General features: G+C 34.0%; 48 protein-coding genes and 9 tRNA genes (1 of these 57 running past the window's edge). 37 read left to right on the top strand and 20 right to left on the bottom strand.

Annotated features, from left to right (window positions below; all coding sequences use genetic code 11):
* Both alaS and GBO31_RS07615 read left to right on the top strand, forming a co-directional pair.
* Window positions 1-1,953: the 3' portion of an alanine--tRNA ligase gene (gene alaS, locus GBO31_RS07620; protein WP_219007736.1), read on the top strand. The gene continues 678 nt to the left of window position 1, outside the view; only the last 1,953 of its 2,631 coding nucleotides appear in the window; the start codon falls outside the window, past its left edge; the stop codon is at window positions 1,951-1,953.
* A 46-nt stretch (window positions 1,954-1,999) separates the two neighbouring features.
* A complete protein-coding gene (locus GBO31_RS07615; RefSeq protein WP_219007735.1) occupies window positions 2,000-2,947 on the top strand; it encodes a GSCFA domain-containing protein in 948 nt (315 codons plus the stop codon).
* Window positions 2,948-2,953: 6 nt separating this feature from the next.
* Here the strand turns inward: GBO31_RS07615 and GBO31_RS07610 are convergent, their stop codons facing one another.
* On the bottom strand, window positions 2,954-3,376 hold the full coding sequence (locus GBO31_RS07610) for a hypothetical protein (RefSeq protein ID WP_219007734.1): 423 nt from the start codon (window positions 3,374-3,376) through the stop codon (window positions 2,954-2,956).
* 192 nt (window positions 3,377-3,568) lie between these two features.
* A complete protein-coding gene (locus GBO31_RS07605) occupies window positions 3,569-4,372 on the bottom strand; it encodes a S24 family peptidase (protein WP_219007733.1) in 804 nt (267 codons plus the stop codon).
* A 289-nt stretch (window positions 4,373-4,661) separates the two neighbouring features.
* Between GBO31_RS07605 and GBO31_RS07600 the strand changes: the two genes are divergently transcribed.
* From GBO31_RS07600 to GBO31_RS07560, 9 genes are all read left to right on the top strand, one after another.
* Window positions 4,662-4,817 (top strand): hypothetical protein, encoded by a 156-nt coding sequence (locus tag GBO31_RS07600; protein ID WP_219007732.1) that lies wholly within the window; start codon window positions 4,662-4,664, stop codon window positions 4,815-4,817.
* Between the two features lie 2 nt (window positions 4,818-4,819).
* Window positions 4,820-8,254 carry a hypothetical protein gene (locus GBO31_RS07595; RefSeq protein WP_219007731.1) on the top strand — a complete coding sequence of 1,145 codons (3,435 nt, stop codon included), beginning with the start codon at window positions 4,820-4,822 and terminating at the stop codon, window positions 8,252-8,254.
* Window positions 8,255-8,391: 137 nt separating this feature from the next.
* A complete protein-coding gene (locus tag GBO31_RS07590) occupies window positions 8,392-10,974 on the top strand; it encodes an HNH endonuclease (RefSeq protein WP_219007730.1) in 2,583 nt (860 codons plus the stop codon).
* 2 nt (window positions 10,975-10,976) lie between these two features.
* Window positions 10,977-11,381, top strand: coding sequence for an SMI1/KNR4 family protein (locus GBO31_RS07585; RefSeq protein ID WP_219007729.1), 405 nt, complete (start codon window positions 10,977-10,979; stop codon window positions 11,379-11,381).
* Window positions 11,382-11,648: 267 nt separating this feature from the next.
* Window positions 11,649-14,885, top strand: coding sequence for a M14 family zinc carboxypeptidase (locus tag GBO31_RS07580; protein WP_219007728.1), 3,237 nt, complete (start codon window positions 11,649-11,651; stop codon window positions 14,883-14,885).
* Window positions 14,886-15,580: 695 nt separating this feature from the next.
* On the top strand, window positions 15,581-16,009 hold the full coding sequence (locus tag GBO31_RS07575) for a TIGR02594 family protein (RefSeq protein ID WP_219007727.1): 429 nt from the start codon (window positions 15,581-15,583) through the stop codon (window positions 16,007-16,009).
* Complete coding sequence (locus GBO31_RS07570) at window positions 16,002-16,412, top strand: phage holin family protein (RefSeq protein WP_219007726.1); 411 nt, start codon at window positions 16,002-16,004, stop codon at window positions 16,410-16,412. The genes GBO31_RS07575 and GBO31_RS07570 overlap by 8 nt, the downstream gene beginning before the upstream one ends.
* 189 nt (window positions 16,413-16,601) lie before the next feature.
* Window positions 16,602-17,576, top strand: coding sequence for a hypothetical protein (locus GBO31_RS07565; protein WP_219007725.1), 975 nt, complete (start codon window positions 16,602-16,604; stop codon window positions 17,574-17,576).
* Between the two features lie 90 nt (window positions 17,577-17,666).
* A complete protein-coding gene (locus GBO31_RS07560; protein WP_219007724.1) occupies window positions 17,667-18,287 on the top strand; it encodes a hypothetical protein in 621 nt (206 codons plus the stop codon).
* 57 nt (window positions 18,288-18,344) lie between these two features.
* On the opposite strand, the gene GBO31_RS07555 is transcribed toward GBO31_RS07560, so the two are convergent.
* Window positions 18,345-20,105, bottom strand: coding sequence for an aromatic amino acid hydroxylase (locus GBO31_RS07555; protein ID WP_219007723.1), 1,761 nt, complete (start codon window positions 20,103-20,105; stop codon window positions 18,345-18,347).
* Window positions 20,106-20,296: 191 nt separating this feature from the next.
* On the opposite strand from GBO31_RS07555, the gene GBO31_RS07550 reads away from it, so the two are divergent.
* Window positions 20,297-21,943: a T9SS type A sorting domain-containing protein gene (locus GBO31_RS07550; protein ID WP_219007722.1), complete on the top strand. Its 1,647-nt coding sequence runs from the start codon at window positions 20,297-20,299 to the stop codon at window positions 21,941-21,943.
* A gap of 80 nt (window positions 21,944-22,023) precedes the next feature.
* Here GBO31_RS07550 and GBO31_RS07545 read toward each other — a convergent pair whose 3' ends face one another.
* Entirely contained in the window at window positions 22,024-22,449 is a 426-nt protein-coding gene (locus GBO31_RS07545; RefSeq protein ID WP_219007721.1) for an META domain-containing protein, read from the bottom strand.
* Between the two features lie 151 nt (window positions 22,450-22,600).
* Between GBO31_RS07545 and GBO31_RS07540 the strand changes: the two genes are divergently transcribed.
* From GBO31_RS07540 to GBO31_RS07435, 22 genes are all read left to right on the top strand, one after another.
* Complete coding sequence (locus tag GBO31_RS07540; RefSeq protein ID WP_219007720.1) at window positions 22,601-23,170, top strand: TetR/AcrR family transcriptional regulator; 570 nt, start codon at window positions 22,601-22,603, stop codon at window positions 23,168-23,170.
* Window positions 23,171-23,272: 102 nt separating this feature from the next.
* Window positions 23,273-24,346, top strand: coding sequence for a 1,2-phenylacetyl-CoA epoxidase subunit PaaE (paaE, locus tag GBO31_RS07535; RefSeq protein WP_219007719.1), 1,074 nt, complete (start codon window positions 23,273-23,275; stop codon window positions 24,344-24,346).
* Window positions 24,347-24,403: 57 nt separating this feature from the next.
* On the top strand, window positions 24,404-25,360 hold the full coding sequence (gene paaA / locus GBO31_RS07530; RefSeq protein WP_219007718.1) for a 1,2-phenylacetyl-CoA epoxidase subunit PaaA: 957 nt from the start codon (window positions 24,404-24,406) through the stop codon (window positions 25,358-25,360).
* 10 nt (window positions 25,361-25,370) lie between these two features.
* The gene (gene paaB / locus GBO31_RS07525) at window positions 25,371-25,655 is read left to right on the top strand and encodes a 1,2-phenylacetyl-CoA epoxidase subunit PaaB (RefSeq protein ID WP_219007717.1); all 285 of its coding nucleotides are present in this window, start codon (window positions 25,371-25,373) and stop codon (window positions 25,653-25,655) included.
* Between the two features lie 99 nt (window positions 25,656-25,754).
* The gene (gene paaC, locus GBO31_RS07520) at window positions 25,755-26,510 is read left to right on the top strand and encodes a 1,2-phenylacetyl-CoA epoxidase subunit PaaC (RefSeq protein WP_219007716.1); all 756 of its coding nucleotides are present in this window, start codon (window positions 25,755-25,757) and stop codon (window positions 26,508-26,510) included.
* Complete coding sequence (paaD, locus tag GBO31_RS07515) at window positions 26,507-27,010, top strand: 1,2-phenylacetyl-CoA epoxidase subunit PaaD (protein ID WP_219007715.1); 504 nt, start codon at window positions 26,507-26,509, stop codon at window positions 27,008-27,010. The genes paaC and paaD overlap by 4 nt, the downstream gene beginning before the upstream one ends.
* A gap of 53 nt (window positions 27,011-27,063) precedes the next feature.
* On the top strand, window positions 27,064-27,435 hold the full coding sequence (locus tag GBO31_RS07510) for a VOC family protein (RefSeq protein ID WP_219007714.1): 372 nt from the start codon (window positions 27,064-27,066) through the stop codon (window positions 27,433-27,435).
* A 56-nt stretch (window positions 27,436-27,491) separates the two neighbouring features.
* Complete coding sequence (locus tag GBO31_RS07505; RefSeq protein ID WP_219007713.1) at window positions 27,492-28,271, top strand: enoyl-CoA hydratase-related protein; 780 nt, start codon at window positions 27,492-27,494, stop codon at window positions 28,269-28,271.
* On the top strand, window positions 28,272-29,471 hold the full coding sequence (locus GBO31_RS07500) for a 3-hydroxyacyl-CoA dehydrogenase NAD-binding domain-containing protein (protein WP_219007712.1): 1,200 nt from the start codon (window positions 28,272-28,274) through the stop codon (window positions 29,469-29,471). It begins immediately after the preceding gene.
* Window positions 29,464-29,871: a PaaI family thioesterase gene (locus GBO31_RS07495; RefSeq protein ID WP_219007711.1), complete on the top strand. Its 408-nt coding sequence runs from the start codon at window positions 29,464-29,466 to the stop codon at window positions 29,869-29,871. The genes GBO31_RS07500 and GBO31_RS07495 overlap by 8 nt, the downstream gene beginning before the upstream one ends.
* A gap of 30 nt (window positions 29,872-29,901) precedes the next feature.
* Window positions 29,902-30,453, top strand: coding sequence for a hypothetical protein (locus GBO31_RS07490; protein ID WP_219007710.1), 552 nt, complete (start codon window positions 29,902-29,904; stop codon window positions 30,451-30,453).
* 6 nt (window positions 30,454-30,459) lie between these two features.
* The gene (gene pcaF, locus GBO31_RS07485; protein WP_219007709.1) at window positions 30,460-31,665 is read left to right on the top strand and encodes a 3-oxoadipyl-CoA thiolase; all 1,206 of its coding nucleotides are present in this window, start codon (window positions 30,460-30,462) and stop codon (window positions 31,663-31,665) included.
* A gap of 52 nt (window positions 31,666-31,717) precedes the next feature.
* Window positions 31,718-34,216, top strand: a complete 2,499-nt coding sequence (paaZ, locus tag GBO31_RS07480) for a phenylacetic acid degradation bifunctional protein PaaZ (RefSeq protein ID WP_219007708.1) — start codon at window positions 31,718-31,720, stop codon at window positions 34,214-34,216.
* Between the two features lie 52 nt (window positions 34,217-34,268).
* The gene (locus GBO31_RS07475; RefSeq protein ID WP_219007707.1) at window positions 34,269-34,559 is read left to right on the top strand and encodes a GIY-YIG nuclease family protein; all 291 of its coding nucleotides are present in this window, start codon (window positions 34,269-34,271) and stop codon (window positions 34,557-34,559) included.
* Between the two features lie 46 nt (window positions 34,560-34,605).
* Window positions 34,606-35,358, top strand: a complete 753-nt coding sequence (locus GBO31_RS07470; protein ID WP_219007706.1) for an enoyl-CoA hydratase/isomerase family protein — start codon at window positions 34,606-34,608, stop codon at window positions 35,356-35,358.
* A 3-nt stretch (window positions 35,359-35,361) separates the two neighbouring features.
* Complete coding sequence (locus GBO31_RS07465) at window positions 35,362-35,961, top strand: transferase hexapeptide repeat family protein (RefSeq protein WP_219007705.1); 600 nt, start codon at window positions 35,362-35,364, stop codon at window positions 35,959-35,961.
* The gene (locus GBO31_RS07460; RefSeq protein ID WP_219007704.1) at window positions 35,958-36,725 is read left to right on the top strand and encodes a DUF3050 domain-containing protein; all 768 of its coding nucleotides are present in this window, start codon (window positions 35,958-35,960) and stop codon (window positions 36,723-36,725) included. Before GBO31_RS07465 ends, GBO31_RS07460 begins: the two co-directional genes overlap by 4 nt.
* 91 nt (window positions 36,726-36,816) lie before the next feature.
* A complete protein-coding gene (locus GBO31_RS07455) occupies window positions 36,817-38,139 on the top strand; it encodes a dihydrolipoamide acetyltransferase family protein (protein WP_219007703.1) in 1,323 nt (440 codons plus the stop codon).
* Window positions 38,140-38,292: 153 nt separating this feature from the next.
* Window positions 38,293-39,366 (top strand): branched-chain amino acid aminotransferase, encoded by a 1,074-nt coding sequence (locus GBO31_RS07450; RefSeq protein WP_219007702.1) that lies wholly within the window; start codon window positions 38,293-38,295, stop codon window positions 39,364-39,366.
* 85 nt (window positions 39,367-39,451) lie between these two features.
* Window positions 39,452-41,560, top strand: a complete 2,109-nt coding sequence (locus GBO31_RS07445; RefSeq protein WP_219007701.1) for an alpha-ketoacid dehydrogenase subunit alpha/beta — start codon at window positions 39,452-39,454, stop codon at window positions 41,558-41,560.
* A 328-nt stretch (window positions 41,561-41,888) separates the two neighbouring features.
* Window positions 41,889-42,818 (top strand): SMP-30/gluconolactonase/LRE family protein, encoded by a 930-nt coding sequence (locus GBO31_RS07440; RefSeq protein WP_219007700.1) that lies wholly within the window; start codon window positions 41,889-41,891, stop codon window positions 42,816-42,818.
* 1,057 nt (window positions 42,819-43,875) lie between these two features.
* Window positions 43,876-44,304 carry a lipocalin family protein gene (locus GBO31_RS07435; RefSeq protein WP_219007699.1) on the top strand — a complete coding sequence of 143 codons (429 nt, stop codon included), beginning with the start codon at window positions 43,876-43,878 and terminating at the stop codon, window positions 44,302-44,304.
* Window positions 44,305-44,357: 53 nt separating this feature from the next.
* Here the strand turns inward: GBO31_RS07435 and GBO31_RS07430 are convergent, their stop codons facing one another.
* Window positions 44,358-47,000, bottom strand: coding sequence for a TonB-dependent receptor plug domain-containing protein (locus GBO31_RS07430; RefSeq protein ID WP_219007698.1), 2,643 nt, complete (start codon window positions 46,998-47,000; stop codon window positions 44,358-44,360).
* Window positions 47,001-47,190: 190 nt separating this feature from the next.
* Here GBO31_RS07430 and GBO31_RS07425 point away from each other — a divergent pair, with 190 nt between their 5' ends.
* Window positions 47,191-47,613 (top strand): lipocalin family protein, encoded by a 423-nt coding sequence (locus GBO31_RS07425; RefSeq protein WP_219007697.1) that lies wholly within the window; start codon window positions 47,191-47,193, stop codon window positions 47,611-47,613.
* Window positions 47,598-47,654, top strand: a complete 57-nt coding sequence (locus tag GBO31_RS27385; RefSeq protein ID WP_429725715.1) for a hypothetical protein — start codon at window positions 47,598-47,600, stop codon at window positions 47,652-47,654. Before GBO31_RS07425 ends, GBO31_RS27385 begins: the two co-directional genes overlap by 16 nt.
* A gap of 12 nt (window positions 47,655-47,666) precedes the next feature.
* Here GBO31_RS27385 and GBO31_RS07420 read toward each other — a convergent pair whose 3' ends face one another.
* The 9 genes from GBO31_RS07420 to GBO31_RS07380 form a co-directional block, all read right to left on the bottom strand.
* Window positions 47,667-50,333 carry a TonB-dependent receptor gene (locus GBO31_RS07420; protein WP_219007696.1) on the bottom strand — a complete coding sequence of 889 codons (2,667 nt, stop codon included), beginning with the start codon at window positions 50,331-50,333 and terminating at the stop codon, window positions 47,667-47,669.
* On the bottom strand, window positions 50,330-51,250 hold the full coding sequence (locus GBO31_RS07415; RefSeq protein WP_219007695.1) for a FecR family protein: 921 nt from the start codon (window positions 51,248-51,250) through the stop codon (window positions 50,330-50,332). The genes GBO31_RS07420 and GBO31_RS07415 overlap by 4 nt, the downstream gene beginning before the upstream one ends.
* Before the next feature lie 83 nt (window positions 51,251-51,333).
* Window positions 51,334-51,843 (bottom strand): RNA polymerase sigma factor, encoded by a 510-nt coding sequence (locus GBO31_RS07410; RefSeq protein ID WP_219007694.1) that lies wholly within the window; start codon window positions 51,841-51,843, stop codon window positions 51,334-51,336.
* A 640-nt stretch (window positions 51,844-52,483) separates the two neighbouring features.
* A complete protein-coding gene (locus tag GBO31_RS07405) occupies window positions 52,484-53,584 on the bottom strand; it encodes a slipin family protein (protein WP_219007693.1) in 1,101 nt (366 codons plus the stop codon).
* A 409-nt stretch (window positions 53,585-53,993) separates the two neighbouring features.
* Window positions 53,994-54,090 (bottom strand) — tRNA-Pro (locus GBO31_RS07400).
* A 456-nt stretch (window positions 54,091-54,546) separates the two neighbouring features.
* Window positions 54,547-54,711 (bottom strand): hypothetical protein, encoded by a 165-nt coding sequence (locus GBO31_RS07395; RefSeq protein WP_219007692.1) that lies wholly within the window; start codon window positions 54,709-54,711, stop codon window positions 54,547-54,549.
* 23 nt (window positions 54,712-54,734) lie between these two features.
* Window positions 54,735-55,055: a hypothetical protein gene (locus GBO31_RS07390; protein WP_219007691.1), complete on the bottom strand. Its 321-nt coding sequence runs from the start codon at window positions 55,053-55,055 to the stop codon at window positions 54,735-54,737.
* 22 nt (window positions 55,056-55,077) lie between these two features.
* Window positions 55,078-55,150: transfer RNA gene (locus GBO31_RS07385), tRNA-Phe, on the bottom strand.
* Between the two features lie 5 nt (window positions 55,151-55,155).
* Window positions 55,156-55,229: transfer RNA gene (locus tag GBO31_RS07380), tRNA-His, on the bottom strand.
* A 90-nt stretch (window positions 55,230-55,319) separates the two neighbouring features.
* On the opposite strand from GBO31_RS07380, the gene GBO31_RS07375 reads away from it, so the two are divergent.
* On the top strand, window positions 55,320-56,174 hold the full coding sequence (locus tag GBO31_RS07375) for a bile acid:sodium symporter family protein (RefSeq protein ID WP_219007690.1): 855 nt from the start codon (window positions 55,320-55,322) through the stop codon (window positions 56,172-56,174).
* Between the two features lie 181 nt (window positions 56,175-56,355).
* On the opposite strand, the gene GBO31_RS07370 is transcribed toward GBO31_RS07375, so the two are convergent.
* From GBO31_RS07370 to GBO31_RS07345, 6 genes are all read right to left on the bottom strand, one after another.
* Window positions 56,356-56,427, bottom strand: a tRNA-Met gene (locus GBO31_RS07370).
* 6 nt (window positions 56,428-56,433) lie between these two features.
* Window positions 56,434-56,504 (bottom strand) — tRNA-Gln (locus tag GBO31_RS07365).
* A gap of 220 nt (window positions 56,505-56,724) precedes the next feature.
* Window positions 56,725-56,798, bottom strand: a tRNA-Leu gene (locus tag GBO31_RS07360).
* An 89-nt stretch (window positions 56,799-56,887) separates the two neighbouring features.
* A tRNA-Pro gene (locus GBO31_RS07355) sits at window positions 56,888-56,959 on the bottom strand.
* A 472-nt stretch (window positions 56,960-57,431) separates the two neighbouring features.
* A tRNA-Asp gene (locus GBO31_RS07350) sits at window positions 57,432-57,504 on the bottom strand.
* Between the two features lie 50 nt (window positions 57,505-57,554).
* Window positions 57,555-57,625, bottom strand: a tRNA-Trp gene (locus GBO31_RS07345).
* Window positions 57,626-57,671 lie beyond the last annotated feature (46 nt).

Here is a 57,671-nt window from a genome sequence, read left to right as displayed (position 1 = left end):
AAGTTGCCTGCGCAACATGTGGATACTGGAATGGGATTTGAGCGTTTGTGTATGGCATTACAAGACGTTAAATCCAATTATGATACGGACGTTTTTACTCCGTTGATACGAGAAATTGAAACGATTACGAATAGCACTTACGATAAAGATAGTATCCCAACTGAAGAGAGTGGTAAGGTGAGTGTTGCTATACGGGTAATTGCAGATCATCTAAGAGCAGTATCTTTTTCGATTGCAGATGGGCAGTTGCCTAGTAATACAGGAGCTGGATATGTAATTCGAAGAATCTTAAGAAGAGCTATTAGATATGGTTTTACGTTTTTAAATACTAAAGAACCTTTTATCTATAAATTGGTGGATACACTGAGTAATCAGATGAGCGATGCTTTTCCAGAGTTGAAGTCTCAAAAAAACTTAATTGTAAATGTAATTAAGGAAGAAGAAAACTCTTTCCTTAGAACATTAGATCAAGGATTGGTATTGTTAGATAATGTTATTAAAAACACCAAAGGTGAAGTAGTTTCGGGAGAAAAAGTATTTGAATTATATGATACATATGGTTTTCCTGAAGATCTTACAGCTTTGATTTTATCAGAGCAAGGATATGAGTATGAAAAGGATGTTTTTAAAGCAGAACTGCAAAAACAAAAAGATCGTTCTAGAGCAGCTTCTGAAGTAAAAGCAGGAGACTGGGAAATTTTATTGCCAGACGCTGAAGAAGCATTTATCGGATATGACCATACCATCGGAGATGCTAAAATCTCTCGTTACCGAAAAGTAAATAGTAAGAAAGATGGAGAATTATATCAATTAGTATTAGATCAAACTCCATTTTACCCTGAAGGCGGTGGCCAAGTGGGTGATAAAGGATATTTAGAAGTTGCCAATGGAGATGTGGTGTATATCATAGATACTAAAAAAGAGAATAACCTGATTATCCATTTCGCTAAAAGTTTACCTAAACATTTAGGAGAAACCTATAAGGCTGTTGTAGATACAAAACAACGTACAAGAACCGCTTCTAATCATACTGCTACGCATTTATTGCATCAGGCATTGCGTACAGTTTTAGGAACGCATGTGGCTCAAAAAGGATCAATGGTACATAGTGGAAATTTGAGATTTGATTTTTCTCATTTTTCTAAAGTGTCCGCAGATGAATTACAACAAGTAGAAGACTTTGTAAATGCACGAATAAGAGAAGGTTTACCGTTAGAAGAAAAGCGAAATATATCCTATGATCAAGCAATTGCAGAAGGAGCAATAGCACTGTTTGGAGAGAAATATGGAGATTCGGTAAGAGCGATTCGTTTTGGAGAATCAATGGAATTATGTGGAGGAATCCATGTGCAAAACACAAGTGATATTTGGCATTTTAAAATAACTTCTGAAAGTGCTGTTGCTGCAGGAATACGAAGAATTGAGGCGATTACAAGTGATGCTGCTAAGGATTATTTTACCAATCAATCAGAAGCATTTTCTGAGGTAAAAGCTGTATTGAAAAATGCAAAAGATCCCGTAAAAGCAATTACCAGTTTGCAAGAAGAAAATGCTAGCCTTAAAAAACAAATAGAAGCACTTCTTAAAGACAAAGCTAAAAATCTAAAAGGAGATCTTAAAGCTGAGTTTGAAGAGGTAAACGGAATCCAGTTTTTAAGTAAAAAAGTAGATCTAGATCCTGCAGGAATCAAAGATCTTTCCTTTGAATTAGGAGGCGAAGTCGCTAATGCTTTTATGCTTTTTGGAGCAAATAATAATGGTAAAGCATTATTGTCTTGTTATATTTCTAAAAATCTTGTTGAAGAGAAAGGCTTGAATGCAGGTCAAGTGGTTCGCGAACTTGGAAAATATATTCAAGGAGGTGGAGGCGGTCAGCCGTTTTTTGCAACTGCAGGAGGTAAAAATCCAGCAGGGATCGATGAGGCCTTAGAAAAAGTAAAAGAATATTTGTAACCAAATACAATACCAGTACTCTTTTTGTAGTTGTACTGGATAGCCTATGAACTTACAAACCAAAATACCCTTAAAACCTCAGCAACCTAAAATAGACTATGATGCAAATCTAGTGTTATTAGGGTCATGTTTTGCTGAAAACATTGGAGAGAAGTTCTCATACTTTAAATATAAATCATTAATAAATCCTTTCGGTATACTTTTTCATCCCAAAGCAATAGAAACTTTTTTATGGATGGCTACTCAGCAGGAAAAGTATACCGAAACGGATTTGTTTTTTCATAATGAGCAATGGCATTGTTTTGATGCGCATTCTAGGTTAAGTAATTCAGATCAGAAAATAGTTTTAAATGCCTTAAACGAAGGGTTAGAAAAGACTTATAAGAATATTCAATCAGCAACTCATATAAGTATTACCTTAGGAACAGCTTGGGTATACCGTTTACAGGCTCTGGATATGATTGTGGCCAATTGCCATAAAGTTTCACAAAAGGAATTTTCTAAAGAAATATTATCTGTTGATGAAATCAGTCAATGTTTGCATAATTGTATTGGTTTAATTAGGAGTTTGAATCCCGATGTTCAAATTCTATTTACAGTGTCTCCTGTTAGGCATCATAAAGACGGTTTTATAGAAAATAATCAGAGCAAATCACATCTTATCACAGCAATACATGAAGTTATTGGTGTTGATCAAAATAGTACTTACTTTCCTTCTTACGAGATTATGATGGATGAGCTTAGGGATTATAGATTCTATAAAGAAGATATGATTCATCCTAGTTCACTAGCTATTGATTATATATGGGAACGTTTCAAACAAACTTGGATTTCTGAAAATGCTTTAACAATAATGGATCAGGTGAATGATATTCAGAATGGGATGGCACATAGACCTTTTAATCCTAATAGTGAGCAGCATAATGCATTTCTTCAAAAACTAGAACAGAAAAAGCAACAAATCCAGCAGCAATATTCTTTTATTAAGTTTTAAACTGGGTTAGTTAAAAAAACTAGATAATAATTGTAAACTGCCTGCTAATATCCCAGCACCAAGAGAAGAAGTGTTGTATGGATTATCCCAATTTCTTCGATCTACAGAATAAGATGTGAATGGATCAAATAGGAATTCGTGTGTAAATGCATTTCTAGTTACAGCTACAAAAGGACGAGATCTTGAGATTCCAAAAACTGGGTAGTCAGAAATTCTTGAGGCACCAAAAAACAATCGGTAGTCTACATTATCATTGCTGATTCCCGTTAATTGATAGTTCTTGGCTACAGAAACCGGTATGGAATCTATAATTAACGTTTTTTGAATGGCTTTTTTCTTAGTTAAAGAAGGATGTTGTATAGATTGAGCATGTAACATTTGAATACAAATAAGGCATATTACACAGAATAAAAATTTAGAATTTTTCATACTTCAAAGATTAGCAGATTTTGTAGAAAAAAGATGCATCAAAAAATATTCCATAAATATACAGTATAAATGTTAACCTTTTGATTTTAAGAAAGACAAAAGAGTGGATAGATATAAGTATAAAAGTCTTTATTGTGAGGTTTTTTTACGTGAGATCGGGTTATAGCTACGGTGGTTGTGCCCGATCTTTATCTAATGAGTCCTGCGTAATTCTTCTTCTAATAAGACAATTTTAGTCTCTAAATCATGTAATCGGTCATAAACATCAACAGGCTCTGGCATTTGTTTGGAAGCAAACATAGTTACATACCAGGCTTCCATGATTTCTTCAGAATTAATAGTATAGGTAGGGTAGTTACCATCCTTATTGTCAGATTTTAGAATAAGCTTACCACGTTCTTCAATTCGGTTAATCACACGCTTCAATACAATACCGTCATTTTTGCTTACAATTACATATACTCTGCCGTCTTTTATGTCTTGTAAATCTTCGACATATTTACCAAAAACCAAATCTCCATCAAAAAAAGTACGAACCATAGAATTCCCTTGTACTTCAAAACATCTAAAAGTTCCATTTGTAAGATGCGGCATATTAAAGGAAGGGAGCGTTTCTATGAATTCAGTATCTCCATATCCATCTAAGTAACCAGCTCGAGCTTTGATAGGTACATACACCACATTTTCATCTCCTTCTTGATTTACAGCAACAACTTGAGGAATTCCACCATATGTTGTAATTTCTTGTTGTTTTTGTTTTAAAATTTGGTTGCTCTTACCAAAAAGGTATTCTGGATCTATAGAAAATTCATCGATCATACGTTCTAATAAATCGTAACCAGGTTTAGTTCTTTTTCTAGACCCGTCTGACTGTAGTCTTCCTGTGGTAATGCTGTCTATAGTTGTGCTGGTGACTCCTATGCGTTTGGCAAAAGAATGATTGTTTAATCCGAAAAAATCTATTATTTCCCTTATTTTTGTGTCGATTTCTACCATTTTCCCACTCTTTTTGTTAAAAACATATGATGAAAACAAAATTAAACATTTTACGGAATATTTCTGTATTTTGTTGTGTTTTTCTGTAAAATGTTGTATATTTGTACTGTAATTAGCTGCTAAAGTACGAAAAAGAATTCATAATCAAACATTTGTATTAATCTTATTGCAACATTTTCAGGTGAAATAGTATAAGACGTCGTGCTAAAGTCACTTTAGACGGGTAACTATTCAAACTTTTGTTTGAATAGGGGGGTGTTTTTGTGTCTAATTTTAAAATAAAAGACCTATGCAAAGAAGTAAACTGTTATTAGAAAAGCGTAAACAGTTTGTTCAGAATTATGTTCAAAACAATTCAGAAAAACAAATGAAAGTCATCGTTGAAGAGCTGATTGAACAGCTTTTCATTTCCGAAAAAACAATTTATAATATTTTAAAAGACTAAACATGAGTCAAAACATTAAGAATACACTGTATCGATTTGTTACTATGCGCTCTGCTGAGCTAATTGGAGATGAGGAAAAAAGAGTTGGATTTATTAGTTATCCAGATTCCCAAACCGATACTGCAATAGAAGCGGTTGTGAGAGCTCAAGATAGCGCAGATATTGCTCCAGAAGTGGCAAATCCCACTTCAGTATATATTCCGAAGTTTCGAACTATTGAAGACGTTAAAAAAGCATTCCCGGATTTAGCGGAGTTTGCAAAATGGTTAATTACAAATCGAACCAAATTAACAGTTGAAGAAACTGATGCCAAAGTTATTGATGTAGCAGGTGAAACCTTATCAAACTCAGCTTTAAAATCAGTTTGGGATGATTTACATAATAGTATCCTTACAGGCGGTTCACCGTATCTAAGAGATTTATTACTTTCAATTATCGTAGCAGATTATTTCATTAAACGTTCCGTACGATTGGAAAAAACAGATGAAGCTTATCGAAAAATAGCAAAATCACGGGTGATTATTGATAAATCTTTGTTTGAGCAGAATGATGATGATGGAGATGGATCTGGCCCTCTTCCCACTACAGTAGTGATGGAAAAAGATTTTCAGAAAGAAATGGATATAGCCGTGGCTATAGAGAAAAACGAAGAGCTTCACTTAATTTTGAAAGAGGTAGAACGCGCAGAAATAGTATATGCCAAAGAGAGTCAGAAAGCCAGAGAACTTTATCAGAAAGATTATGATGGATTGATTTCTAAAGCGTATAAAGATGCTACGATTATTGATAAAATAATTGAAGATCCAGAATCTGGAAATAACATTGTGGTTAAGGAATATGACAACCTGATCATTCCAGAATATGATTTTACAACATCTAATGAGTTGGAAGATCCAAAGGTGTTGGCTTTATTAGGAGATAAAAGTAAAAGCTATATTGATTCGTTAGTAACAGATTTTGCAGTTGATTCATTAGAAGAAGTAAAGGAAGTAATAAATAATGAAATCATGGAAAATGATACGATTATTTCCGAAAATACTTCATCGGGAACCAAGCAAGTAAGTGTGTTGGGAGCTACTTTACCGGTATCTGAAATCAATCCTGGACAAGCATTTACCTTTAGTTGTTGTTCTTTGGGAGAAGTTGGAAGCAACAGATACTCTGTAATCATGACGATCAAAGTTCCAGATACATCATTAGATGTAACTAGTACTCTATATCATATGAATTTTGCTGATGGGACCTCTAATACCAATGGATTTTTTAGACAACGAAAGTTGAATAACAGTATCTCATTGAGTCTGTACTCCGGTATTGTAATAGATAAACCTGTGAGCAATTTTAAAGGGAATATAACATTCTCAAATGGTGCGAAATATAAATTCAATATCCAGAACTTTACACCAACACAGTGTGCTATAGGTTCTTTAAGCCTTGTTTCAGGAGGAGATGATTCTGGTAATCCTGTAGATGAAGCGCCGAATGGTTTTGGAATTCAACGATTAGGAATTGCTGACTATCGTAAAGTAGAACAAGAGGTTTGCTGTTATGTGCCTGGGGAAGTTTCTCATATCGAGAATATTATGGCACGCGAGTACAAGGAGAAATCTACCCGAAGATTACGAAGACAAGAAGATACTGTTACAGTTGCTACAGAGCAGGAATTAGAAACGTTAACAGAAACTACTTCTACCAGTCGTTTTGAGATGAATCAAGAAGTTGCTTCCGTTCTTGCTGAAGATAGATCATTTTCTGCTGCCGCTGGAGTATCCTATTCAAATGCTGGTTTTAGTGCTAGTGCTAACGCAAGTTTTGCAAGTAATACAAGCAAAGAAGAATCTGATATCCAAGCTGTGAGTCAGGCAAGAGAAATTACTGAACGAGCTTTAGATCGTGTGGTTCAAAAAGTAAGAGAAGAACGAGTTACTAAGGTAATTGAAGAATACGAAGAAAATAGTTCACATGGCTTCGATAACAGAAAAGGAGACAAACACATTTCTGGGGTATACAGATGGGTTGATAAAATCTACAATAATAGAATCCTAAATTATGGGAAGCGATTAATGTATGAGTTTATGGTTCCTGAGCCAGCTGCTTTTCACGATTTAGCGGTGAAACTAAAAGGGGATAGCGATTCAGAAGTATTGGTAAAACCTTTAGATCCAAGAACAGCATCAGGATCAATGAATCTAAAAGATTTTCGAAAAATCACTAATAATACACTAGCACATTGGGCTGGAATCTACAATGTAGAAGTTGATAGTATTTCGGATGAAATAAATGTTTCTGATTCATTCAGTGTGACTGGAACCAGTTATTTAAGCGCTCATAACTATCCTGGAGCAAGTGATTTTAGTCTCAGAATTCCAGAAGGTTATAAGGCTACAAGAGCTAATGTGAATGGTGGTTATGTTTTTGTCCCGAACAGAATTGAGCTAAGTTATGCAACAATTTCTGTAGGAGATCAGAATTTCGGAGTTACGGGTAGAGCAAATTGGGATCAGCGAAGAACATTTTATTTTACTGGAATAGAAAATGAACTAGGAGTTTCTGTAATAGGCTCAGATGTTGGAGGGATTCGTGTAAACGTTGTTGCTAGATGTGTTTTAACTGAAAAAGCTAAACAGCAATGGCAAATGGATTCTTTTGCTAAAATTATCGAAGCATATGAAGCAAAGTTAGCAGAATATGAAGAAAAATTAGCAGAACAGAAACAATTACAAGAAGATACTTTTAAAACCAATCCAGGATTTTATCGTCAAATTGAGAAGACTGTTTTACGTAAAAATTGCGTCACATATTTATTAGGTCATGAGAATATGGGACTCAATATGTTTACCGGTAACCAGAATAAGCTAGATGAATATCGTCCAGATCATACCAACGATCGATTAGATGCTTATGCTGCTAAAGTAAAATTCTTCGAACAAGCTTTCGAATGGGATATTATGAGCTATCAATTTTATCCGTTCTATTGGGCAAGTAAGAATAATTGGTCAAAGCGATACATTATTGAAAATAATGATCCATTATTTAAAGCTTTCTTACAAAGTGGTATGGCGAGAGTTATTGTAACAGTGAGACCAGGATTCGAAGAAATGGTCAACTGGTATCTCGCTACAGGACAAATCTGGAATGGTGGTCAAGTACCAACAATTGATGATCCAGAGTTTGTATCTATCGTGGAGGAATTACGTAATCCTGAAAGCGTGGTAGAAGAAACCTGGGAAACTAGAGTGCCAACTTCACTTACAGTAATTCAAGCTGGGTCTATAGGATTAAATGTTGAAGGATTACCATGTGATGATGAGTGTGCAGATTGGACTCAGTTTGACTCTGATCGTAATCCTATCCAGCAAACAGATGATCTTATTGGTGGAAACGAGACTTCACAAGGAGTGGGTGCTGATATTATTGGAGAAACGGCAGTTTCATAATCTCAACAATTATAAAGGAATGATGAATTATAAAACCTGAAAAATGGTTTGCTATTCATCGCATACAAGTGTCCCTATTCTTGGGGATAGGGATGCTGTATGCCTTAAAATAAGTGTTAATACAAAAGAAAATAAGTATGTATGCATATGATTATGGGGTTAGGAATTTTGATAAAAAATATCAACCCTTTCCCAATATAACTGTTTTCAACGATCAAATTGAAGTATTAGATCAATCGAATTCATTATTTTCAGAAGTCCTTATTTACAAACAAGTTACATTAGATGAGAATAATGATTCCTACGCAAGAATTACGACTTCTGGAATTGAATATTCTGATCTTTTTGTAAAAGAATATTTGCAGAAATTCGGTCAATTTTCTTCTACGGGAGAAATAAGAAATATTGTTGGGTTTTCATCGCAAAGAGAAGTGTTTGAGTTTAAAGGAAACTATTTCGTTTTCAATCCTGAAATTGTGATTTTAGATGAGGTAGTAGTCACTGCTAAAGGAACGGGGAATAAGAAAAAGTTTCCACCAGATCTAACCTTGTTAAACGAACAATTACAGGGTTCAGAATTGTCCGTTATTTTATTTGTTACCAAAGATGGAGCAAAATTAGAACGTGCTTATCAGAAAATTGATCAGTTTGGTGCAAATGAGATTGTCATGTTTGTAGAAAAAGATGATGCTTACAACACCTTTGGTTCTGTAATTCGTGTAAATTCAGGTGAAGCTATTACTGAAAGTACCGATATTCCATACAATGACATTGCGAAATTGACCAAAACCTTTGAAATCGGTGTTAATTCTTCAGCAGTTAAAGAAGTATTAGAAGATCATGTAAAAGATAAAGACAGTATTTTTTACCTAATTCGAAATGTATTTCAAAAAGGGATTGAAGTAGTAAATATTCCTGCCAATTTTGCCTTAGAAAAAGTAGCAGATGCGATGGATGCAGTTGCTAAAGGAATTGAAGATAATCTAAAAATTGGAAATAAATATTGGAAGGCTTACGATCAAGATGGGAATCCAGAAAAAACCTATAGTCCAATACTTCCAGGTTTTGAATTGATAGAAAAATTAGAAATAGTAAATGAAAAGACCGATTATGATCAATTATTAAGTGGATTTACCCAAAAGTTAGATGCTTTAGAAAGTCAGTTACAAACAGGAATTGATGAAATACCATTTCAGCTAATTCGTGATTTTGTAAAAGAAAAAGTAAGTGTTCTTTTTGATTTTATCGATGAAGGGAAATCCTTTTTAAAAGAAGTAGCGTCACAGATATTGTCTTTTACGAAAAGCTATTTCATTTTTCTAAATTCTTTTTTAGTAGGATTGATCAATAGTCTAGTTGATGTAATCAAAGGAATTTTTGATCTAATTGGTTTGATCTGCAAGATTGTCATTGGGATCAATAAAGCACAAGAGCAAACAGCCAAAACTCCGGCATCCATGTTTAGCCTATTTGTAGAGCTTTTCGAAAATACCATGGAAACGACTGCGAAGTTATTTACGCTAAAAAATATCAAAGCGTTCTTTAAGTTTATGATTGGGCTTTTTGTGAAATTCCTGACGTCTCCACCATCTATTTCTTCTGATAAATTAGGGTATGGAATAGGATATTTAATTGGATTTATTATCGAAGAAGTAGTTTTTGCAATACTTACAGGAGGTGCAAAAACAGTAGGAACTGCCTTAAAACTGGCTGCAGATTCGTATAAAAGTTTAGTTAGGGGCGTATATCGCGCAACCAAAAGGACTATCAAATTTACTATTGATGGCATTTTAACCATTATCAAAGAAATACAAAAACAGCTGAACAACTTTCCAAAGCTTTTAGATGATTTAGGAAAATGGTTGGATGAGGTTTTGCAAGTGGGGAAGAAAATAGATGCTTATGCCCAATTTGCTAAAGGTTTGGTAAGAGCACTAAAGGATTTAGGAGTAGATATTGCTAGAACCCTACTCAATGGAACGGAAAGAGCGGTTGTAACCCAATATGGAGATGTTATTTACGAAGGACCATTTCAGAATTTCTTTGATGCTTTAACGGATTTTAATAAAAAAGCAGGAGTTAATCGAAACCAACTGAAACAGCGTTTGGATGAAATTGCTTCTGGATTAAATGAAGAAATGCTTTCAATTCTTAAAAAGAAAAAACTAAAAGTAGAAAGAAAACCAAGAGCAACAAAAACCTTAGATGTAGTGGATCGTAATGGTAAGATTGTATTTAGAGGTTTGCCGGATGATGTGCCGAAATTTTTGGAGTTTATTAATAAATCATTGGAAGAAAGAAGGAGGTTGATATCCTTGATGAAAAAAAATCTTAAATCTAATCCAAGAAAATACAATCGTCAAAGTGCTATTGATAAAGGATACGATATACCAATTAGCAAGAGTGGAACTTCTCCAGATTTTGATGGGCTGATTGAGTATTTGTATAAAGGAAATGATAAATTTGGAAAAGTAAAAATAAAAGTTACAGGTTCAAGAGATGCAGATTTTGCGTTAGCCTTTGAAAAAATGGGGATCACAGATCGTAAATTAATTAAAAGAATAAATGAAGAGTTTACCTGGCATCATTTAGATGATCTAGATGAAAACCTAGAGTGCACTATGCAACTTGTTTTAAGTACTGCTCATCGAGATACCTTAACGCATTTAGGATCTGCAAAACAATTTACAGAATTATTAAACATTGAAAATTATTTGTAAGAATGATAGGATTTGAAAATATAAAACAAAAGTTATTTCCAGAAGATATTTTAGTTTTTGAGAAAAAATATAATGTTAAACTACCGCAAGAGTACATTAATCATATGTTAGTGTTTAATGGAGGTTATCCAGAAAATGATGTTTATTTTGATAGATATCCAATTGATGGCTTTAGATCTATTAAATACGGGAATCATAAAGTGGAAGATGATATAGATTCATTATCGGAATTTTTACCAGATCAATCCATTCCTTTTGCTTACAGTACAGGAGGGTTTATTTATATGGCTTTGAACAAAAAGGATAACGGTAAAATATATATAACCTATTCCGATGGTCAAACTAATTTTCTAGCTAACTCTTTTAAAGAGTTTATCAAAGGTTTAAGTGAAGAACAAGAGCTGTAATAAAACAAAATTATAGTCTCAAAAACCGCTCTAATAGAGCGGTTTTTTTATGATATTTCCCTTTGATTGATGGCTGTTTTTATAGCTGTTAATGAATGGTTTTAATAGTTAATCTATTGATTTAGTGGGGTGTGTGTAGTTGAAAAGATTGAATTTTGTTGAGCGATTTTTGACTTTTTTTATCCTATCTTTAGGATGATTAAACCAATTTAAAATTAAACACTGCTTCTTAACCAAAGCAGAACTTACACAAATTCTCTTAAAACCATGAAGAAAACACTACCGTTTATCTTATGGGTCTGTATGATCCTAAGTTATCCAGCATTTGCACAGCAAACTCCAAAAGAACAGGCTATTGAGTATTTAAATCTAAAAGGAGAGGTAATATTTGATATAGTCGTAAAAAACCCGCTACAGATCCAGTCCATTACTCCAGGTGTTTCCATGATTCATTATGATGAAATAACCGGAGTTTTGAAACTCATGGCAGATCGATCACAATTTGAGCAATTTTTGCAAAGAAATATTCCGTTTACGGTCAATAAAGAAGAAAATATCATAGGATATCGAACCATGACATCCGACCTTTCGGTAAAAGCAGCTACGTATCCCTTAACAGCTTATCCAACCTACGCGGATTATGTGAGTATGATGAATGAGTTTGCAAGTAATAATCCTACTATTTGCCAGGTAGAAAATATTGGAACCACCACAGAAGGTGATAAATCAATACTTTTTGTGAAACTTTCGGATAATGTTGCTGCCAATGAGCAAGAACCGCGAGTGATGTATACTTCTTCTATGCATGGAGATGAAATCGCAGGATACCCAATGATGCTTAATTTAATTGACTTTTTATTGAACACCTATAACGATACTTCGCACCCAAGACATCTGGAAATAAAAGAATTATTAGATAATAACGAAGTATGGATAAATCCATTGGCTAATCCAGATGGAACCTATCGAAATAGCGCTAGTAATACCTCAGTAGCTAATGCTACAAGAGGAAATGCAAATAATGTAGATCTGAATAGAAATTATCCAGATCCAGACGATGGACCTAATCCAGATGGAAATAGTTATCAAGTAGAAACGCAGCGTTTTATGGACTTTGCCGATTCCAAACATTTTGTGTTATCTGCAAATTTTCATGGAGGGATTGAACTTATTAATTATCCATGGGATACTTACGCTGGAGCGCATCCAGATGAAGATTATTTCATTCATATTTCTGAAGAGTACAGAGATTTTTGCCAGGAAAATAGTCCTAACGGATATTTTGATGCTTTAAATAATGGAATTACAAATGGATATGCTTGGTTTGAAGTACAAGGAGGAAGACAGGATTATCAGGTGTATTTTCAGAAAGGAAGAGAAGTAACAGTAGAGCTTTCCAATACAAAAGCTCCACCAGCAAATCAATTAGTCAATTTTTGGAATTATAATCAGGAAGCACTTATCGGATTTTTGAAACAAGTCAATTATGGAATTCGAGGTGTTGTCACCGATGCTGTGACTAATCAGGCTATTGATGCTAAAATAACGGTAGTTGGAAAAGAAAATTATGAGACTTGGACTCCTACAGAATTGCCGGAAGGGGATTATTATAGACCAATCAAAGCTGGAGTATATGATGTACTTTATGAAGCAGAATGTTATGAGTCTAAAACCATTACAAATGTTGTGATTGCAGATGATCAAGCGGTTATTCAAAATGTGCAGCTAACTCCGATTGGAGCAGTAGCGCCAACAGGATTAACAGCATCTGCAGTGCAGTCTAGTAGTGCTAGTTTAAGCTGGACGGGCAGTGCCGGAGCTACTTTTGATCTTAGATATAGAGAAATAGGAACTACGAATTGGACAGTAATCAACCTATCTACAAATACAACTACGCTCACAGGATTATCATCAGAGACTACTTATGAAGCCCAAGTTCGTAGCATTTGTTCTGGAGCTACTACATCTCCGTATAGTGATGCAATATCATTTACGACAACCGTAACTCCAGCTTGTGCTGGAATTAATACATTCCCATATACAGAAGGGTTTGAAACTAATTTGGGTGTTTGGGTAAATGCCAATAATGATGATATTAATTGGACACGAGATAGTAATGGGACTCCGTCGAATGGTACTGGACCATCCTCTGCTCAGGAAGGATCTTTTTATCTGTTCACAGAAGCTTCTGGGAATGGAAGTGGATATCCGGGAAAAGTTGCCTTGTTAAATAGTCCTTGTATAGATTTAGGGAACCTAAGTGGTGCCACTTTAGAGTTTGCCTATCATATGAACGGTACGAATATGGGATCTTTAGAAGTCCTAGTCAGTTCTGACGAAGGAGCAAGTTATACAACGATATGGACAATAAATGGAAGTCAAGGAAATCAGTGGAATCAGGCTTCTATAGATTTGTCTTCGTATGCAGGTTCAGTAATTGAGTTTCAGTTTAAAGGTACAACAGGAAATGGATTCAGAAGTGATATAGCAATTGATGATTTTGCAATTATGTCTAGCATACCAGATACACAAGCTCCTTCTGCACCAACCAATCTTACAGCATCAAATGTTACAGGAACTACAGTAGATTTATCTTGGAACCCATCTACCGATGATATTGGAGTGTCTGAATATGAAATTTATCAAGGAACAACACTTTTTGCTACTTCAAGCTCTGTAAACACTACCGTAAGTGGACTAAACCCTAATACAACCTACACATTCGTGGTGATAGCAAAAGATGCAGCTGGTAATAGCTCAACCGAAAGTAATGAAGTTACTATTACAACAACAGGAGTAGTCATCACGTATTGTGATAGTCAAGGGAATAATGTGAACGATGAATTTATTGATTATGTAAGTATAGGAGGAATCGACAATGTTTCTGCAGCAACTACTGGATATTCTGATTTTACAAATCAAACAGGAGCTATTGCCTACGGTCAAAATACGATCATATTAAGCCTGAATTATACCGGTACAGTATATACAGAATATTGGAACGTGTGGATAGATTATGATAAAAGTGGAACTTTTGAAAGCTCAGAAAAAATCGTGTCAGAGTCTACCAGAAGTGATGCAAATCAATCCTATGATTTCACAGTGCCTTCTAGCGCATTATCTGGAACAACTAGAATGAGAGTAACCTTGAAATACAATGCTACTGCAACTCCTTGTGAAACATTTACGTATGGAGAGGTAGAGGATTATACAGTAAATATTGGTAGTACAAAAGCTTCAACAACTATTGGTAATGCTGATAGCTTTGATAGTAATACAAAACTTCGATTATATCCTAATCCTGTAACGAATGGAACCCTTTTTATTGATGGAGTTACTGATTCAGAAACAGAAATTACGATTTATAATTATGCAGGTCAAAAACTAATACATTCAAAATTTAACAATGGAAAAATAGATGTAAGTAACTTATCCAACGGTTTATATTTATTGCAAGTTGGAGATAATTCTACTAAAAGAATTGAACGGTTTGTAGTGCAATAATTTTGCTATAGGTAAATAGTAAAAAAATCTTTTTTAGAAAGGTCAAAATTCAAAGTGTTTTTCTTTTGAATTTTGACCTTTTTTTGTCCCGTAGTTGCAGTAGCTAATAGGTAATTTTCTTCTTAAAACCTTGGTGTATTCGTATCTTTGTATACGCTTTTCAAAGTACTGTAAATCATTGATTTTGATGACATGTCAATGAATAAAGTACGCTAACAGTTTACTGTATGATGTACAAAAAAAGAAAGGGTTTTTAGGCTCCTGCAGGTATTATAATTAAGCCTGAAAATCTTTACTCTTTTAAGTACAATTAACCAAGTTCTACGTAATTAAAACGATTCAAAAAAAAGGCAAACCTATCACCAATTTTCGGAGTGTATTAGATGTTTTTTTGAACATAATTATTTACGTGGAAGTAATCAAAACATTTTTAACATGTGAAATAAGCCATGACTACTATGTCGATAGATAGCTACATAGTTTATGGCAAATTACATCTGATGCCAGTTCTGATATTAAATTATACAAAAGGGAAATAATGGATTTTTGTGATATAGTAAAAAGAAAAATTAGTCATAGCCATAGCTACGAGTCATTTTTATTTTGAAGTAGAGTGCAAAAAGACACATTTTAACTGGGTAATTTAATATTAGAGATGGTATGATAGTCAAATAAACTAAAAAAATAAAAAACAGATGAATATTTTAGAAATGGCGCTATCTCAGTATGGCGTTACGGAGATTAATGGCTCCAAAGATCATCCACAGATCATTTCCTATTTTAATGAACTTGGCTTTGATGGCGCTCAATTGCATGATGAAACTGCTTGGTGCAGTGCATTTGCTAATTGGGTAGCAAAAAAATCTGGTTATTCCTATTCTGGTAAGCTTAATGCTAGAAGTTGGCTCAATGTTGGACAATCTACAAACACTCCAGGTGTGGGAGATGTTGTCGTTCTATGGAGAGAAAGCCGAACCAGTTGGAAAGGCCATGTTGGTTTTTTTATTAAAGAAACGAAGGGATTTGTATATGTTCTTGGAGGAAATCAAAACAATAAGGTATGTATTCAAGCATATCCTAAAAATCGAGTTTTAGAGTATAAAAAATTAACTAAAAATGGATAAAATTATAAATATATTATTTTGGTTACTTGCGATCCTATCACCCGTAAATGGGGTAATGATGACTATGGTCTTCCTAATTTTGGTAGATTTCATTACTGGTTCGTATGCTTCCTATAAAAACAAAGTTCCTATAAGTAGTGAACGAATAAGTAATACGATCTCTAAGTTTTTTATCTATAATTTGGTAATTCTAGCATCTTTTTTATTGGAAACTTTTATTGTAAATGAAGTTCCTTTTCTTAGAATAATTGCTGGTTTTATTGCCATTACAGAGATAAAATCAATTTTAGAAAACTTCAATAAAATTTATGGTATAGACCTTTTTAAAGCATTAGTAAGTATGCTAAAATTGGGAGGGCTTTCTGAAACTATAAATACCATCTCCAAAGAAGGAAAAAAATAGTGAGATAATTATAATCACTACACTTTTGAGGATGTAGATTTAGAATATTTCATTTTAATGAGCATTAGCAAATATGCAAGACCTGGCAGGTGGTTGCGTGGATAATTATATGATTATTCTAAAATGGAAATGAATCAAAGTGTAGTGGTTTTTACAAACCACATATAATAACGAAACAATACATAAAGAATGTCTATAAAAACAAAAGAAGAACTAAAATCATATTTCGAAACTGGAGATATTCCTACAGAACAGCAATATGAGGAGTTGATAGATGGTTTTTACCATAAGAATGAAGGAGAACTGGTTAAAAAAGTAGTAAAGGATAATGATGAAGCTGTTATCATTGAATTTACAAACGGTAATTCATTGAATATCCCTAAGTTTTGGGATATTGATCAAGTGAATGGATTGTTAGAAGCACTTTCCAATAAAGTAACGACTGAAGATGGAAAAGGGTTATCGTCTAATGATTTTACAACTGTTGAAAAACAAAAATTAGCCTCCTTGTCATCTACAGGAGGAAATATCACTGTTGATAGCACGTTATCTGATGCGTCTTTAAATCCTGTTCGAAATAACGCGATTACTACAGCACTAAATAATAAAGTTTCTATTAATGATGGAGAATACAGAGCATTAAAGAATTCTGTTTTAAAACATGATGTAAGAACCTATGCAAATGTAAAAGCAGACGAAATTACATTCGATAAGGATTTTATTGAAGTGGATAAATTATTGGATACTGATGGGAAATCCTTAGGAAGTTTTTTCTTTGTGAAAAATGTATACTCATCGTCTACAGGAGCATTTGCTTATTTTAAAAACAAAGGTAAAATTAAGATTAGAGCAAATAGGCATCCTCTCTCTTTAATTGTAGATACCACAAAGGAAACAGTTTCTTATAGCAATTATACGGGATATAGAATGCAATCATATAGTGGTCCAATTACCAATAAGCTTCTGGAAGATGTGTCTTTAAAATTTGAGTTAATACATATTGAAACAGGAGTAGATGAAATTGCGTCCATAAAAGATCGTGCTATAGAAAATATAGATATTGTAAATGGTAATTTACAACTAACTACGGCAACAAATCCTAGAAAAATAGTGGCTCAAATCTCTCTTAAGAGTTTGAAGATTGCTTTAGATAATGTGATTTAAACTGTACTGCTGTATTGGTCTAATAGATCATGAAAAAACCAGGTTGAATGATTTCAACCTGGTTAATTTCTAATTTAAAATTTTTGGAAAATGTGGTATAAAATGTCCAGCAATAAGGTGATGATACTTATTATTGCAATATTATCTATATACATATTAGCGCAAAAACAATGTGCTTCGGATCAAAAAACAGTATCAAAAAGCACTAAGATTACAATCGAACGTGATACTATTTATCAGATAAAAATAGATACTTTTTATCTTCAGACTGAAAAATATAAAACGGTGTATGTGCCTAAAAATGTTCCTAATGAATTTTCTGAATCCAAAATTAAGACAAAGAAAGCACCGAAAGCAACAGAATTGTATTTATTTGAAGAAGCCAGAGAGTATCTGGATACTTTAGAAAATGATGATTTGGAAATTTATAGTTATAATTTATTAAAAGGAGAATTGCTGTCTAGTAGTCTATCTTACAAATTAAAAGTACCTCGCGAAATTAAAACGACTACAACAATAGAACATCCAAAAACATATCGCAGTGGTTTGTATGGTTTTGCAGAAGCTGGAGGAAATCAAGAACGGTTTAGTAATATTGGTTTGGGATTGCAGTATAATCGAAAAGGAAAATGGTTTATAAGCTACAGAATGAATTTTAATCAACTTTCAACCGTGACTCATAATGTTGGTATTGGAGTCCGAATAAATTGATTATACTATCAGACCAAGTTTTAGAAAAAGAAACTTGGTCTGATAATGTATATAAGATTAACTGATTAATGCTTTTTTGGTAATAATTTCAATGCCGCTATCAATCAAATGCGTTATAGAAGGCTTTGCTGTTTTAATATGACCTAGATGTTTTAAAATATGATCCGCAAAATTGGGGTCTCGATCATGAATAAGCTCATATATCTCAATAGGTAATAACCAATCTTCAGAATGATCTTTTTTAATAATCGCAAAAACAGCTTCTAAAGAAAATTTAGTGTTCTCTCCATTTCTAACATTTTTGACAGCTTGGTATAAGGAATGTAGTTCTTTTTCTTGGTCTGTATAAATCCTTTTAATGGTATTCATATTTGGATTATGAGTAATCAAATCAAAAGAATAATCGTCTGCTGGACCCGAAAAAGCAGAGACAATTTCTTTTCCTACTGCAAGATCAAAAGTTCCCCATTCCGGTTCGAATAAGAATTCATCTTTGTATTTTATAGTACATTTTTTGAACTGAATAAGAATAAGTTCTCCTTTGATGTTACGCATTCCAGTAATATTAATTCCAGCAACAGTGATACCACTTTCAAACTCAAACTCAATATATTCTCCATCATAAAAATTATAGGCTTTCAAGTCTCTTGGAGACATATTTTCTATAGCCAGATTAATCCCTTTAAGTTTGCCTAAAGGAGATCTAAAACCATTTGGATGAGCATCGATTCCTTGACCAATTAATTCCTTTTCTCTAAAAGAAAGTGCAGTTGGCCCTTCAGTTTCGAAATAAATAACTTCATTATCCTCGTTTTTGATCATTCGAGTAAAAACGCCTGAAACCTGTAATCCAGTACTTAATTCGATAGTTCCAAGGTTTTGGGATTCAATCAATTTTGCAAGCCCTCGATGACCTCCTTTTCGTAATGCCATCGTATCTGCAAACTCTTCCAATACCTGACATAAATATGCGAAATCTGGAGTAACAAATAGTTGAGGTTGTGGTTTTGTAATATCAAAATCCTGAAAAGCAGCATCTGGATGATATGGTAATTTAACCACATTATCTGTCATACACCATTCACTTTCTCCAATTGAAGAAAGTAATCCAGCACCATAAATTTTTGGATCATCAACAGCTCCAATCAATCCATATTCAACAGTCCACCAATGTAGATTTCTGATCAGAGCCATCTCAGAAGGTTCTGATTTTTGGTTTTGCAATTCATTGACTCTGTTTTCTGCATTTTCAATGTCCTTAGGATCTGTATCTGAAGATTCTTTTAATATGGAAAGTGTTCGAACTGCATCATACATATCATAATCCTTCTTTGAAGAAATAGCTTTACAACCTATTTTTCCAAAACGGCGTAAATATTCAGCATAATCTGGATTTGCAATAATAGGAGCATGTCCGGCGGCTTCATGTATGATATCAGGAGCAGGAGTATATTCTATATTTTCAAGTTGTCTAATATCTGAAGCTATCACTAAAATATTGTACGCCTGAAATTCCATAAAGGAATTCGGAGGAATAAACCCATCTACCGCAACGGCTGCCCACCCAATTTCCTTTAAGATTCTATTCATGCCGTACATGCTAGGTATTTCATTAATAGAGATTCCTGTTTTCTCTAATCCTTTTAAATAAGATTTATGTGCTACTTTACTTAATGAAGCAATATTTTTACGCATCACATATCTCCATACAGCTTGATCAATAGGCGTGTATTCATCATAATTCTGTGGTTTGATGAATTGCTTAAGATGAGGTGGTAGTCTGTCAAGTAAAGGATTAGATTCTATTTGTGATGACATTTGTTAATTAAATTTTGTGAGCTAATTTCGGATTCCGAAAAGTACTAGTTTTAAAGCTAAGATTAGAATTAATTAACTAATTTTGTTAAGAATCGGTAGGGTTTTGATGATATTCACTGTTATTATTAAAAAGCTATTTGTTATTTTGAATTTTAAAATTAAAAGTCAAATTCACTAATTATAAAAATATTATGAAAAAAATTATCTTTTTCGCTGCATTATGTCTTTGTAGTTTCATTGTTAAGGCACAAGTTACTAATCAAGGAAATCCAGCTAGTTTCTCCATGGTTCTTCAAAAAACGGCTTCTGAAATCAGTATGCCCTCTTTTGATTTAGAAAAAATTAAGGAAGAAGACAAAGTGAATGATCAAATCATGGGTAAGCCGTACAGGTTTGGTCATGAGTTTAAGGTAGATTTGAATATTAAGAAAGAAGGAACTCTAGATGTGTTGCCTAACGGAGACCATGTATACAGATTAGGAATTTATTCGAAAGGAGCAAAAACATTAAACTTTGTTTTTAATAAATATAAAGTTCCTACTGGTGCTACCATCTATCTATATAATGATGATAAAAGCGATGTGTTAGGAGCCTATACCAATGTGTTTAATAGGGCTGATGAAATGCTAGGAACTTGGATGGTTGCTGGAGAGAAAGTATGGATAGAATACAGAGAGCCTAAAAATGTGATCGGTCAGGGAGATTTGAATTTAGGAAGAGTTATCCATGGATATAGATCTATTACAGATGCTGATGTTCAGGAAAAAGCACTAAATGATTCTGGAGACTGTAACCAAGATGTAGATTGTCCTGTAGGTGCAGATTTTGATGATATCAAAGATCGTTTAAAGCATTCTGTTGCTTTTATTATCATGCAAGGGTTTGTATGTTCGGGTAATTTAATAAATAATGTGAATAATGATGGAACTCCTTACTTTTTAACAGCGAATCACTGTGATGCTGGTCCAGAATCAACTTGGGCATTCCGTTTTAATTGGATAAGTCCAAATCCTTCTTGTTCAACAACAACACCAAGTACCGATGCACCTGTGAACCAAACCACAAGTGGTGCAACTAGATTAGCTACCAATTCAGAATCTGATGTTCGGTTATTACGATTAGATGGTGGACTAAATGATCTTTGGGATTTAGAATTTGCTGGATGGGATCGATCAGGAAATACTCCTCCAAGTTTTACAATTGGAATACATCATCCAAGTGGGGATATCATGAAAGTATGTAGAGAAAATAATCCCGTTACTAAAACAGCTATAAATTTTAATGGAAACACTTCGACCGAAATGTGGAATGTAGCTGACTGGGATTTGGGTGTGACTGAAGGAGGTTCGTCTGGTTCTGCGCTTTTTGATTCTAATGGAAGAATTATAGGTCAGTTAGCAGGAGGTGCTGCAGCGTGTAATGGAACTAATGATAATAATCAGTTTGATGTTTACGGACGTTTTGATATATCTTGGAATTTTGGTACTACAGATGCAACAAGACTTTCTAATTGGTTAGATCCAGATAATACAGGAGTAACAGTGCTTAACTCTATTTCTTATAACACTGTTTTAGGTGTTGAAGAAAACAAATTGGACAGTGAGACTACATTCTATCCTAACCCTTCCAATGGTATTTTTAATGTTGCTAACAATTCTGGAAGCAAATTAACATATACTGTCTTTAGTATCACGGGTAAAAAGGTAGGAGCAGGAGAGATTGCTGATGAAAATACTGTGCTTAATATGTCATCTAATGTTAGTGGTGTATATTTTGTGACAATTACAAATACTTCAAATAGCGCTACAATAAGTAAGAAAGTAGTGATCAATAAGTAAAATTATTAAAAGAAAATATGCTATTAAAAAAGGGTTTTTAGATATCTAAAAACCCTTTTTTAATAGCATATTTTATATAATTACTGTTCTTTTGCAGTAATGATTTCTTTTTTATTTGCATCATTAAAAACTAATGATTTATTGTCTGTATTGCATGTTTGTAGTTCAGATAATGCCTTAAAAAATTGTTTTTCCACATTACCGCTTTTTTCACAATATCGTTTAGTTGCCATTGGGAAACCTGCAGAATACACCTTTTCTTTTACTGTATAATCACATGTATATGTATTACATCCAGAAAAGCCAGACATCGTTTTGTTTTCAGGATCAATAATGATAGTGAGTTTATGCTCAGAAACATTTTCACCATATAGGGTTATAACATCATAAGTTCCTTTTGGTTCTGATTGGTTTTTATTGATGTTGTTTTCAGAATTAGTGTTTTTTGTACTGTTGCAATTAGCGAACAAAAAAAGACAGCATAATAATAAGCCTACTTGCTTCATGATGATTTGGTTTTAAAGTGGAACATCAAAGAGATGTGATTTTATTTCGAATATAACAAATTTATTATATTTTTAGTTTTTTATCACTTATGAGAATGTAGATTAGAACGTAATATTTGTTCTGTAAAAAAGCAATAAACCCCTTATGCCTATGAAACAGGAAAGTAGAAAGCAAGAAATTATAAATGCAGCAGCTATTCTTTTTAAAGAAAAAGGCTACAGTGCGGTTACAATGAGAGATCTTGCTACTGCAATGGGTATTAAAGCAGCGAGTCTTTATAATCATATTCAATCTAAACAAGAAATTTTAGCTACCATTATTATAGAATTGGCAGAAGAGTTTACTACAGGAATGAATCAGATTGTAGACTCAGAAAAAACAACCGTTCAAAAGTTAGAAAATATCATAGACCTTCATATTGACGTTACTTTGAGAAATGCTGATGGTTTAGCATCTCTAAACAATGATTGGATGCATCTTGAAGAAGATAATCTTATTTATTTCGAAAAAATGCGACAAGACTATGAAGAGAATTTTAGAGATATTGTGAAAAAAGGAGTTGACACAAACGAAATAAAACCATACAATATTGAAATTATTGTTTTTTCAACACTTTCTACGCTAAGAACTCTTTATTTGTGGTATCCTAAACAGAAAGATATAGATGCTAATATTCTCAAAAAAGATATGATATCAGTACTCTTAAAAGGGGTCATTTGATAAAGTATAAGGCTGGGTTTTCAGAATTAACAAATAATTATTTGTTTCTCAAACTAACAATTGTTAGTTTTGTTTCACTATAACGTTGTAGTAAAATTGATTATGACTGATTTTTATAGTTTAAAAGTTGCTAAAACTCAGAAAGAAACTAAGGATTGCGTAGCAATTACTTTTGAGATTCCAGAAGAATTAAAATCTTTATTTCAATATAAGCAAGGTCAATATCTTACACTCAAAACTTCAATTAATGGAGAAGATGTAAGAAGGTCGTATTCCTTATGTTCAAGTCCTGTGGAGGATAAATGGCAAGTTGCGGTAAAACAAATTGAAGGAGGACTTTTTTCAAGTTTTGCGAATAACGAACTTAGTTCTGGAGATATTCTAGACGTAATGCCACCTGCAGGAAATTTTTATGTGGAAACAGATGTTACAAAACCCAAAAACTATATTGTTTTTGCTGCAGGCAGTGGAATTACTCCAATACTATCCATTATAAAAACGCATCTTGCATTAGAACCCAATAGTTCATTCAAGTTGTTTTACTTGAATCGCAATGTGAAATCTATTATCTTTAAGGAAGAGATAGAAGCTTTACGCAACAAGTATTTTGGTCGATTAGAAATATTCTATTTATTGACCAAAGAACATCGAGATATACCGCTTTTAAATGGAAGGTTTACTGAAGAAAAAATAGAAGAATTAACCTCCAAAGTCTTCGATGTAAATTCGATCGATGATTGCTTTATTTGCGGTCCCGAAGAAATGATATTTCTGATAAGAGATGGTCTCGTAAAAGCAGGCTTGTCTAAAGAAAAAATTCATTATGAGCTTTTCTTCTCTGGTACTACTGAAGGTGATCAGAAAAAAGTAGCAAAAGTACTTGAACAGAAATTTGACGGTACCGAAGTAACGATTATCGATGGAGGAAAAGAATTTCATTTCGCCATGGATGATGATCATGATAATATTCTTGATGGAGCAATTGCCGCAGGTGCGGATCTTCCGTTTGCATGCAAAGGAGGGGTTTGTAGTACCTGTAAGTGTAAAGTTGTAGATGGTGCTGTAGAGATGAAAATTAATTACGCGCTAGAAGAAGATGAGGTAGCAAAAGGTTTGGTGCTTTCTTGTCAAGCTGTTCCTACTACAGAAAAAGTAGTAGTAGATTTTGATGTCTAAAAATTAGTAGTGACTCTTAGAGATAATGGAGTCTAAATCATAATAAAAACTGTTGTTATGAGTGAAAAGGAAATAAAAAACCTCGAAGAAATCTTTGAAGAAAAGATTGCTAGAGACGAAAAGATTGAACCGAAAGATTGGATGCCAGAGAAATATAGAAAGACACATATTCGTCAGATATCTCAGCATGCACATTCAGAAATAGTAGGGATGTTACCAGAAGGTAATTGGATTACCAGAGCTCCCTCTTTAAGAAGAAAAGTAGCTTTGCTAGCAAAAGTGCAGGATGAAGCTGGACATGGATTGTATCTATACAGCGCATGCGAGACTTTAGGCATTTCAAGAGATGAATTATACGATCAGTTACATACAGGAAAAGCTAAATATTCCAGTATTTTCAATTATCCAACCATTACTTGGGCTGATATTGGAGCAATAGGGTGGTTGGTAGATGGAGCTGCCATTATCAATCAAGTACCCTTATGTAGTACTTCTTATGGACCCTATGCAAGAGCTATGATTAGAGTATGTAAAGAAGAGAGCTTTCATCAAAGACAGGGTTTTGAGATAATGATGACTTTGGCTAAGGGAACTCCAGAACAAAAAGAAATGGCGCAGGACGCCTTAAATCGTTGGTGGTGGCCTTCTTTAATGATGCTTGGGCCTACGGATGCAGAATCAGTGCATACAGAACAATCAATGAAGTGGAAATTGAAACGCAAAACTAATGACGAATTACGTCAGCAGTTTATTGATCAAACAGTACCGCAAGCTGATTTGATTGGTCTTACAGTTCCAGATCCAGATTTAAAATGGAATGAAGAAACGGGACATTATGATTTTGGTGAAATTGATTGGGAAGAGTTCTGGCAGGTAGTAAAAGGTCATGGCCCATGCAATAAAGAACGTATGAATGCTAGAGTAAATGCTTGGGAAAAAGGAGAATGGGTAAGAGATGCCGCAATGGCGTATGCAAAAAAGAAAGAAGATAAAAAATTGAAAGCAGCAATCTAAAACATAAGAAATGAAGAATAATTGGCCACTTTGGGAAGTGTTTGTTAGAAGTAAAAATGGCTTAGAACATAGACACTTTGGAAGCTTACATGCTGCTGATGCAGAAATGGCTTTAGAAAATGCCAGAGATGTGTATACAAGAAGAAGTGAAGGAGTAAGTATTTGGGTTGTGGAATCAAAGCATATTAATGCTTCAAATCCAGATAATAATGGAGAACTTTTTGAACCAGCTCATGATAAAATCTATAGACATCCTACTTTTTATGAATTACCAGATGAGGTAAAACATATGTAATTATTGTGAATACAATAATTACAATTCCCGTGAAGACGGGAAACTTTTAAAGTGAATTTTGACGTTAATTAAAAGATACCCGCTTTTGCGGGCAGTATCATGAAAAACGAAAATTTAGTTCAATATATATACGGAATAGCAGATAATGCGCTAATCTTAGGTCAACGCTTGTCAGAACTATGTGGTCATGGTCCTAATTTAGAAACGGACATCGCAGGTACCAATATAGCTTTAGATCTGTTAGGTCAAACTCGTAGTTATTACCAATATGCAGCAAGTTTGGTTGGTGAAGGAAAAACGGAAGATGACATAGCATTTCTACGAACAGAAAGGCAATACAAAAATGTATTGCTGGTAGAACAGCCTAATAACCATTTTGGGTATGTGATAACGAGACAATTCTTATTCGATGTTTTTCATCTTTTATTGCTTCAACAATTGCAAAATAGTAAAGATGAAACATTAGCTGCAATTGCCAAAAAAGGAATAAAAGAAGTTAGTTATCATAGAAGATTCTCTTCTGATTGGATGAAAAGATTGGGAGATGGAACAGAAGTGAGTCATCATAAAGTTCAGGAAGCAGTTAATGATTTATGGAGATTTACAGACGAACTTTTTCACATGACAGATAATGATACTATTGCTGCAAATGAAGGAGTAGGAATCGATGTTAGTCAGTTAAGAAGTGATTATTTTAGAATAGTAGGAGAAATTCTTGAAGAATCAACATTGACTATTCCAGAAATAAAATATTACCAAAAAGGAGGTAAACAAGGAATTCATAGTGAGCACATGGGGTATTTATTATCTGATCTACAATATATGCAACGATCCTATCCAAATATGAAGTGGTGACCATACAGTTGCAACCACATATCGATCCAAAACTGATTCCAATTCTGGAGAAGGTTCATGACCCTGAAATTCCTGTTTTAGGAATTTTGGATATGGGAGTGGTGCGTTCTGCAATAATGATTGATAACGTGGCTCAAATAAAAATTACTCCAACATATAGTGGATGCCCTGCAATGGATGTGATTGGAGATGATATTGTTAGTGCCTTCGAAAAGGAGAAAATCAATGCTAATGTGCAATTAGTTCTTTCACCAGCTTGGACAACCGATTGGATTACACCTAAAGGAAGAAAAGCACTTGAAGAATATGGTGTTGCTGCACCTCTTGAAGAAGAAGCCGATAAAGCAGTCTTATTAGAAGGAAAAAAGATGGTAAAGTGCACAAATTGCGGTTCAACCAATACCAAAATGATTAGTCAGTTTGGTTCTACAGCTTGCAAAGCACTATTTCAATGCGAAGATTGTTTAGAACCTTTTGATTATTTTAAATGTTTAAAATGACAGCTTGCTGTCATCCTGATGCAAATCAGGATCCCAATGTTATGTAAGACAAGATGATACTAGGACTCAGGACTACCATATATAAAGTAAGTGATCTGGATAAAGCCAAAGAGTGGTATGCAAAAGCTTTTGAAGTAAAACCTTATTTTGATGAACCATATTATGTGGGCTTAAATATTGGTGGATTCGAATTAGGTCTCCAACCAGAAGAGAATAGTGCTACTAATAAAACTGAAAATGTACTTTCTTATTGGGGAGTTGAGGATATAGAGAAAGCATATCAAAAACTTATCGATTTAGGAGCAATATCTCATGAAAAACCAACGAATGTTGGAGGTGAGCTAATGGTAGCTACTGTAAAATGTCCTTGGGGTAATATCATCGGAATTATATATAATCCGTACTTTAAAATAGAAACACAATAACCAAAAAATAATCCTTAAGAATTTCTCTTTTTGTGGAAAATGAGGATCAATAATCTATGAGTTCAATACAAATAAAAATAGAAAACGGAGTTGCCTGGATTACACTAAATCGCCCGGAAACATTCAACAGTTTTAACAGAGAAATGGCACTTTCTCTTCAAAGTACACTAGATGATTGCAAAAGTAATGATGAGGTAAGAGCTATTGTATTAACTGGAAATGGTAAAGCTTTTTGTGCAGGACAGGATTTGAAAGAAGTTACATCTCCAGAATTAAACCCTGGTTTTAGAAAGATTTTAGAAGAACACTATAACCCAATTGTACAGCGAATAAGAAGTATTGAAAAACCAATCATTGCTGCATTAAATGGAGTTGCAGCGGGAGCAGGAGCAAATATTGCATTGGCTTGTGATATTGTGATTGCTTCAGAAGCCTCTAGTTTTATTCAAGCATTTAGTAAAATTGGTTTAATCCCTGACAGTGCAGGTACATTCTTTTTACCAAGACTAATTGGTTTTCAAAAAGCTTCAGCTTTGATGATGTTAGGAGATAAAGTTTCCGCTAACGATGCAGAATCTTTAGGAATGGTTTACAAAGTAGCTCCAGTAGAAAGTTTTGTGGAAGAAGTCGGAAAAATAGCAAATAAAATGGCAGTAATGCCAACCAAAGCTTTAGGGTTGACAAAAAGACTACTTAATCAATCTATGGTTAATAATCTAGAGCAACAACTCTCTCTAGAATCCGACCTTCAAATAGAGTCTGCGGAAACTGAAGATTATGCAGAAGGAGTAAACGCATTTATAGAAAAAAGAAAACCTGTTTTTAAAGGAAAGTAAATGGTAGTAGGAATTATAGGGTCCGGAACAATGGGTAGTGGTATTGCGCAAGTAGCTGCCACAGCTGGTAATGCTGTAAAAGTATTTGATACTAAAAAAGAAGCTTTAGAAAAAAGCAAACTAGCGTTAGAAAAAATATTATCTCGTCTTATAGAAAAAGGAAGAATAACAGAAGGCGATAAAAGTAATATTCAAGGTAATATCCAATATGTTGATTCTTTACAAGACTTAAGCGATACTGATTTGGTAATTGAAGCTATTATCGAGAATCTGGAAATCAAACAAAAAGTATTTTCAGAATTGGAGTCATATGTTTCAGAAGAGACCATCATAGCATCTAATACTTCCTCTTTGTCAATCGCTTCCATTGCAGCTTCCTTAAAAAAACCTGAAAGATGCATCGGAATTCACTTCTTTAATCCTGCTCCATTAATGAAGTTGGTTGAGGTAATTCCAGCAGTACAGACCTCAGAAGATATTACTAAAAAAGTTGTAAGTATTATTACTGATTGGAAAAAAGTAGTGGCATTGGCAAAAGATACACCAGGATTTATTGTCAATAGGGTTGCTAGACCGTTTTATGGAGAATCATTAAGAATTTTTGAAGAAGGTATTGCGGATATTTCTACTATAGATCAAAGTTTAAAAGAACTAGGAGGTTTTAGAATGGGACCATTTGAGTTGATGGATTTTATTGGGAATGATGTCAATTATACGGTTACGGAAACTGTATTCACTGCTTTTTATTATGATCCTCGATACAAACCTTCTTTTACTCAAAAAAGATTATCTGAAGCTGGGTATCTTGGAAGAAAATCAGGAAAAGGGTATTACAATTATGACGATGGTGGAAGAGTAACTTCACAAAATGTAGGTGGCGCTTCAAGTTCTAATAGAACTGAAAAAATATCTAAAGAAGAACTTCCTCAATATATATTCAATCGAGTTTTAGTTATGTTAATCAATGAAGCTGCTGATGCACTGTTTTGGAACATAGCTTCTGCTGAAGATATTGATAATGCAATGACCAAAGGCGTTAATTATCCTAAAGGATTGTTAGCTTGGGCTGATCAAAAAGGTATTGATTGGTGTGTTAATAAACTAGACAAACTATACAACGAATATCATGAAGATCGATATCGCTGTAGTCCTATACTAAGAAGAATGTTGGAAGAAAATAAGCAATTTTTTAATGATTAAAGGAATTGATATACCGCATAAAATGATAAGCCTTGACCCCTTTAGTCAATGGCTAGGGATTGAAGTTTTAGAGGTAGAAAAGGGTAGATGCAAAGTTGGGATGACTATACGAAACGAAATGTTGAATAGTATGGGGAAAGCACATGGTGGAATATCCTATAGTTTGGCTGACACTGCTTTTGGTTTTTCAGCAAATACACATGGAAAATATGCGGTTTCTATCGAAACATCCATTAACCATATAGAAGCACTAGAAAAAGGTGATTATTTAACTGCCGAAGCAGTTACGGATATTTCAAAAACAAAAGTTGGATTTAATATTGTAGAAGTAAAAAGAGGAGAGCAAATTGTAGCACTTTTTAAAGGAGTCGTTTATAGAACGAATAAAGATTGGGAATAGTTTATAACTAACTATCATACACACAAACAAATGAGAATATTATTAGCAGCAGTAATCCTGTTATCATTTCTTTCTTGTGGGAAGGAAACAAAGTCTAAAAAGGAAATACTAGAGGGGACAGAATCTATTACTTCTGAAACTGCAGAACAAACTTCAGAGGAAGTAGAAAGTGCTTTGGGGGATCTGTTTAATGACCAAATAGACATGGAGATTGATGAATCAGTTTTCGTAATTGATAATGGAACGAACCGTGCCAATGAAGATATGTCTGCTGGTATAATGAAAATGGTGGCTCCACAACCATATGAAGCTTTTAAAGCAAGAATGCAACAAGAACCTGAAGAGCAAAATGGAGTTACTTCTCTAGGAATAGAAGAAGTAGATCTGAGAGGAAAAACAGTTCTAGTTCAAAAGTCTACAACAAAAGATGAAACTGGAGAAGAGATGATGATGATGATGCATGCGTTTGCTGCCGGAGAGAATAAAACAATTATGATTTCTTCTTATTATATGAAATCTGAAGAATCTAAATATTTACCGTTGATAGAAAAATCGGTGCTATCAGCAAAATTGAAAGAATAAAAACACATGAAAGAAGCTTATATCATTGATGGAGTAAGAACTCCAATAGGTAATTACAAAGGAACACTTTCAGCTGTTAGAACAGATGATTTAGGCGCTTTGGTAATTCAAAAATTAGTAGAAAATAATCCTAATATTCCAAAAGAAGCGTATGATGATGTCATAATGGGTTGTGCTAATCAGGCAGGTGAAGATAATAGAAATGTAGCTAGAATGTGCTCTTTGTTAGCAGGCTTACCTTTTACCGTTCCCGGAGAAACTGTAAATCGTTTATGTAGTTCAGGATTATCAGCAATTATTCATGCTAATCGTGCAATCAAGGCAGGAGATGGAGATCTTTTTATTTCTGGTGGAGTAGAAAATATGACTCGAGGGCCGTACGTAATTGCAAAACCATCTTCGGCATTTGGTAACGATTCTAAAATGTATGATTCCAGTTTTGGTTGGCGATTTGTGAATAAAAAAATGCATGAACTGTATGGAACTGATGGTATGGGGAATACAGCTGAGAATCTAGTGGAGAAATATAATATCTCACGAGAAGATCAAGATGCATTTGCATATTGGAGTCAGATGAAAGCTACAAAAGCCAGAGAATCTGGAAGGTTAGCAAAAGAAATTACTACAGTAGAAATTCCACAACGTAAAAAAGACCCAATCCTGTTTTCCGCAGATGAATTTATAAAACCAACGACAACAAAAGAGGTATTAGCAAAACTACGCCCCGCTTTTAAGAAAGAAGGTAGTGTTACTGCTGGTAACTCTTCAGGTCTTAATGATGGAGCAGCGGCGACCATTATTGCTTCAGAAGATGCCGTTCAACAATATGGGTTGAATCCGATTGCAAGAATAGTTAGTTCGGCAGTAGTTGGGGTGGAGCCAAGAATTATGGGAATAGGCCCTGTACAAGCTTCCAACAAAGCCTTAGAAAAAGCAGGGATTACTATGGATGATATTGACGTTATAGAATTAAACGAAGCTTTTGCATCGCAAGCATTAGCTTGTATAAGAGAATGGGGATTGAAAGACGATGACCCTAGAATTAATCCGAATGGGGGATCTATTGCGATCGGTCACCCTCTTGGAGTAACAGGAACTAGAATTGCGTATTCTGCTGCTTTAGAATTACAAGAACAAAACAAACGATATGCGTTGATTACTATGTGTGTTGGAGTTGGTCAAGGATACGCATGTGTAATCGAAAGAGTATAATAATACCAAATATAAGAGCTGATATTTTTACGAATACAGAAAAAATATAATAATGAAAACACTACAAAGCTATATCAACGGAACGTGGGCAGAAGGAGCTGGTGATGGTATCATTATGCATGATGCAGTAACAGGAGATGTAATTGGTCGTTCTACAACTGATGGATTAGATATTCCATCGGTATTACAATACGGAAGAAGTAAAGGAGGAGAGGTTTTAAGAAAAATGACCTTTCAGGAAAGAGGAAATATGCTTAAAAAATTAGCATTGTACCTGACCAAGCGTAAAGAAGAATTTTATGAGATAAGCTATCGCACTGGAGCTACTCGTATAGATAGTTGGATAGATATAGAAGGAGGATTCGGAAACTTGTTTGCCAATGCTTCGTTAAGAAAATTGTTTCCTAATCAATCCTATCATGTAGAAGGAGATCCTGTGGATTTATCTAGAGGAGGACGATTTATGGCACATCATATTTTGGTGCCAAAACGAGGTGTTGCGGTTCATATAAATGCATTTAACTTTCCTATTTGGGGTATGTTAGAAAAATGCGCAGTGAACTGGATGGCTGGTATGCCTGCAGTAGTTTTACCAGCACCGCAGACAGCATATTTGACTGAAGCTGTGGTGCGTGTAATTATTGATTCTGGAATTTTACCAGAAGGCTCTTTGCAATTGCTAAGTGGTATGACCAAAAATATTTTGGATACTGTAGAATCTCAAGATGTAGTCACCTTTACAGGATCAGCGCATACAGGTAAATTGTTAAAAGCGCATCCTAGATTAATTGAAGAGTCAGTTCCTTTTACAATGGAAGCAGATTCTTTGAATGCCTCTGTCCTAGGAAAAGATGCAATACCAGGTACTCCAGAATTTAATCTTTTTATCAAAGAAGTAAGAAAGGAAATGACCGTTAAAACTGGTCAAAAGTGTACTGCTATTAGAAGAATTATTGTTCCGTCTAATTTGGTAGAAGATGTTCAAATTGCACTGGGACAACAATTAGATAAAGTTACGATCGGTGATCCAAGATTGAAGGAAGTAAGAATGGGCGCCTTGGCTAGTAAACAACAAGTAGAAAGTTTCCGTAATAATGTGTCTGAAATAGCAAAGACGGCTCAAATGGTGTATGGTAGTTTGGATACCATAGAAACAGTTGGTGCTGATGCAGAAAAAGGTGCCTTTGTAAGTCCAATTTTAATGAGACAAGATGATCCTTTCAAGAATACTGAAGCGCATATTATTGAAGCATTTGGACCAGTTTCTACAATTATGCCCTATGATACCTTAGATGATGCTATTACTCTTGCTCATATGGGTAAAGGATCTTTAGTGTCTTCTATTTTTACCTATGATGATCAGATTGCCAAAGAATTTGTAGTAGGAGCAGCTTCACATCATGGACGTATTCTAGTAGGAAATCGTGAAAATGCAAAACAAAGTACAGGTCATGGTTCTCCATTACCGATGTTAACACATGGAGGTCCAGGTCGCGCTGGTGGTGGAGAAGAAATGGGAGGAATGCGAGGTATTAAGCATTACATGCAGCGATGTGCAGTGCAAGGTACTCCAACAACGCTTACTGAAGTAACCGGAATTTATCAAGCCAATTCAAAGTATAAAGAAACGGATAAGCATCCATTTGCATATCATTGGGAAGATATCGAACCTGGAATGTCTTTAAAAACTCATAAAAGGACAGTTACTGATACCGATATTATAAATTTTGCAAATCTTACTTGGGATCACTTTTATGCCCATACAGATATCACATCACTAGAGGGAAGTATTTTCGAAAAAAGAACTGCACATGGTTACTTTATTTTAGCAGCTGCTGCAGGTCTTTTTGTATATCCTAACAAAGGTCCGGTTGCTGCAAATTATGGATTAGAGGAATGTAGATTCTTACGTCCAATTTATCATAATGATACAGTATATGTAAGATTAACTTGCAAGCAAAAGATTGATCGTGATCATAGAGGTAAAGAGTTACCAAGTGGCATTGTAAAATGGTTTGTAGAAGTATTCGATCAAGAAGATGAATTAGCTGCAATAGCTACAATTTTGACAATGGTACAAAAAAAATCACCATTTGTACAAGTGAATCGTTCAAATATTGAAGGATATTTAGCAAAGCTTACTGATGATATGAAACCTAAGTGGGGAATGATGACTCCGCAACATATGGTAGAACATCTAGAATACACAGTACGGATAGGAGCAGGGGAAATTCAAGATTTCGAAATTGCTACTCCAGAAGAGTATTTGGAGAAAGTACAAGAGATGATCTATAATCATAAACCAATGCCTAGAGAACACCAACATCCTTTGATGAAAAAAGGAGATCTAGAAGCTTTGAAACATGAAGATCTGGTTACTGCTAAATCAAAACTGCTAGAAGCATTGGATAACCTAGAAGTATTTTTTAAAGAAAATCCAGAAGCAGTGACCAAAAATGCAGTTTTTGGAGAAATGAATAAGTTCGAATGGGATCTATTGAATGTGAAGCATATGAATCATCATTTTGAGCAATTCAATCTATTGGATTGAATTGCTCAAAAATTCCCGTGAAGACGGGAATCTTTTATGAATCAAAGCTAAAATGACAATTTGGATTGTATATATAATCACTAATAAAAAAGATGGAGTTCTTTATATAGGAGTTACGAAAGATTTGAAAAGAAGGATGTATCAGCATAAAAACAAAGTACATCCAAAAACTTTTTCTGCAAGATACAACCTTGATAAATTAGTGTATTTTGAAGATTATAGTATAAAAGAAGAAGCTTATACTCGAGAAAAACAAATGAAAAAGTGGAATAGAGAATGGAAGATTAAACTTATTAAAGAACATAATCCAGATTGGGATGATCTAAGCAGAGATTTAAGATAAATATTTAGAAATTAAAATAAGTTTCCCGCTTCCGCGGGAAGAAACTATGACAGCACCTTACGTAAATATCGATATAGAGAATGGAATTGGAACGATAGAGTTCTTTCATCCAGCACATAATTCATTACCAGGAGATATTCTGGCAAAACTAGCACAAACAATTACAGAAGCTGGTGAGAATGAACAAATAAAGGTAATTGTTCTGAAAAGTGGTGGTAACAGAACCTTCTGTGCCGGAGCCAGTTTTAAAGAGTTGATCAATATTAATGATGCGGAGACAGGTAAAGTCTTTTTTTCTGGTTTTGCTAATGTGATAAACGCAATGCGTAAATGTCCAAAATTTATTATTGGTCGCGTACAAGGTAAAACAGTTGGAGGAGGAGTTGGACTTGCATCTGCAACGGATTATTGTATGGCTAGCAAGTTTGCTTCAATTAAATTAAGTGAGCTAAATGTTGGGATTGGCCCCTTTGTAGTTGGTCCTGCCGTAGAACGCAAAATTGGGTTATCCGCCATGTCTCAAATAGCCATTGATGCAAATTCTTTTTATGAAGCAGAGTGGGCTCGTGATAAAGGTTTATTTACCAAAGTTTTTGAAGATACAGAAACGTTAGATGCAGAGGTGAAGGCCGTTGCAGAACATCTATGTACATATAATCCTGAAGCCATGTCAGAAATGAAAAAAGCATTTTGGACAGGTACTGAACACTGGGATACCTTATTAGCAGAAAGAGCAGTAATCAGTGGTAGATTAGTACTGAGTGATTTTACAAAAGAAACTTTGAAACGTTTTAAATAAATTATGATTTACTCTTTTAAAGGATATATACCCATAGTACATCCAAGTAGTTTTGTACACCCGTTGGCTGCAGTAACTGGTAATGTGATTATCGGAAAAAATTGTTACATAGGCCCTGGAGCAGCTATTCGTGGTGATTGGGGAGAGATCATTTTAAAAGATGGAGTAAATGTGCAAGAAAACTGTACTGTACATATGTTTCCTGGTAAATCTATTGTGCTTAAAGAAAGTGCTCATGTGGGTCACGGAGCAGTGATTCATGGTGCTAATTTAGGATGTAATTGTCTGATTGGCATGAATACGGTTATCATGGATGATGCTGAAATTGGAGATGAGTGTATTGTAGGGGCTATGTCTTTTGTAAAAGCGAAAACAGTTTTCCCCAAGAGGAGCTTAATTGTGGGCAATCCTGCGAAAGTTATCAAAGAAGTATCTGATGAGATGATTCATTGGAAAACAAAAGGGACTCAATTATATCAGCAATTACCTGCTGATTGTTTTGAATCTTTACAGGAAGTAGAACCGTTACGAGAAGTACCCGTAAATAGACCAACTCAAGAAGCTTTTTATAAAACACTAGAAGAATTTAAACGAAAAGGATGAATATAGATCAGCTGACAAGGGAATTAGAGCCATTACGAATGCAACTTGAAAAGCATCCTTTATATAATCAAATGAAGGAGGTTGAAGATGTCAGAGTATTTATGGAGAATCATGTTTTTGCCGTTTGGGATTTTATGTCTTTACTGAAAAGCCTGCAAATACATTTAACTACTGTAAATCTTCCATGGATACCTTCCAGTAATCCAAAAATAAGACGTTTTGTAAATGAAATCGTTTTGGGTGAGGAAAGTGATATAGATAGATCAGGGAAATCCGTTAGTCACTTTGAGATGTACCTTGATGCTATGGAAGAAGTTGGAGCAGATACTGGTCAGATTAATGCCTTGATTAAAAGAGTTTCTGAAGGAGAAAAAGTACAAGATGCTATAAATGATTTAGTCATTTCAGAAAGCGTTAAAATGTTTATGAAGTTTACGTTTGATGTAATCGCAACTAACAAACCCCATATCATAGCGGCTGTGTTTACTTTTGGTAGAGAAGATCTAATTCCAGATATGTTTATAGAAATCGTAAAAGGAATTCAAAATAATTCTGATGTAAACCTTGAAAAACTAGTGTATTATTTGGAAAGGCATATAGAATTGGATGGAGATGAACACGGACCACTTAGTTTAGAAATGGTTTCTTCACTTTGTAAAACTGAACAGCAATGGGAAGAGGCATTACTATATAGCAAGATGGCCTTAGCAAACCGAATAACGCTATGGAGTAGTATTTCGGAAGTGTTCAAAACAGTACTATAGTATAAGAAAATTTAATTTCTTAATTAAACTAACAAACATTAGTTCGTTTAAAATTGTAAATTTAGATACATAGAAATCGAGTAATATAAAGATGTCGACAATAGAATTGAAAATGCCCAAAATGGGTGAAAGTATTTCTGAAGCAACCATTTTAAATTGGTTGAAAAAAGTAGGAGACCCTGTTGAAGAAGATGAGACTATTCTAGAAGTAGCCACTGATAAAGTAGATTCTGAAGTGCCTGCTCCTTGTAATGGTGTTATTTCTAAAATTCTTTTTGAGCCTAATGAAGTAGTAGCAATAGATAGTATTATCGCAATTATCGATGCAGATGGTGAAGTGGTACAAAAAGAAATTAAAAAAGAAGAAAACTCTATAGAGAAAGTTCAAAAGAAGGAATCAAATTCAGCTTCTCTCCCTTTAGGAGAGATGTCTACTTCAAATGGACAGCGAGGGCAATTTAAAGCAGTTGGTTCTTCTGAAAATGATGGTTTCCTTTCTCCATTAGTAATGAGTATTGCAAAAAAGGAGAATCTGACAATAGAAGAAGTTCAAAATATTGCCGGAACGGGAGAAGGAGGACGAATTCGTAAGAGTGATATTATTGGCTACTTGAAAAATAGAAAATATCCATTACCTAGTAGGCCACAACAACCTCAAGTTTCAAAATCTACTTATAAAGCACCACCGATCTCTTTTGTTGAAGGAAAAGATCGGATTGTGGAGATGGATCGTATGCGTAAGATGATTGCAGATCATATGGTCTATTCAAAACATACTTCGCCTCATGTAACCAGTTATATAGAAGCTGATGTTACAAACTTGGTTGAATGGAGAAACAATCATAAAGTTAAGTTTCAGGAAAAATATGGACAGAAGCTAACCTTTACTCCAATTTTTGTAGAAGCAGTAGCAAAAGCTATTCAGGAATATCCGATGATCAATGTATCTGTTGATGAGAACAAAATTGTAGTACATAAAGATATTAATATAGGGATGGCCACAGCGTTGCCAAGTGGTAATTTGATCGTGCCAGTAGTGAAACAAGCAGATGAGAAAAACCTATTAGGTTTGGCAAAACAAGTAAATCACCTAGCGGATAATGCTAGAAACAATAGTTTGAAACCAGAGGAGATTCAAGGAAGTACATTTACTATTTCTAATGTAGGAACATTTGGTAGTTTAATGGGGACTCCCATTATTAATCAACCAGAAGTTGCAATTCTGGCATTAGGAATTATCAAAAAACGCCCAGAAGTTATTACTACAGATAAAGGTGATGAAATCGCCATAAGAAGTATGATGTACCTATCCTTGTCATTTGACCATAGGGTAGTAGATGGTTTCTTAGGAGGATCTTTCTTGAGAAAAGTTGGAGATGAACTAGAAGCTTTTGATAGCAATAGAGAAATTTAATCAGTTAGTAAGAAAAATATAGCACAAGGGATAGTAGCGGTTACCCCGCAGAATTGTCATCCTGAGCTTGTCGAAGGAGTCAAGGCGAGGAGTAAAAGCGGATAGCCCGACCCATGAGGAACGAAGTGGGATGTGCCCAAAACAAACATAATTATGGAACAACAAATCAAAATTACAAGAACTTCAGATTCAAGATTAAAAGACGTTGATTTTGATAACATTCCTTTGGGAACAGTTTTTACGGATCACATGTTTATATGTGAATACGAAAATGGAAATTGGAATAACCCAAGAATAGAGCCTTTAAAATTAATTCCTACACATCCTGCTGCTATGGCATTACATTATGGGCAAGCTATTTTTGAAGGAATGAAAGCTACTGTAGGAAATGATAATACCCCATTGTTATTTAGACCTGAAGAAAACGCAAAACGCTTTAATCATAGTGCTAGAAGAATGGGAATGCCAACAGTTCCAGAATCTTTGTTTGTGGATGCCGTAGCAAAAATTGTAGGAGTTGAGCATTCTTGGATCCCACCAATGGAAGGTAGTGCACTATATCTAAGGCCATTTATGTATGCAGATGAGCCTTTTATAGGAATGCGAGCAGCGACAAGTTATAAGTTTATTGTGATCTGTTCTCCAGCAGGACCGTTTTTTACCAAAAAAATTAGACTGTATGCAGAAACTGAATACATCAGGGCAGCAGATGGAGGAACAGGAGAAGCAAAAGCTGCTGGTAATTATGCAGCAGCAATACTACCGACAGAAAAAGCCAAAGCCAAAGGGTATGATCAGGTATTGTGGCTGGATGCTAATGAACATAAATATGTACAAGAAGTAGGAACTATGAATATCTTCTTTAAAGTAGAAGGGAAGTTTATTACTCCTCGTACAGATGGATCTATCCTGAAGGGTATTACCAGAGATAGTACCATTACTTTATTAAAAGATAAGGGATTTGAGGTAACAGAACGACCAATTACAATTAATGAGGTTATAGAATTTTCAAAACAAGGGAAATTAGAAGAAGCTTTTGGTACCGGTACTGCAGTTGCTATCGCTATGGTAGAAGCAATAGGGTATAAGGATGAGGTAATTACATTACCATCTGAAAATCCGGTAAGTCAGGATATGAAAAAGACAATGGACGAGATCAAAACCCAAAAACAGCCAGATAATCACGGTTGGATTATTCCGGTGCAAATAGAAGAGAAGGTAAGTTAATTTACGAATTACGATTTTAGATTTACGAAGTAAAACGTAAAAAGTAATAGTATCTCGTAAATCCTACATCAAAAATCTAAATGGTATGATAGTATCAACAACAGTAGCAAAAGAAGTTTTGCAAAAAGCATTTTCACTATTGTGTACAGCTAAATCTATGGCTGAATTATATGAGGATAATTTTAAAGTAGTATCCAAATATGTACATGCCACCTCTCGTGGTCATGAAGCTATTCAAATAGCAGCAGCAATGCAACTGTTACCACAAGATTATGCATTTCCTTATTATAGAGATGATGCCATGTTATTGGGCATAGGAATGCGCCCGTATGATTTGATGTTGCAATTATTGGCAAAAAAAGATGATCCTTTTTCTGGTGGTCGTACGTATTACTCACATCCAAGTTTAAGAGATGAAGATAAGCCTAAGATTCCGCATCAATCATCCGCGACGGGAATGCAAGCAATTCCAGCTACCGGTGTGGCTTTAGGGATGCAGTATAAGGAGTTATTAAGTATTCCGCATGACGATTCCGGCAAGAGTGAGATAATAGAACCATCCCTGATGGAGAGTGATATACCTAACGCACCTTTGGTGCTGTGCTCGTTGGGTGATGCCTCGGTTACTGAAGGAGAAATTGCGGAAGCTTTCCAAATGGCAGCATTGAAACAGTTACCAATATTATATTTGGTACAAGATAATGGATGGGATATTTCTGCTAATGAAGAGGAAACGAGAGCACAAAGTGCTTATGAATATGCTGCGGGTTTTCATGGATTAGAAGCAATTACTATCGACGGAGCTAATTTTATGGAAAGTTATCTAGCTATTCAAGAAGTTATCAAAACAATTCGCGAAGAGCGTAGACCTATGTTGGTGCATGCTAAAGTTCCGTTATTAAATCACCATACTTCTGGTGTACGGATGGAGTGGTATCGCGATGATCTGGAAGAAGCTCGATCAAGAGATCCTTATCCAGTACTTAGAAATCAATTACTAGAAAATGGATTTACAGAAGAAGAAGTTCAGCAAATTGAAACAAATGCGCAAATAGCTGTTAAAAAGGATTTAGAAGAAGCTATGAAAGCTGAAGATCCAACTCCAGAGGATCTTTTTACGCATGATTTTGCACCCACACCAATCGTCGAAGAATCTGGTGAACGAGCTCCTGATGATAAAGATGAAGTAGTAATGGTAGATTGTGCTTTATTCGCTGTAGAAGAACTGATGAAAAAACACAAAGAGTGTCTATTATATGGGCAGGATGTAGGAGGAAGATTGGGAGGAGTTTTTAGAGAAGCCGCTACCTTGGCACAGAAATTTGGAGATGAACGTGTATTTAATACCCCTATTCAAGAAGCTTTTATTGTTGGTTCCACAGTTGGGATGTCTGCAGTTGGTTTAAAACCAATCGTAGAAGTTCAGTTTGCCGATTATATATGGCCAGGATTGAATCAATTATTTACAGAAGTAAGTCGCTCTTGCTATTTGTCTAATGGTAAATGGCCAGTATCTATGATTTTGAGAGTTCCGATAGGAGCTTATGGAAGTGGAGGACCCTATCATTCGTCTTCAGTTGAATCGGTAGTAACTAATATTAGAGGATTAAAGATTGCATATCCTAGTAATGGAGCTGATTTAAAAGGTTTAATGAAAGCAGCATATTATGACCCTAATCCAGTAGTGATTTTTGAACATAAAGGATTGTATTGGTCAAAGGTAAAAGGTACAGATGCTGCAAGAACTATTGAACCATCTGAAGATTATGTATTACCGTTTGGAAAAGCCAATGTGGTACAACGTATCTGGGCACAAGATGAAAAGGAAACTATAACCATCGTTACCTACGGTATGGGCGTTCATTGGGCACTGAATGCTTCTAAAGAAATAGCTAAGGTTGTAGAGATTATTGATTTGAGAACACTACACCCAATAGATGAGGATACAATCATGGAGTCTGTAAGGAAAACTAAAAAATGTTTAGTAGTTACAGAAGAGCCTTCAAATAATTCATTTGCTAGAGCTTTAGCAGGTAAAATACAGGAAGAATGTTTTAGATCTTTGGATGCACCTGTTATGACAATTGGATCAGAAAATATGCCAGCTATTCCACTAAATAGTACCTTAGAACAAACCATGATTCCTTCAACTGAAAAGGTAAAAGATAAAATCGAGGAATTGCTGAAATATTAAATAAAATTTCTTGTCGGAATTTAGTCTTCACAATAGATGTTCCTTCAACTATAATTTGTTTTTTCAGCTTTACTCATTTTAGAAGATTATTATTTATTCTTCAAAACAATACATATTTAAACTTTAAATAAAAACCTCATTAATCTCAGGAAAGATGAGGTTTTTTATTTTCGATATCAAAAGTTCAGTTCAAAAGAAAAAGTATTGTTATCAGCTAAGGTGGTAAAAGAAGGTAAGAATTTTGAGGAATTTAGTAATTCTATATACAAACGGTCGATTTTCATAGCAGTTTTAAAGTAGTTGCATAAAACTTTAAATACATACGATTATGAAAACAATAGTTAGGAAACGATATTATGGGTCTTTATCAATTTGTATTCAATTTATAACCCTTTACTGCTTATTTTTTAATAGTAATCATAGTATAGGTCAGGAGCTCAAAGTTGAAACTTTAATCAAGAATTTTACAGCTAACGGAGCTGTATCTGTAGATAGAGAAGGGATGATTTATGTATCTGAATATGGCAAGTATGTCAATACTGGAGGAAATGGATCTAGAGTCTTTAAAATAAATCCACAAGGAAAAATTTTAGATACTATTGCAGGGTTATCAGGTCCAATGGGAACTGCTATAGACTCCAAAGGGAATCTTTATATTAATAACAACAATAACACAGTTCGTGGAGAAATACTAAGAATTTCAAAATCAGGAGTCAGAGAAGTTGTAGCTACTATTGATGGCTGGCCAAGTAGTATGACTATTGATGCAGAAGATAATTTGTATATATCTAATTATACCGCGCCAACTGTACATAAAATTACACCAGATGGTCAAGTAATTCTATTAGTAAATGATAAAAGACTAACCGGAGGAGTAGGAATAGACTTAGATAGTAAAGGAAATATTATTGTTTCAAATTTTGTAACAGCCGATATATATACCATCACTCCGGATGGTGAAGTCTCATTTATCACAAATATCCCTAATATTATAGTTCAGAATTTTGGGATAGGATATATAACGGTTATTGAAGATGTAATTTATGCGACCGGAATAGCGGTCAACTATATTTTTAAAGTCTCTATGGAAGGAGAAATAGAAATTTTAGCAGGTAATGGTCAGGCAAAGCAAGTAGATGGCTCTTTAAAAGAAGCTTCTTTTAGCAATCCAAACGGAATATCTTCTAACAAGCAAAAGAAAATATTATATATTTCTGAATATAGCGGAATGGGAGGATTACGAACTATAAAATTGTAAATTGATGAGAAGTAGGATTTTATATTTTAGAAAAATAACTTTAGAATGAAAGAAAAAGACTACAAAATATATTAATTTAAATCATTAACAATGTTAAAACGCATTTTTTTTAGATAAAATACACGATTTTGTTTGTTAGATTAAAAAATGATCGTATCTTTACACCAGAGTTAATGAGTTAGCGCTTTCATTCCCCCCAAGGTGAAAGCAATTTAAAAAAAGTGAGTTTTAATTTTAGAATAAGCCCCTAAATTAAGATGATTTGTGTGAAGAAAAAGAGCGTGGAGACGCTCTTTTTTGTGTTTATAAAGTTTTATGCTATTAAAAGAGTAGAGTTGTAATAACCATATTTGTTAACATATGTAATATTAAGACTACAAAAAAGATATTTTTTTGATTAGTAAATATGTTAAAAAACGTATTTTTTAGATAAAATACACAATTTTGTTTGGTAGATTAAAAAATGATCGTATCTTTACACCAGAGTTAATGAGTTAGCGCTTTCATTCCCCCAAGGTGAAAGCAATTTAAAAAAAGTGAGTTTTAATTTTAGAATAAGCCCCTAAATTAAGATGATTTGTGTGAAGAAAAAGAGCGTGGAGACGCTCTTTTTTGTTTTTATAAAGTTTTATGCTATTAGGAGTGTAGAGTTGTAATAATTATGTTTGTTAACATATGTAGTATTAAGACTACAAAAATATATTTTTTTAACAAGTAAGTATGTTAAAAAACATATTTTTTAGATAAAATACATAATTTTGTTTGGTAGATTAAAAAATGATTGTATCTTTACACCAGAGTTAATGAGTTAGCGCCTTCATTCCCCCCAAGATGAAAGCAATTTAAAAAAAGTGAGTTTTAATTTTAGAATAAGCCCCTAAATTAAGATGATTTGTGTGAAGAAAAAGAGCGTGGAGACGCTCTTTTTTGTTTTTCTATGATTGATATTTAGTTTTCTGTTGTAATTGGTTTTTAAAAGAATAAAAAAGTAGGGTGTTTTTGCTTTTGTATGTTTTAGGAGACGTAAAACATAAATTATAAAAATAAAAAAGCAATCATGAAAAAAATCATTTTATTATTCGCCGCAATTTCTACAATAATGATCTCTTGTAAATCAGATGATGATGGAGCTGGACCTGGACCAGTTGATATGCAAGATCCATTTGTCGGAACTTGGAAAATAACACAAGAGTTTGAGAATGGAGTCGAAATAGCTTTAGATGCTTGCGACGCTGAAGACACATTAACCGTAACATCTGATCAGAAATTTAGTGGAACTTCTCACGATTTAGAAAATGGAACTTGTACTTTACAAGGAACCCTAACGGGAGGTTGGGAAAATCTTGGGAATAATATCTATAAAATTACACCAGATTTGTCAGAAGCAGAAGAAATACAGGCTACTATCACTTTTTCTGGGAATACAATGACTATCGTAACAAATGATGAAGATGGAGAATTGAAGGAAATACTAACCAGATCTTAAAATTATTCAGATAAATAAGGAGTCCGTAATAATTTGCGGATTTCTTGTTTATATTAAAAATTAAAACGTAAAACCAGATCAGGTGTAAAACGAAGAGATTCATTGTCAAAACTTTCTATGAAGAAATTGAAGTTTTCATCAACATTTTCACGATATCCCTGACTAATAACATTTTTTCTATTGTAAAGATTCCTAATCGATACTCCTACCATGCCCTGCCAATCCTTATCTCTATCAAGTTTAAAACGATATAAAGCTGAAACATCTAATCGATGATAATCTTTATATCTACTGGTATTAATACCTCTTGGATCGGTAACTACACCGTCAAAATCATTATTATCTCTAAACAATCTAGTAAAAGGTCTACCTGTAGCATAATTCCACCCCATAGCAAATTCAAAATTATTGATGGTGAGTGTTTGAGAAAAATTGAACACATGCCTTTGGTCAAAATTTCCGGGAAAATAGGAATCCTGAACTAAAGGAAATGTACTGATTGTTTTGCTATAAGAATAACCTGTCCAAAATCTATAATTATTAATTCTTTTCTTTATAAGTAAGTCAATTCCAAAGCGTTCTTCTTCTCCGTAAAAAATATCACTTTCGTCGTCATTTGGTAGCGCTAAGTCAAGTATAAGATCACTTAAAGAAGATACGTCAGTTATTTTTTTATAATATCCTTCTAAATCAAAATTCCAGCCTTTATACGTATACAATCCACCTAAGGTAAATTGCATACTCTTTACAACCCGAATAAATCTATCTTCTTCATCTAAACCTTCTGTAGAATTATTAGATAGTATCCAAACATTGTCCGAAACAGGTAAAGTAGGAAAAACACCACTGGTGCTGTTATAAGTAAGGTAATTATTAAGTTGTTGATTCTTTAATTCTGCCGAAGTATTTAATGTGAAATTATCCCATAATTGGTAAGAGGAGAACATTCTAGGTTCTACAAAAAAGGCATTGGCATTACTTAGTTGCGAACCTCTTACTCCAATATTTATAAAAGTTTTTGGAGTCTTGTACTTATATTCTGAGTAAATGGTATGATTCGTGCCGTTTCCGTTTAAACCAATATCGTCATCTAGAAAATTGCTGTCAATAATCTCATATTCTGTTCTATTATAAGTAAATTGATATCCTAAATTAAGGCTATGCTTTTTTGCAATAGGAAGATGAAGTGCATATTCACCGCCAATATCATTAACTTCATTATTAATAGCTAAATTTTGTTCATTATCAGTATCGGATACCAGAGGGCTATTGATAAAATTATAGCGTTGATCATAGGATGAAAAATAGAAGTTGATATTTTGTGATATATCATTCTGATATTTCCTATCCCAATTAAGACTAAAACCGGAATTCCTTATTTTAAGAATATCTTTAATGTTGGTTAGTTCATTTGTTCCTGGAATAGGTAGATTTTTATTATTATCTAACCTGTTTTCTGCAAAAATAGCACTGAACTTAACCGTATTATTTTCGTTGGGTTGCCAAAGTACTTTAAGGTTGCTATCAGAAAAAGAAAAGTCATCTTCTCTAGATCCTTCATTCGGCAAGGGATCATCGTTGGCATCCGGGATATTGGCCCTTGTGTTTTGAAAAACTTTTCTTACCAGATTATTATACGTAATATTCTGATAAATATCCGTTGTAGATCTTCGTCCGGCCAACATAATTCCTAGTTTATCAGATAATGGTAATTTTATATAAACATCTCCATGAGTAAAGTTTAAACCTCCACCTACTTGTAATTCATCGGTAAGATCATTATCCGATTCAATAACTACTACTCCAGATATACGATCTCCATAGCGAACACTGGTGCCTCCTCTATAAACCTGAACGTTTTCAGTAATAAAAGGATTAAATGAAGATATTTGATTAAAAAAATGTCCGCTTTGGTACATTTTAATACCATCCCATAATACCAAATTTTGTCCTGGAGTTCCTCCTCTTATATAAAGTCCAGCGGGATCCTCAGTAGGGCTATTGATACCTGGCAATAATTGTAAACTCTGTAATACATCTGGTTCTACAAGTCCAGGTAACACACGAAGTTTTTTAGTAGATATATTTACCGAAGCATCCTGATTTTTTTGAATTCCACCAGTTAAATATTCTTTTACTAGAACTTGTCCTAAACTCTGAATTTCTGGACGTAAACTAATAGTATCACATGAGGTTTTAGACAGCTCTGAGACTTTAATAGTTTTCTGATGATAACCAAAATATGCGATAGAAATAGAATCCCATGGGTGAAGTTGTAACTCAAAAGCTCCACTATTATTGGTAAGATCAATAGTTTTTTTACGTTGAATTATATCTGCTTGGGGTAGTTCAAATTTAGAAACCCCATCAATGATAACTCCGCAAACAGTAACTGTTTCTGTGTTCTTTACTATAATATAGTCAGTTCCACTTATTTTTTGAATCTGGAAAGAGGTTTGTTGCTGTACTACTTTTTGTAAGTCACTGAACGATAGTTTTGTACTAGAAATATTTACCGTAATACCTTCAATAGCTTTTACATCATAAGAAAAACTAAAATTTAACTTATTTTCAAAAATATCAAGGATTGAAGCTAATGATTGTTTCTCGGTAGTTTCCGGTAAACTTATTTCTTGCGAATGTGAAATAGCCGTACAAAAGAAGAGTAATAATAGAGTTAGTTTAAAGAATTTCACCTATTTCTGAGCGCTATATTTTTTAAGATTTCAAAGATAACTATTATAAATGATTCTCAAAGAAAGCATTGTTTATTATGAAAACGAAGAGTATTAATAATCTTTTAAAAGCAGAAAAAAAAGTAGGGTGTTTTTGCTTTTGTATGTTTTAGGAGATGTAAAATATAAACTTAAAAAAATAAAAAAAAGCATGAAAAAAATTGTTTTATTATTTGCCGCTATTTCTACAATAATGATTTCTTGTCAATCAGATGATGATGGGGCAGGGCCTGTTGATATGCAAGATCCATTTGTTGGAACCTGGAAAATAACACAAGAGTTTGAAAACGGAGTTGAAGTTATGCAAGAAGCCTGCGATCTGGAAGAAACTATCATTATTAAAGATGATATGAAATTAAGCGGTACTTATTATATGATGGGAACTTCTGGTTGCACAGTGGGAGGCACTTATACTGGTACTTGGGAAAATCTAGGAAATAATAAGTACAAAGTTACTTCTGATGATCCCGAAGCAACTTCAACAGAAGCAACAGTTACATTTTCTGGAAATACGATGACTGTAATAATTAATGATGAAGAAGGAGAGTTTAAACAGGTATTAACAAGAGTCTAAAAGATAAAGAAATTAAAAGGGCAATAACTTTAGTAATATAGTTGTTGCCTTTTTTAAAAATTAAACCTGAGCGTAATGTTTGGAGTAAAACGCAAGGATTGGTTGTCAAAACTTTCGATTGATCTATCAAAGTTTTCATCTACAATACCTCTGAATCCTTGACTAATTATATTTTTTCTGTTGTAAATATTTCTAATAGATAGTCCAATCATTCCACTCCAATCTTTATCTCTATCTAATAAAAAGCGGTATGTAGCCGAAGCATCTAATCGATGATAGTCTGGAAAACGACTGGTATTAATACCTCTAGGATCAATTACAGCTCCATCTACATCATTAACATCACTAAATATTTTTGTAAAAGGCCTTCCGGTAGCATAATTCCATCCTAAAGCAAATTCAAAATTATTGAGTTGCAATGTTTGAGATATATTAAACGTATGACGTTGATCAAAGTTACCAGGAAAGAATGTGTTTTGAATTACAGGAAATGAAGATATCGTTTTACTTAATGAATAACCAGCCCAAAGTCTATAGTTTCTGTATTTTTTTTTAATTAACAGATCAAACCCTATTCGTTCTTCTTCTCCAATTAAAAAGGCATTCTCAATATTATCTTCAACAGCAAAATTAAAAATTAGATTTCCTAAAGAACTTAAATTCGTTATTTTCTTATAATATCCTTCAAGATCAAAATGCCATCCATTGTATGTATATAATCCTCCAAGTGTAAATTGCCTACTTTCTACTATTTCAATAAATGGGATTTGAGCATCTTGATCCGAGTTCATAAAAGAAAGAATCCAGATATTATCAGCTACTGGTAACGAAGGTAGTGAGTTATTCGTGCTTCCATTAGTGTTGAAGCTATTAATCTGTTGAGTTTTTAACTCAGCTGATCCATTTAGCGTAAATGTATCCGAAAATTTATGTGAAGCAAATAATCTTGGTTCCACAAAATAGTTTGACGAAATGTAACTATAACCAAAATAAGTTGGAAGAAGTCTTCTTATACCAACATTGATAAAACTTTTTGCGGTTTTATAGCTGTATTGAGAATATATGATATGATTACTACCTTCACCAAATACAGAAAAGTCTCCTATTGCTGGTTCAATTCTATTGAATCGTTCATACCTCGTAAAAAGTCTACTAAACTGATATCCTACATCGATAGCATGCTTTTTTTGGATCGGTACATGCAGTGCATAACGAAACCCTATATCGGAAACTTCATTTCTTGTGTCAATGCGTATTTCGTCAATAAATGGATCATCATCATTTTCGGGAATATTTACAAAACCATATCGCTGATCATAGGATAATCCGTATAAATTAACATTTTGGCTAATGTTGTTAGTATATTTTTTATCCCAATTTATACTAAAACCCCAATTAATAATCTTCAGGATATCTTGTACATCAGATAGACCGGAAGCTTCTTGTAATTGAGTTGTTATTTTATTATCCAGTCTGTTTTCTGTAAAAATTGTACTAAACTTTATGGTGTTGTTTTTGTTTGGTTTCCATAATAGTTTAAAGTTACTATCTGAAAAAGAAAAGTCATCTTGTCTTAGTCGTTCTTCGGCAGTTATTTGTGAATTGGGTTCAGGAATATCAGCGCGTGTATTTTGAAATACTTTTCTAACTAAATTGTTAAAGGCAATGTTTTGATAGATATCAGTAGTAGATCTTCGACCAGCAAGGAGAATACCTAACTTTTTAGACAAAGGCAGCTTTATAAATAGATCTCCGTGAGTAAGATTTAAACCACTGCCGGTCTGTAATTTATCAGTAAGATCATTGTCTGATTCTATGTTGATTACTCCTGATAAATTGTCTCCATATTTTACACTAGTTCCAGATCTATAGACTTGGATACTCTCCGTAATAAAAGGGTTAAATGAGGATATTTGATTAAAAAAATGACCGTTTTGAAACATTCGGATTCCATCCCAAAGCACTAAATTCTGTCCTGGAGTTCCTCCTCTAATATAGAGTGAAGCGGGATCTTCAGTAGGACTGGTGATTCCAGGTATGAGTTGTAAACTTTGTAGTACATCAGGTTCTGCAAGTCCAGGAAGGATTCGGAGTTTTTTTGTAGATATATTTACAGAAGCATCTTGATTTTTTTGTATTCCTTGGGTAAGGTATTCTTTCACTAAAACTTGACCTAAATTTTGAATTTCTGGTCTTAGATTAATAGTGTCACATTTTGAAGAAGAAAATTCGGAAACTTTTATAGTTTTATTCTGATAACCAAAATACGATATCGAAATAGAATCCCATGGATGAAGTTGTAATTCAAAACTTCCATTGTTATTAGTAAGACCAATTGTCTTCTTATTTTGTAATATATCTGCTTGTGGTAATTCAAATTCAGAGAAGGCATCTATAATTACGCCACAAATAGTAACCCTTTCTGTATTCTTGACTAATATATAGTCTGTTTTACTTACTCTTTGAAGTAAGAAAGGTGTTTGAAGCGTTATTATTTTCTGAAGAACCTCGAAGGATATATCTGTATTCGGAAGTTTTAAAGTAATATGTTCGATAGCTTTTACATCATAAGAAAAACTAAATTGATGTTGATCTATAAAAGCGTTTAAAACGTCTACTAATGATGGTCTTTCTGAAGTAGTAACTACTACTACGTCTTGTGAACAAATGTGATTATACCAGAAAAAAAATAAAAATAATGTTAGTCGTAAACCCCTCACTTATTTTTCAATTCAATAGTCTTTGAAGATTTGATTTTATAGTCAATATTCATAGGTTCAAAACATGTTTTTAGCGCTATACTAAGATCCGTATGTATGAAAAAACCTGAGAATAGACGATTGGTGTCTACATTGCCTTTTTCTATGGTAATATCATATTGCCTTTCAAGTTCTTCGATAAGTCGATTTAATGACACTTGATGAAAAGTACTTTTTTGCTGCATCCAACTTGGTTTGGAATCTTTGATTTCAACGGAATTAAGCTTGTTATTATCAGAAGCTATAACACCTTTGCCAGGTGTTAGAATAACGTCATTCTTTTGGTTGCTTACCGATACTTTTCCTTCATAGCACTGTACTTCTATTGTGGTATTTCTCGAATACACATTAAATTGCGTACCAAGTACTTTTATATTGCCATTTTTAGTTCTAACAGTAAATTGAGATCCTTTTGCAACATCAAAAAAAGCTTCACCTTCTAAGATAATCGAGCGATCTTTTGTAAAAGAACGATCGTCATATTCAATGGAAGATTCAGCATTAAGTGTCACAATGGAGTTATCAGGTAAGGTCCAAGTCTTAGTTTCTGCAAGTTCCGTATTGATTGTTGTAGTATTAAAAAACACAGTTCTCAAACCAATCAAAATAACAACAACTGCAGCAGCGGTATATAACCAAGTACGTAATTTGATTACTTTGGCTGTTGCTGGTTTAGCAGATGTATATATATTATTATACTCCTTCTGTTTTTGCAGATTCCCTTCTATATCAAACTCTGGACGTTCGAATTTTTCAACGCCTTTTAGAATATCTTTATATGCAAGATATTCGGGAGTGTTCTCGAAATCTTTTTTTTCTTTTTCGGAGAGGTCATTTGCTAACCAACGTCCTAAGAAATTATCATCATTTTTATTCATCTAATGAATGTTTTATATTTTTCTATCCTGTTTATGAACAGGTTTTTATGCAATTCCAATAGTCACTCTCAAATTATAAAAGACTAGATTTTTCCAATTTTTTTTCTAAGCGTTACTAAAGCCAAATGCATTCGTTTCTCAACTGCTTTTACTGAGATTCCTAACAATTCTGCAATCTCTTTATAGGTTTTCTTTTCAATTCTATTGAGAAGAAAAACTTCTCTTTGTCCCTCTTTTAAATCACTAATGGCATGATTTAATTTATCCATGAATTCCTTTTCTTCCATTTGAAATTCAGGAGATTCATTAGTATATGTTTTTTGTGGTGTTGATTTATATTTTAATACTGTTTTTTGATGTATTGCATCATTAATAGAAGCATTATTGGCTATTTTATATAAAAAGCTTTTCGCAGCACCAAAAATAATTTTGGAACAATTAACCCAAAGTTTTGCAAAACTATCTTGTACTATATCTTGAGCTTTTTCCATATCACCATATTTGTAATAAATATAGTAGCATATCTTTTCAGCGTGTTGTCTATATAATTCGTCATATACCTTTTCGTCACATACACTTATTTGTTCCGGCATTTCTTTTTTGTTTAGTTGGCTATAAGTTAATAGATTATTTGGTACGCACAGATAAAATAGTATCATAAATATGATAGCTTATCAGATACTTTAATTCTCTATTAATAGTTATAAATGTTCATTTTATGTAATGTTAAAACATAATGTCAAGTTATCCAATGTGAAAAAATTAAATTAAATCCACATTTCTAGAAAACTTTAATTGTATTGGTGCTAACATAAAATTTACAACTCTAAAACAAAGTAAGAGCGATATACCCTACCAAAATTTAGGCTTTTATCAAAATATTTTAAATTTGAAAGAAAAAGACTACAAAATAAATTAATTTAGGCTATTAAAAATGTTAAAAAGCGTTTATTTTGGATAAAATACACTTTTTTGTTTGGTGGATTAAAAAATGATTGTATCTTTACACCAGAGTTAATGAGTTAGTGCTTTCATTTTCCCCAAGGTGAAAGCAATTTTAAAAAAGTGAGTTTTAATTTTAGAATAAGCCCCTAAATTAAGATGATTTGTGTGAAGAAAAAGAGCGTGGAGACGCTCTTTTTTGTTTTTCTATGATTTTATAAATCTTCATGTGAATATTATTCAGGAATAAAAAAAATGCGTAAACCCTAGGGATCCACACATTTTTTAGTATTATTTATTCGTAGAGAATATATCCTTCAATTGTTTTACTACACCATCATTACCAGAAACTGTTATTTCACCAATTTTATCAGCAATTTTCTCTACATACTCCATTTCTTTTAGCTTATAGAGCATAGCATTATCCTCCATAAGCTTTGCAGTATTTAGCAAACTTCTGGTTGATGCAGTTTCTTCACGTCTGGTAATAGTATTAGCCTGAGCTTTCTTTTGTGCAATCAGAACTTGGTTCATGATTTCTTTCATTTCACCAGTCAGAATGATATCTCTGATACCACAATTCAATACTTTTACACCTAGTTTGATTACTTGGTTTTTTGTAGATTCTAGTATTGCATTTGCCATACTATCTTTACGTTCCAGTAATTCATCTAACGTGTAATTTCCTACGAAAGCTCTTAGTGCTAATTGCATCGCGATATATAATTGTCTTGAATAGTCTTTGTTATCAAGCAAAGCTTTTTCTATATCTACTACCTTATACTGTACATCGAAATTGATTCGAATAGCAGCTTTATCCTTGGTTAATAGCTCTTGACCAGCTACTTCCAGTTGTAATTGACGTAGATCTACTTTGGCAATTTTAATGGTTGTATCATTTTTCCAGAAACGATATGTACCACTATTCAGTGTTTTACTATATACATCATCCACGATAAGTACAGCTTTTTCATAGGCTGCTACCTCAAAAGTTCTAATGTACTTGCTGATGGAGTAGTTACTGAACAATGACTTTTCAATTTTTTCTGTGATATAAATTTTACTAAGATCTATTCTTATAAATTTATAAGTGTATAAACTATTCCATAGCGTATATCTACCTGCAGGAAAAACACTTTTGAGATTTCCATTTTCATATACCAAAACAATTTCATTGTCTTTTACCTCAATCACATGTAGCATATCCTCCAATGTTGTATCTTTCAATAAGATCTCTAGTGCTACAGGAGTCGTGAAAGGTTTAGAAAGATCGTATTTTGTTATACGTTCATCAAATCTTAACCAATGAGTTCCTTGTGTAATTACACGATTGTAGTCACCTTTCCTGAAAACCAATCCCACTGTACCAGCATTGATTCGTACTCGTTTCATTTTCTTAGTTTTTATGTCTGTTAATGAACAGACAGATTTAACATTAATTGGATGATAATCCTGTAACGGAGGTATTATCGATTTCATTTTTTAAAAAACAGTGAAAACAAATCATCTTTCCAATACGGAAATTATAGGATGTTATATCGGTCATAAGTAGTTTTTAATATCGAAATAAAAGATCTGTATTTTATATACAATAATTTCATATTTGGATAGAAAAAAGTAATTATTTCCAATCATAGCATAGCTAATATTTCAAAGTACTTTCAAGATTGTTTTTATAGCAAGAGCACTATAAAAACAGATTTGAGTTCACAGTTTTTGTCAATCAGTTTTATAAGATGATTAGCTTTTATCCTACATTATGAGTGTAGTGCTCTACCTAACTGAGCTACGAAACCTAATTTGGTGGTCTCGATGGGATTCGAACCCATGCAATGTAAAAGGCATTTTCAGTGCCTTGTTCGCCAGATCCCTAATCTAGTGCGTTTACCAATTCCGCCATATCTCTAAAAAGATAGTGGGACTCGAACCCACATGAACAAAAAATCTATCGCTCTAGCCACTGAGCTACGGGACCATTTTGTATCTGTTTTTAGTGGTCCCGATGGGAATCGAACCCATGTCCTATAGAGTGTGACTATTATTTGGTTAATAGCCTAACCTTCAAACCAAGTTGTATATAAAGAGGTCATACAAAACTGCAACTCTCCATACAATAGTGCTATACAGAAACACCCAACAAGACTTGATTGATACTGTCATTCCAGCGAAGGCTGGAATCTAATTAATAATTTATGCTTTCAACTTTATTTTATCAAAAGCCCTGCTATTTTCATCCTCACTTTATAGCAGGGCACTACTTCAAACCCCATTTGTTTCCCCCATATAAAAGGGTTTGCTTTAATTACTACACAAAGGTGTAATGTATTAGCGCAATCTATTTGCGTAGTAATTATTTATTTGTAAAAAATTCGGTTTTGGTCGTTTTTTACATTAGGTGTATCCGTATCCGGATATAAGGCCTTTGTCATGGAATCTACATATTTCGTTACCCATTTTGAGAATAGGAATTGGAAACCAGTTTTTGTTTTTTCTTTGGTAAGTATATGTTGTGTTTTCATTTTTTTTAATTTTTAAAATTGTCTCACGGGTTATATGATATTTCATATTCGCGATCTCGTCTATCGATTTCTCCTAAAGGACTTCCTTTGAAAATAGAGATGTTTTTAAACCCATTTTCTTTAGAGATTAAAGACTCTTCTTTTTTAATCGCACCTCTTCGTACATTACCGTAATCACCGGTAAGTTTTTTGGTAGCAGGATCCAGGTCACCCCAAAGTTTATCTGGTTTCCCATTATCTATTGGTTCTACGAAATAGGTAATACCAGTAATCTTGGATTGAACTATGAATCTTCCTGTATCTTCAGTTCTACATAAAAACCTTTGTAATAAATTATTTTTCATAGTTGTAAAATTTAAAAATTAGTGGAACAGACAGGAATCGAACCTGTATCGTCGGATCTTCAATCCGCCGCATTGACCAACTTTGCTACTATTCCTTTTTGGGTGTACTCCGGGACTCGAACCCTGTTCCTCTCATTCACAGTGAGATGCTTTACCAGATAAGCTAGAGACACCATATTTAAAATGTTTGTGTTTGATTATTTGATTTTAAGCATTTTGATAAATAAATCTTTATATTAGGCTATACATTCGAAAACAACCTAAATGGATAACATTTCAACTATTATATTGGCAGCATCCTTGATAATCATTATGCTAGGGATGGGATTATCATTAGTTACATCTGACTTCAAAAGAATACTAATCTACCCAAAAGCCATTCTGGTTGGCCTTATAAATCAACTTTTAATTTTACCTTTAGTAGCTTTTACTTTGGTATCTGTATTATCCTTAGAATCAGAAATTGCAATTGGAATTATGATATTGGCTGCTTGTCCTGGCGGAGCTACTTCTAATTTAATCTCTCATTTGGCACATGGTGATACTGCATTATCTGTTACACTTACGGCTTTTAGTAGTTTGATTACTATTATTACTATACCATTTATAGTCAATTTTTCTTTACTTCATTTTTTATCAGAGAATCAAACAATACAATTGAATGTCGTAGAAACAATCATCCAGATTTTTGTTATTATCATTATACCTGTTTCTATAGGTATGATTATTAGAAAATATAATGAAGGTTTCGCGCTGAAAATGGCAAAACCAGTCAGAATAGCCTCTGCAATCGTACTAGCACTGGTTATTATTGGTATTTTGGTTAAGGAAAAGGACAATTTCGTTTCCTATTTACGAGAAGCTGGATTAGTAGCTTTCTTATTGAATATTTTAACCATGGCAATAGGGTATTATTCTGCTAAGCTTTTAAAAGTGCATCATCGAGGTGCTATTTCTATAGGAATAGAGTCAGGTATTCAAAATGGAACACTTGCAATCTCGATAGCAATTGCCATCCTACATAGTACATCATACGCTATTGCTCCAGCCGTCTATAGTTTACTAATGTTTTTTACAGGAGGATTAGCGATATTTTTGGGAATTCGTAGTAAGAAATAAGTACTACGACTTATTAAATTGTACTCCACCTTGGATTCGAACCAAGACTGAACCGGGCTTAAACCGGATGCCTCTGCCATTTGGGCTAGCGGAGCATTTGTGCGAGAATGGAGATTTGAATTTTTAGGATCTTGATGCTAAGTCAAGTGTGTATTCCTATTCTGCCATTCCAGCATTATTTCAAAGGCATTGGGAATCGAACCCAAGACTCCCGCGATATGGCCGCGGTACTCTACCACTGAGTTATACCTTAGTCACGATGACCTGAAAGGATTCGAACCTTTACACCAAGAGTCAAAGTCTTGGATGCTACCTTTACATCACAGGTCAATTTGTAAGCTCAATAGTCCCGAAACTTCGGGGGAACCTATACTTCAAGGGTCGTAACCTTGGGTGCTTCCATTTACACCATGAGCCTAAGTTTGTACTCCACCTTGGATTACTCATCAATTCCTATTGTTTTACGAAATCGTGAATGTGTTCATTTCGAACCAAGACTGAGCCGGGCTTAAACCGGATGCCTCTCCCATTTGGGCTAGCGGAGCGTTTGTACAGGAAGAGAGATTCGAACTCTCAGGATCTTGATTCTAAGTCAAGCGCGTATGCCAATTCCGCCATTCCTGTATTAAAATTGTACTCTGTAGGAGAATCGAACTCCTATTTCCTCATAGAAAGTGAGGTGTACTAAACCATTATACGAACAGAGCAGTTTGTCTGAGAAGCAGGATTCGAACCTACAACCTCCCGCTTCCAAAGCGGGTAAACAACCATCGTTATCTTCTCAGAAATGAGTATATCTACTAAGACTTGAACTTAGACTTAGGGATTAGAAATCCCTTGTGCTTCCATTTACACCATAGATATAGTTGTTTAGAGAGCAGGATTAGTTCGTGAGATTGATATTTGATAATTTAGAACTCATGAAATCGTAGATTTGCTTGCCAAATTAAGATTCGGCGAAGCCAATGCCGCACATTTCGAACCTACAACTTCCCGCGTCCAAGGCAGGTAAACTACCATTGTTATACCTCTAGAATAATAGCGGAAGAAGTGGGAGTCGAAACCACACAAGTCATTTGCTCTTAACAGTTTTATTCACATCAGTTCTACTTATAAAAGTGTTCATCTGTTCGCCTGCCCGGCTCGGGTCAAGACTGCGGCTACCGTCAATTGACTTGCTCTTCCTTATTTCTTTTGTCAATGAGAAATGATTGACAAGATGTACTGAATAAAGTTTGATTCCTTTATTCTTTACAGCAGTACCGACGGGATTCGAACCCGCAACCTTCCGAGAGACAGTCGGGTGCACTAGCCGTTGTGCTACGATACTATTTTTCCCTTGAAAAGGGGGCTTTTAAAATAAATCAACATTTAACTTAGCGCGCTCGCTAGGATTTGAACCTAGACTAAAGGTGTTGGAGACCTTCGTGCTACCCTTACACTAAAAGCGCATATGTTTGTTTAAGTGGAAGTAGTAGGACTCGAACCTACAAGCTC

This window comes from Aquimarina litoralis (assembly GCF_019295435.1).
GTDB lineage: Bacteria > Bacteroidota > Bacteroidia > Flavobacteriales > Flavobacteriaceae > Aquimarina > Aquimarina litoralis_A.
This window is presented reverse-complemented; position numbering and strand designations above follow the sequence as displayed.

Coding starts and splice junctions, on each gene's coding strand:
- GBO31_RS07615 (WP_219007735.1), top strand. CDS start 2,000: ATGAACTTACAAACCAAAATACCCTTAAAACCTCAGCAACCTAAAATA.
- GBO31_RS07610 (WP_219007734.1), bottom strand. CDS start 3,376: ATGAAAAATTCTAAATTTTTATTCTGTGTAATATGCCTTATTTGTATT.
- GBO31_RS07605 (WP_219007733.1), bottom strand. CDS start 4,372: ATGGTAGAAATCGACACAAAAATAAGGGAAATAATAGATTTTTTCGGA.
- GBO31_RS07600 (WP_219007732.1), top strand. CDS start 4,662: ATGCAAAGAAGTAAACTGTTATTAGAAAAGCGTAAACAGTTTGTTCAG.
- GBO31_RS07595 (WP_219007731.1), top strand. CDS start 4,820: ATGAGTCAAAACATTAAGAATACACTGTATCGATTTGTTACTATGCGC.
- GBO31_RS07590 (WP_219007730.1), top strand. CDS start 8,392: ATGTATGCATATGATTATGGGGTTAGGAATTTTGATAAAAAATATCAA.
- GBO31_RS07585 (WP_219007729.1), top strand. CDS start 10,977: ATGATAGGATTTGAAAATATAAAACAAAAGTTATTTCCAGAAGATATT.
- GBO31_RS07580 (WP_219007728.1), top strand. CDS start 11,649: ATGAAGAAAACACTACCGTTTATCTTATGGGTCTGTATGATCCTAAGT.
- GBO31_RS07575 (WP_219007727.1), top strand. CDS start 15,581: ATGAATATTTTAGAAATGGCGCTATCTCAGTATGGCGTTACGGAGATT.
- GBO31_RS07570 (WP_219007726.1), top strand. CDS start 16,002: ATGGATAAAATTATAAATATATTATTTTGGTTACTTGCGATCCTATCA.
- GBO31_RS07565 (WP_219007725.1), top strand. CDS start 16,602: ATGTCTATAAAAACAAAAGAAGAACTAAAATCATATTTCGAAACTGGA.
- GBO31_RS07560 (WP_219007724.1), top strand. CDS start 17,667: ATGTGGTATAAAATGTCCAGCAATAAGGTGATGATACTTATTATTGCA.
- GBO31_RS07555 (WP_219007723.1), bottom strand. CDS start 20,105: ATGTCATCACAAATAGAATCTAATCCTTTACTTGACAGACTACCACCT.
- GBO31_RS07550 (WP_219007722.1), top strand. CDS start 20,297: ATGAAAAAAATTATCTTTTTCGCTGCATTATGTCTTTGTAGTTTCATT.
- GBO31_RS07545 (WP_219007721.1), bottom strand. CDS start 22,449: ATGAAGCAAGTAGGCTTATTATTATGCTGTCTTTTTTTGTTCGCTAAT.
- GBO31_RS07540 (WP_219007720.1), top strand. CDS start 22,601: ATGAAACAGGAAAGTAGAAAGCAAGAAATTATAAATGCAGCAGCTATT.
- paaE (WP_219007719.1), top strand. CDS start 23,273: ATGACTGATTTTTATAGTTTAAAAGTTGCTAAAACTCAGAAAGAAACT.
- paaA (WP_219007718.1), top strand. CDS start 24,404: ATGAGTGAAAAGGAAATAAAAAACCTCGAAGAAATCTTTGAAGAAAAG.
- paaB (WP_219007717.1), top strand. CDS start 25,371: ATGAAGAATAATTGGCCACTTTGGGAAGTGTTTGTTAGAAGTAAAAAT.
- paaC (WP_219007716.1), top strand. CDS start 25,755: ATGAAAAACGAAAATTTAGTTCAATATATATACGGAATAGCAGATAAT.
- GBO31_RS07510 (WP_219007714.1), top strand. CDS start 27,064: ATGATACTAGGACTCAGGACTACCATATATAAAGTAAGTGATCTGGAT.
- GBO31_RS07505 (WP_219007713.1), top strand. CDS start 27,492: ATGAGTTCAATACAAATAAAAATAGAAAACGGAGTTGCCTGGATTACA.
- GBO31_RS07500 (WP_219007712.1), top strand. CDS start 28,272: ATGGTAGTAGGAATTATAGGGTCCGGAACAATGGGTAGTGGTATTGCG.
- GBO31_RS07495 (WP_219007711.1), top strand. CDS start 29,464: ATGATTAAAGGAATTGATATACCGCATAAAATGATAAGCCTTGACCCC.
- GBO31_RS07490 (WP_219007710.1), top strand. CDS start 29,902: ATGAGAATATTATTAGCAGCAGTAATCCTGTTATCATTTCTTTCTTGT.
- pcaF (WP_219007709.1), top strand. CDS start 30,460: ATGAAAGAAGCTTATATCATTGATGGAGTAAGAACTCCAATAGGTAAT.
- paaZ (WP_219007708.1), top strand. CDS start 31,718: ATGAAAACACTACAAAGCTATATCAACGGAACGTGGGCAGAAGGAGCT.
- GBO31_RS07475 (WP_219007707.1), top strand. CDS start 34,269: ATGACAATTTGGATTGTATATATAATCACTAATAAAAAAGATGGAGTT.
- GBO31_RS07470 (WP_219007706.1), top strand. CDS start 34,606: ATGACAGCACCTTACGTAAATATCGATATAGAGAATGGAATTGGAACG.
- GBO31_RS07465 (WP_219007705.1), top strand. CDS start 35,362: ATGATTTACTCTTTTAAAGGATATATACCCATAGTACATCCAAGTAGT.
- GBO31_RS07460 (WP_219007704.1), top strand. CDS start 35,958: ATGAATATAGATCAGCTGACAAGGGAATTAGAGCCATTACGAATGCAA.
- GBO31_RS07455 (WP_219007703.1), top strand. CDS start 36,817: ATGTCGACAATAGAATTGAAAATGCCCAAAATGGGTGAAAGTATTTCT.
- GBO31_RS07450 (WP_219007702.1), top strand. CDS start 38,293: ATGGAACAACAAATCAAAATTACAAGAACTTCAGATTCAAGATTAAAA.
- GBO31_RS07445 (WP_219007701.1), top strand. CDS start 39,452: ATGATAGTATCAACAACAGTAGCAAAAGAAGTTTTGCAAAAAGCATTT.
- GBO31_RS07440 (WP_219007700.1), top strand. CDS start 41,889: ATGAAAACAATAGTTAGGAAACGATATTATGGGTCTTTATCAATTTGT.
- GBO31_RS07435 (WP_219007699.1), top strand. CDS start 43,876: ATGAAAAAAATCATTTTATTATTCGCCGCAATTTCTACAATAATGATC.
- GBO31_RS07425 (WP_219007697.1), top strand. CDS start 47,191: ATGAAAAAAATTGTTTTATTATTTGCCGCTATTTCTACAATAATGATT.
- GBO31_RS07415 (WP_219007695.1), bottom strand. CDS start 51,250: ATGAATAAAAATGATGATAATTTCTTAGGACGTTGGTTAGCAAATGAC.
- GBO31_RS07410 (WP_219007694.1), bottom strand. CDS start 51,843: ATGCCGGAACAAATAAGTGTATGTGACGAAAAGGTATATGACGAATTA.
- GBO31_RS07405 (WP_219007693.1), bottom strand. CDS start 53,584: ATGAAACGAGTACGAATCAATGCTGGTACAGTGGGATTGGTTTTCAGG.
- GBO31_RS07395 (WP_219007692.1), bottom strand. CDS start 54,711: ATGAAAACACAACATATACTTACCAAAGAAAAAACAAAAACTGGTTTC.
- GBO31_RS07390 (WP_219007691.1), bottom strand. CDS start 55,055: ATGAAAAATAATTTATTACAAAGGTTTTTATGTAGAACTGAAGATACA.
- GBO31_RS07375 (WP_219007690.1), top strand. CDS start 55,320: ATGGATAACATTTCAACTATTATATTGGCAGCATCCTTGATAATCATT.